A 57671-nucleotide genomic window follows, 5' to 3' on the forward strand; every position below is an offset into this window, starting at 1 on the left:
CATGCTTTTACACGTTACTTTAACCAAGTCGTTGAATCTTTTTTAGATGCTGGGGCTGCTGTTAAACGTAAAAAGCGCGCAAATCAAATTTACCAAGACATTGCTGATCAACGCATCACATTAGAAAAAGCCATAAAAGTATTGGGTAAGTTAAATCGAAATCAAAAAGCGGGGTGGTTTGCGAACAAGTCAGAACAAGATTAACTAAATAATGACAAAGTAAAATAAAAACCATACTAAAGGAGGTTTAGCATTTTAAACCTCCAAAGCAATTGAAAAATCAGAATTTTCCCAAAGATAAAACAACTGTTTTATCGTCAATAAGTTACCTAATTATTAGGGTATTTCGCATATAAACAGGACCGTTCCTCGTTTGAATACTTCTATCCTAAAGCAGTAAAATGATACCAGCTTACATTAATTAAATGTTAACAAATAAGGTTATCATGAAAAAACTGATTTCTAAATTTGCAATATTACCTTTCACTATTGCAACAAGCATCGCATTGGCTAACACCAATTTAGTTACAAATGGCTCTTTTGAGAATACTGACGCTGTAACAGCAAACTCAGGACAATGGCAACTATTCAGTGATATTTCTCACTGGGATCGTAGTGGCTATGCAAAATTTGAAATTCAAACCAATAAACTTGGCTTAATTGCAGCACAAGACGGCATGCAATATCTAGAGCTAGATTCAACATCGAATTACGGTATTGTGCAAAATATTGCCACTCAAGCTGGAAAAAAATATGAATTGAGCTTTTATTATTCAGCACGCATTGTTGGTAACAATCATACCAATAAAGCTGAAGTAAAATGGAATGGAAACTCACTCGCGGTCATTAACAGCAGTGCAAAAGGTTGGACCAAATATACCTTCAACGTAGAGGCCACCAATGCTAACTCCGTACTCGAATTTATCGGCCGTGGTAGCTCAGATTCTGTAGGTGCATTACTTGATAATGTTTCCTTAACTGAAGTACCTGCACCTTGTGCAGTGACGACTGGCTTGTATGGTATCAATAACTTTGGCTCTGAGACTGAAGGGTATGTATACCACTTTAATCCAGCGTCAAATGCTGTCACTGTTGTGGCAGGTATTACGAATACAGCATCGAACATTGCCAGCAATGAGGGTGTGCTTTATTTCATGCAGCAACTAGATAGCACTACAAAAGCATCTCAAATCTTCAGCTTAGATTTAGCAAGTAACGTGCAAGCAGAAGTTGCCAATAGTACATCGTTCCCTATTTACCGCTCAGCTATCACGCCTGATGGTCTATCACTTCGTGCGACAAGCAAAACTTATATGTACGACTTTGATTTAGCAACAGGTAATAAAACTGTGCTTGGTAAGCTTTCATACTCTGGCGACACATTTGCAGATGGTGACATTGCTTATTCAAACGACAATAACGTGTTATATGTGCTTACAGGTAAAGCACTTTACACATTAGATGAAGGCAGCTTTGAATTAACACTGGTTGGCGAGCATGACATTAATTGGGCTTCTGGCATTGCCATTGCAGATGACGGCACTATTTATATTTCTGGCAGAGAAAATAGTGAAAATGCCAAAATCTACCGCTTAGATCAGAACACTGCAGAAGCGACATTCATTATGGACGGTCCTTCGCACATAAACGACTTAACGTTTGTTAGCCACACGGTCTGTGCAGCGAAATAAATTGTGTTCAAAGCCTCAAAAATGCCAGCAAATCGCTGGCATTTTTTTTACTTTGAGCATTATACTTATACGTGCTAATAGTGAGTGTTTTGGCAGCGTATTAACATCATTGATTAGTGATCTTTTTTTGCTCAAGCATTTCTTTCCAATGCATTATCTCTGCCGGTAAAATAGGCGCAACACCTTTAAACCCAGCAACTTCAAGCATTTCTTCAACACTAACCACTCCTTTCTTACGCTTGAATACACCGCGTACATAAGCAATGGCATGTAAGCCACGCTCTGAATGAAACTTTTGCTCAATATAAAAATACTTATGATCCCATCCGACTAAACGCGTGCTTACTGTGTATTTTTGCATCGGTTTAATGTCTCGAATGTAGGTGATTGCCGTTGCGTTAACGATTGGAAACCAACGACGCTTCATAATATGCTGCAACAATCCAACCCGCTCAGTCATCCAAGTACGCGCTAAATCCATGATGCCTAAATACCGAGAGTTAGTCAGATGAAAATTTATATCACAATCAGTGGGTAATGCTTTAAATTCAATATCAATCGTATCAAGTAAGTCTTGGTAATCACGATTACGTTTAATTTTAAAAAACAATAAAATGAGTCGGAAATAGAGGTTCACGATAAAGGTCTAACCAGTTGTTAATGAGCAAAGTGTATCACAGCATATTGCTATGGCGAATATTCTGCTCTAATCTGTGCATATATTAGTATAAAAAAAGAATAATCTAATGAAATTTATTAATTTAGCGGCCTTGTTGACTGCAAGCTTATATACTCAATCTGCCTTTGCTGATTTTAATTACCCGGGCGAAGGGACTTTAAGTTACCCTACCGGGGTTGAGAAACCCTTTAAGTTTGGTTTTGGCTGGCAACAAGACACAGAGAAATTCACCATTGGTAATAAAACCTATGATATGTCGTTGCCTGAGTCTTACTCTGTCGCCATTACATTAAGTAAAGATGAGCAACAAATATGGGTACAGGAATTTAATAATGGGTTCTTCGAAGGGTTTCGTTGGCAAATTGGCGAGCACACTCTGGCATTAGAAAAACGTCAGTTTTCTGAAGCAGTCAAGGGCGATTATGTGATAAGCCTAGATAACCGAGACTACTTTTTTGCGCGCAACAATATCAGTATTGTTATTAAATTTGATAACGAGGGTATAAAAAACATCGCCATTGATGGCGTCACAAAAGACATGGGCACTAAACAATAGTGCCCATAGGGTAATTACACTTTCACCGTTTTACGATTAATGCCGTAATCTCTAAGCTTATTAGCCACCGCGGTATGGCTTAACCCTAAACGCTTCGCTAGCTGACGAGAACTTGGATACGCCGGATACAACTTACGAAGTAACGTGGCTTCAAAGCGTTTTACGGCTTGGTCAAGTGTGCCCTCAAAGTCTGACTCCAAATAGCCTAAATCATGTGTAAATGTTGGTAATTGTAAATGCTCAATTCTAAGCTCATTATCATCTAACAATGAAACAGCGCGATAAATCGCGTTTTCTAATTGTCGCACATTACCCGGCCACGGATAATCCTGTAAAAACCGTAAACATTCTTCCGATAAAACAGGCACCGAATGACCGTTTTGCTGAGCGTATTTTTGAATAAAATGCTCAGCAAGTGGACCCACATCCGCTTTTCTATCACGAAGTGGCGCTATTTCAAGAGTCAAAACGTTGATACGATAGTAAAGATCTTCTCTGAAGGTGCCTTCTTGAACCATGGCTGGCAAATCTTTTTGAGTCGCCGCAATAATACGAACATTCACTTTAACTTCGTTTTCATCGCCTACTTTTCTAAAAGTTCCATCCTGCAAAAAGCGTAATAACTTAGTCTGCAACTGAGTCGACATTTCACCCACTTCATCTAAGAATACGGTGCCGCCATCAGCCTGCTCTAACACGCCTCGTTTTGGGGCTGCATTTTCCTCGTAACCTGCATAGCCAAACAGTTCAGATTCAGCAACATCATCTGGTAACGAGGCGCACGATAAAGCAATAAAAGGTTTTACAGAACGATTAGACGCATAGTGGCAAGCACGCGCTAAAAGCTCTTTACCCGTACCTGTTTCACCGGTTATTAAAATAGGTGCTTCGAGTTGCGCCATTTTCCGTGCTTCTCTGACAACACGACGCATAGCAGTACTAAAGTTATGAATAGTGGCAAAACTTTCTTGCCCATAACGACGAAAAGCACTGACCTGCTGACCAAGACGGCTTTGCGATTTAATATTAATAACAGCACCTGCAAGCACATCCCCTTCAACGCCTTGGGGAACTGAAATAGGCAGAATATCGGCAATAAAGTCTTCACCTGCCACTTCAACACGCGTGGTTTGTCCTAATACTTCTTTACCCTCAAGCCAGCGGGTGAAGTTAAAGCCTTTCAATAAATTATTTATATTAGCGCCAATGACTTCTTTTTCTGATAACTGTAAATCACGGCATGCTGCATCATTACATAAACGCACCCATCCTTTTGCGTCTATAGAAATAACGCCGTCGGGCAAGGCTCTCAGCAGTGTATTTAGCTCATTATGTTCTCGCTCAGAAGGTAAGAATGCAGTTGTTCGCACATCTTTTACGCCATCAATTAAACGAATTGATGGCATAATTTTTTGAAACTGCTCAAACTCTATCGGTGGAAAACTCACATACATTCGGCAATTAACCGAATCAACTTCGATACCTTTTAAATCGACCTGGTAACTTACCAAAATATTGAGAATTTCTTGTGCGATACCAATTCGGTCGGCACAGTGAATATCTAAACGCATTACATCCTCAAAGAACGGGAACCTATAGTATGAGAATAATACGCTAACTCCCCATTTCTGGGTAGTCTATTGTAAAGATTTTTGGACAAACGTGTGCAAAAAACTCAATTGCTTGGGTACTTGGTCCACTCTTGGCCATCTAATTGGATATAAGGCTGTCCTTTAATGTACATCATAACGGTATCTTGGTTTTCAGCGACTACCGGAGCACTTGGTAAATTATCAAGCACACGCTTAACAGGCACCGTACCCGCAAATACATCCAGTTTCATGGTGTTATTGATAAGTTCAGACAACGAAAAATAGCTCATCGTCTGTTGTACATCATTCAAACCGCTGTGTTTAACATCAGGACCAATAAACTTCACGGCAGTGGGTACAGACACAATTGACGGGCTTGGGATTTCACGAAGACCTGCAAATTGTAGTTTATCACCCTCTAATGCTGCGCCATGTTCAGGCACAACCATTAACAGTACATTGCGCCCTTCTCTTTCAAGCTGACTAATAAAGTCATCAATATCACTAAATAAATGCTGCTGGCGAATTGGATAACTCTTTAGGCTATTCATGCGAGAGCGGCCCGCTAGCTGATTACCATCATGCAAGCTAATCGTGTTGTAATAAAGCGCACGTGGCTGCTTGGTATTTTTATGGCTCTCCAACCAATTACTTAAGATAGCGGCATCTGAATAAATAGGCTTTCCATCGAAACCATATTGCGCAGCTTGAAATTGACTAAAATCCAAATTAGGCACTGACACGCCACCGTATTGTTTGATCAAGCCAATAAAGTCATCAAAATGACCATCATGATTTAATGCCACGCTCGTGTTGTAACCTAGCTGCGATAAGTTACTAAATAATTGACACTCTTTAGCCACAGGTTTAAACAATTGGTCTTGAGGAGTTTGCCCACAACTCGCACGCAGTAACCTTATTGCTGCAGGACCACTGTATGAGGTTGCTGAATTAAAATTACTAAACAAAATATCAAAGTTATCAAATAAATCACGCGGTCTCACACCAATGGCGTCCAGGTCCGCAGTGGCCAAAGAGCAAATATTAAGCACAACCACGTCAAAGGGTTGTCCATTGAAATTAGTCGGAAATTGGCTTTTTAGTTGAGTTTGTTGCTGATAAAAATCATCGAGTTGTTGATCAAACGTTTTTTGTGGTGACGAACTCGACACTGCGACAGGTACCTGTTTTTTCGTTGATTGATTATTCACAACCACAGGGGTTGAGAGTGTATCTGTTACTGTCGTCGCACTCAGCCAATAAACGTAAATAAACCCGACCACTGAAATACTGGTGTAGCGTATCCATTTTACTGAATACCAATACACCACGACTAAAACAAACAGCCCCAGTAATATATCAACACTGATCACTCGCGTCGCAATCTCCGCAAAGTAAGCAAAGCTGAAGTCTTGTACATTTTCAGCTTGTTTAGTTAAACGTGAAATGGGGGGGAGCCACGAATCGTGATACAAAAGTGCAGCCCCAACTACGACACTGATACTCTGTTTTAAATACGTTAACCATTTGATTTGAAATGACACGGCTAAAAAAGCAAAAAACGCTAAATTTGCGACGAGATCAAATGAAATATCACCACGACTATAAAGAAAAAACTTTACTAAAAAGTATAAGTTCCAAACACCTAATCCTGAAAGCCTCACTGAGAATCCTTTTTCTGTTTTTTGGGAGTATAGGGCGTTAATAACACATGCCTAAAAGTCAATGTACGGTAAATGCTTACTATTTTTTTAAACAAGATTTTACCTGTATTACTAATCAAAACCCCCAATAATAAAGCGATAATAAAAGTAATAAAGAACTGATTTAAACTCATATTTGCTCACCTTTTAAAGTTACTTTTACGGGTTTAGAGATAGGCCTAATCACCTTTTTAAATTCAGGAGTCTCCTTATTCAATGAAGAAATATCAGCTGTTTTAGCATCAAAAACATAACTGACATTTTCTTTTAATTGCTCGGTGTAATCAGGCACGTCAACATTGGTATACCTGCGCTGCAGATGACGGCATTCTTGCTGAATGTAGAAATGATCTGCAATCACATTTTTCGACATAAAAAAGTCGCTAATTTCAAGCTTAAATAAATGCTTAATCGCACTTTCTACGTCATGCTCACGACACGCATGTAAATACAGGTAAATATAATCGTCAGCAAAGCTAAAAATATCCCCTTCACGTTTTACATGAAACAAATGCAGCGGGTGTATTGCATCTATACGGGGTAAAAGTTGTAACATAACAAGCACCCCGCTAACACCTAAATTTGCAGCTGAGTCACTATGCTTAGCAACTTGTTCAACAAATTTATTTATCGGCAGATACCCTTTAGTCAGTACGTTTTCACTGTATTTCAATACCTCATCAATTGAGTTAGGAAGTGGTCTTGAAAACTGGAATCCTTGGATTGATTGAATTTGTGATTGTAACCGCGAAGGCTCAGAGAAACTGTATAAAATAAGGTTCACGCCTAACGTTAAAAAGAGGCACTCATCTTGATGGCGAATAATGCCATCTACATTTTGAATGACTAGCTTTAACTTTCGACCACATTGTTTGCGAAGCGAAAAGCACTCACCAGCCAATGCAGACAAATCAGTGTAGCGCGTTACCGAAAACACTAATGTAGCAGCTTTTTTTGTAAGGCCTAGTTTATACAGTGCATTATTATCTTCGACTATTTTATAAGACAGCGGTAACTTCGTCCCTTGCGGCAACGCATGTTTAACAAGCCATACCTCATCTTCATCTAATCCTTGTTGCGATGATGTTTGCTCATTCGACTCTTCTAAATGAGCATCAAAAACGCTCAATTGCCCCTGCAAAAGCTCACAATTTATAGAATGACCCGCAATTACGCCATCTTTATGGCTCCAATAGTCATATTCTAAGGTACGAATTGAGGCTTCTTGAGTAATAAAAATTTGGCCATCAAAAAGCGTATTTAAAGCCAGAAACTGGCGCCTTACATCACTAATACGCGAGCCCGAAATCAAGAATATAACTGTTACGTTTTTAGCAATAGATAAATCACGGTAAAACCCGAGCTTTTTAGTTAATTGCGCTTCAGTAAGAGGTACTAGCAGCTCTGAATCCAAGTGTAAAATCAGTGTACTATTTCGAAGCTCTTTATATTGTTTTAATTCCTGAATCACGCCGCGAGAGAAATGTAAGTTTTTTGCTAAATTTGCATCGTGATGTAAATGAAAAGGATGCAGCAAACCTTGCTCAAAAAGGCTAAATAATAGCGTGTTATTTTCACTCTCAAAAAACACCTCAACGTGCTCAGAGAGCAGGAAAACAGGGTCTTTATTACTAGCTAATAGGTGTCTTACTAACTCTAATAACTGATTGTCTAAAGATGCCAACAGTGCATAATTTGCACAGCGCTTGAGCGCTGAGTAAGCGTTTTGTAATCCTGTAATTTGTAAATGGGGCACCAGAAAATCCTTTTAAAAGATACTTTAGCGCTAGTTTTAAGCGCTATTCTATATATAATGCGGCTTATGTCCATGTATCGTAGACAAATTAAATTCAGTTTTTGCCGTTATAGGTCTATTAGATGAATGACTTTGCATTTAAAAAATCAACTGTTTTAACAAAAAATGACATTGACAATTTATTACGCCAATTTGGCGGAAAAAATCAAGGTTATATTGAAATAGTCGACGTTGAAAAAAACCGTCAAACGATCGATAAATATCCTTTAATTAAAGATATCGCTTTATCTATTAAAGATACACAACAAGATAAATTATTTAACAAAAGCACATACTAAAGAATGAAAAAGATTTTCGTGAAAGGGATAAAAGGAGGTACTGGAACCACATCGGTAGTGGCAAACCTTGCGTGTGCTTTAAGAAAATCACATGAAACAGTCTATGTAATAGATCTCGATCCTAAAAGCGACATAGGCTTACACCTAGGGCTTGCATGGGACCATTTACTAGGATGGAGTGATTACGCCGATTTTGCATCTGCCAGTGAGCAGTTCCATCAAGATAATGACGGCGTCACATTCTTACCGTACGGAAGTGGCTCAAACACAAAAAGCAGCTTTAAAGATATAATAAATCATTGCCAGCAACTTCATGACAGCGATGACGCGTGGTTCTTATTTGATTGCCCTGCACATATTAATGCACTTGAATACCCGCTTGACTCTGAAGATATTTTTCTTGAAGTCATCAATTGTGACGCCATATGCCATAGTTTGATGTATAAGCAACTGAATTTTTTAAAGCAGTCTGGTTCATCGTGGCAGCACTACTTCTTGACTAATCGTTTTAATTCAGCGTCTGAATTAGAGTCTGACTTATTACAGCTATGGCAATCTGAATTACCTCTTTTTGCGCCTTTATACATCAACAAAGACGAAGCTATCATGGAAGCAACCGCATTTCGTAATGTGGCGATTAATTGTGCTCCATACAGTGTTGCCAACGATGACTTTGAAACCTTAGCCGGTTGGCTCGTTAGTCGTGCAAACAATAATGAATCATAAGCCAACAGCAATGAAATTACCTGAACGTATCATCAAAACCTGCTTAGGCTTCTTATTTACAAAGAAGATAACTCGTTTTGTGTTTTTTAAATTTCATGGCTACTTTAATCAGCATAAAATAAGCCTACTTGGGGCATTTATTCTGCCTTTTTTGGTGTTATTTTTATCCTTGTTTATAAAACTGGACAAAAACAGAAAAAACCAAATAAAACAAAAGTTAAAGTACTTTTATCCGCATGTAACGCGCCCCGTTGTCACACCCAGTAACTGTGTACGCATTTTATTGCAAAGTATTTATTTAGCCTTGTTCAACACCACAACAACATCACAGGCACAGATAAGCTATGAGCAGCGTAAAACATGGCGAAAAATAAAGCATTCACTCAGAATACTGCGCCTTGTCGACAAAAAATTAGTACGTGCATTTAAGCGACTTTGGCTGTTTGCTAAAACAAACCCATCAGCAGAATCTTACCAGCGTATTAGTAAAGCTGAAATTTGGAACAATCGCATACTGAAAATCGCGTTTTTCACCATACTCATTTTTGCTGTGGCAGTTTTTGTCACGGTGCCTTTCAGTATCGAAGCACAAGCGGTGTTCATTAGTTTACTGCTTATCGTTGCCTACTCGCTAAGGCGCGTTGAAGGACAGATGGCCACCATCACCATGATCACGCTGGCAGTCACAACATCAACACGTTATTTATGGTGGCGCTACACCGACACGCTTAACTGGGATGACCCCGTCGCATTAGGGTTAGGTATTGGCTTATTATTAGCTGAAAGCTATGCGTGGCTGGTGCTTATTTTAGGCTTTTTTCAAACCATTAACCCACTAAAACGTAAGCCTTTACCACTTAATGAAGACACGTCAATGTGGCCAACCGTCGACATTTATATTCCGACTTACAATGAGCCATTAAGTGTCGTTAAACCTACCACTATTGCTGCCCAAAGCATCGACTGGCCTGCTGATAAGTTAAACATCTACATTTTAGATGATGGTAAGCGTCCTGAATTCGCTGAATTTGCAAGACAAATTGGGGTTGGCTACCTCACTCGCTCAGACAATAATCACGCTAAAGCGGGTAATATGAATCAGGCTATGAAAGTGACACAGGGCGAATATATCGCTATTTTTGACTGTGATCACATCCCTGCCCGCTCTTTCTTACAAATGACTATGGGGCAATTTCTTAACGACAGCAAAGTGTGTCTAGTGCAGACTCCACATCACTTTTTCTCTGCGGATCCATTTGAACGAAATTTAAAAAACCATCGAAAAATCCCGAATGAAAACATGCTGTTTTATGGCTTAATTCAAGACGGAAATGACATGTGGGACGCTACATTTTTCTGTGGTTCGTGTGCTGTACTCAGGCGAAGTGCGCTTGAAGAAATAGGCGGTTTTGCCGTTGAAACCGTCACCGAAGATGCTCACACTGCATTAAGAATGCAGCGTGCAGGCTACAAAACCACCTATATCAATATTCCACAAGCTGCAGGGTTGGCTACTGATAGTTTATCGGCACATGTGGGTCAAAGAATTCGCTGGGCACGAGGGATGGCGCAAATTTTCCGCTTAGATAACCCTTTGTTTGGTAAAGGCCTGAATATTGCTCAACGACTCTGTTATCTCAATGCAATGTTACACTTTTTATCTGGTATCCCTCGCATTGTCTTTTTAACGGCCCCGCTTGCGCTAATTTACTTCAATGCACAAATTATCTATGCGCCTTTTGTGGCTATTTTCTTATATATAGTGCCAACATTATTGCAGGTAAAAATTACTAACTCTCGTATTCAAGGTAAGTATCGTTACTCTTTTTGGGGGGAGGTCTATGAGTCTGTTCTTGCGTGGTATATTTTAAAGCCCACCACAGTTGCGTTAATTAACCCTAATAAAGGAAAGTTTAATGTGACTGAAAAAGGGGGATTAAACGACACCGATCATTACGACTGGACTATTTCAAGGCCTTACATCATCCTTTTACTTATCAATGTTATCGGCATGACCTATGGCGTATTCAGACTCTTTTTTGGTGATACATCACAGATAGGTGTGTTAATTATCAGTATGTTATGGGCAAGCTACAACGTTATAATTCTGGGTGCTGCGGTTGCCGTTGCAGCTGAAGCAAAACAAGTACGTAGCTCACACCGAATTAAAGCTAACTTCCCTGCTGCAATTAGATTAGCCAACGGACACACGATAAAGGTCAAAATCACCGATTACTCTGATAACGGCGTCGGGCTTGAAACAGAACATAGCCACCTGTGCCGTGTAAACGATAAAGTTGAACTACTAATGAGTCGAGGATTTAAGCAGTATTCATTTGCCACCTACATTTGCAACACACGCGACAAACAATTGGGCTTAACGCTTCGTGATCTAGATTTAGAAAAACAAAAAGCGTTTATTCAATGCACCTTCTCTCGTGCAGATGCCTGGCTTGATTGGCAAGAAAACTTTAAACACGATAAACCGTCATACAGTTTTTCAAATGTATTTTACACCAGCCTTCGAGGCTTTAAGAACTTGATTTTCCACGCTCCAAATGAATTAAGACCCGTCATTGTATTTGTATCGCAGGTCTTATATTTTGTGGCCTCGTTATTACCTAAAAAACCAACAAAAGCGTTTAAACCATCATGATGAAATCACTATTAACCTTGTTATTAGCAGTTGGCACTCTCAGTTTATCTGGCTGGGCTATGAGCGCAGAGCCACTCCCTGATAAATCTATTTTTGATGATGGTTACCCTGAAAGTGCCCCTGTCGAAAGTTTAACGCTCAGTTTTGAACAGTTAGGGCTTAGTAAGTTTAAACTCGATGGCGTGAGTAGTAATACACGTGTTGAGTTTACCAATCGTTTAGACAGGCTCGGGAAAAAGTTAACGCTTAACTTTTCATATACTTACTCACCTTCTTTAATAGGCCGAGTCTCGCATCTAAAAATATTTTTCAATGAAAACTTAGTCACTGTATTACCTATTGACGATAAAAATACGGTACTCGGCAGTGTAACCGAGCACAGTGTTGCGCTTAATCCCAAGCTAATTAAAGATTTTAACCAAGTGCGTTTTGAACTCATCGGTTACTACGATTTAGTGTGCCAAGACGATTACAGTAAAACAATTTGGGCAGAAATTGGCAAAAGTAGTCATATCAGCATTGAGAGACAATCACTTGCACTTGAAAGTTTACTTGAGTATTTCCCGGCGCCGTTTTTTGACTCGCGTGATTACACCAAACTGACATTGCCATTTATTTTTTCTTCGCAACCCGATGAGCCAACACTGGAAGCTGCCGCTGCACTATCAAGTTTTTTTGGTGCGCAAGCGAAATGGCGTAAAGCGCAGTTTCCTGTCCATATCAATAGTACGCCCACTGAGCATAGTGTGGTGTTTGCAACCAATGATAATAAGCCTGACTTTTTACTAAATTATCCCGATGTCGATAAGCCAACAATCGAAATCATCAGTAGCCCGACACATCGCTATGCAAAAGTTTTATTAGTGTTAGGCAAAAACACAGAGCAATTAAAAGAGGCGGTTGTTGGATTAGTGTTTGGCTATAAAGTCATGACAGGTCGAAGCGCCACCGTTGACGCAATTGCCAACCTGCCTTTAAGAAAAGCTTACGATGCGCCGCTGTGGGTTCGTTCAGACCGTGCTGTGAGTTTTGATGAATTTATCGAATACCCGACCCAATTACAATCACAAGGCTTTCGTGGACAACCTGTCCGTTTAGACTTACGCTTTGCACCTGACTTATTTACATGGCGCGAAAATGGCATTCCCATTACGCTAAACTACCGCAACACCCCTGTTGAGCATGGCATGTTGTCGCGCTTAAATATGCTTATAAATGGCAAATTTGTAGATGGTTTTATTCTTGAGAACGACCATGGTAAAACCATTACCACGCAAACGTTACTGCCGCTATTATCAGACATAAACCCGAGCCAATCACGCCAAGATTTTGAGCTAACAGGGCTTGATTTAACCACTAACAACCAACTCACTTATGACTTTAACTTTGCCGTTGTAAAAACAGGCGAATGCAGTGCGATTCCTGCCGGTGGCGAATTTGGTGCTATCGATGGCAGCTCTACAATTGATGTGAGTAACTTCCATCACTATATTGCTTTACCCAATTTACGAGCATTTGCGAGTGGCGGTTTCCCCTTTACGAAATATGCCGATTTACATCAAAGTACTTTAGTGATGGAGGCTAATAGCTCTACAAATGCGATTAGCTTACTGCTGAATTTTACAGGCCATTTAGGGGCGATTACCGGTTATCCTGCTCATCGTTTGAGTATTCAATTTCCAAGTAGTCAGCTAGATTTTGCTGACAAAGATATTGTCATTATTGGTAAACCAGATTCATTTTTAAGCTCGGTCGCCGAAAACAGCTCTCTCAGTGTATTGATTGATAATAATCAACGTATTGTCGATCAAGCTATTTATAATGGTGCTTATGACAGTACCGATGCCGAAAAAATTAAAGTCAATATACGGAGTTTGGGCCGTTTAGCCATTATATCTGGTTTCCAATCGCCTTTTGATTCTGACCGCTCAGTAGTGTCTTTAATTGCCACTAACGACAATGCTTACTCATTGCTTACAGATGCACTATTAGATAACGCGAAAACATCACAAATAATGGGTAGCTCTGCAATTATTAATAACCAAGGCATTAAAACCATAAAAACCGATGACCAGTATTTTGTTGGCCACGTGCCAATCCACACGCTAATTTGGTTCCATTTTTCAGACCAACCTTTGTTGTTGGCTATTTTATCAATTCTTACCCTACTGCTCATTTCATTTATGTTATGGCGACTATTAATGTTGTTAACAAAGAAACGTTTATCTGAAGGAGATAAAGCATAATGAAGACTCTTGCTTCTTTGCTATTCGTTTTAGCATTTTCAACACCCGCTTTTGCACAATTAACCTGTGCAGCGTGGCCACAGTGGAATACGTTTAAAACGCATTTTATTTCGCCTAAAGGACGTGTTATCGATTTAGGCAGCGAATATGATATAACGACATCGGAGGGTCAATCATATGCACTTTTCTTCGCCTTAGTTGCCAACGATCAAGCCAGCTTTGATACATTATTAGAGTGGACAGAAGTTAATCTTTCTGAAGGTGATTTAAGTACGCGCCTGCCTGCATGGAAATGGGGTATAAAGGAAGGTGAAGGTAAAATTTTAGATTCAAACCCAGCCTCTGACTCTGATTTATGGATAGCATACACCCTCTCTCAAGCAGCCAAGCTTTGGCAAGACAGGCGCTATGCAGTGCTAAGCAGTGTGCTTGCAGAACGTATTATTCGTGAAGAAACCGCACAGCTTCCTAAACTGGGGATTACATTACTGCCTGGACCTAATGGCTTTAAGGACGGAAACACTTGGAAGCTTAATCCAAGCTATGCCCCACTGTTTATCCTTAAGCAATTTGCTGAACTTTATCCGCACTCTCCTTGGCAGCAATTGCATGACAACTCTGCCAATATGCTTATTAGCACAGCCGCTAAAGGGTTTAGCCCTGACTGGGTTAATTACAATGCAGAGCAAGGCTTTTTTCATGATAAACACGCACCTGCTCTTGGAAGTTATAATGCAATACGGGTCTATTTATGGGCCAGTTTGATGGCTGAAGATGCGCCTTACAAATCAGCATTAATGAAACAATTAACCCCCATGGTTGAGCACATTGTTTCTTCAGGCAAAGTGCCCCTAGAAACACAGACTGTCACGGGGAAAGTATCAGGTACGGGACCTATTGGCTTTGGGGCTGCGCTATTGCCATTTTTAGCGGCAGAGAATGCATCGCAATTAATCACCGCATTACAACAGCAAATGATGATGGACACCGGTTTTATTAGTAGCCGCTACTATGACAGTGTGTTGTATTTATTTGGCACGAGCGCATTAAACAAACGCTTCAGCATTGATAAAAATGGCGAACTCATTACGAACTGGAGTGCTGAATGCCAATAAAATGGTTACTTGCTGCAATTATAGCAAGTCCGAGTGCAATCGCCTCTTCGACACAAAACAGCCTTGATACCCAATCTATTGATTGGTTAATAAGCCAAGTGCAACTCGGTGAGATAGAGCTAGACACTGAACTTATGACCAATAGTTTAGATAAGCTGTTGAGTATCGCGCCTAAAGACACGCAAGTGCAGTGTGCAGAGATACGCGTGCTGTATGCGCTGAAAGAAACAGAGCAAGCCAACAACTTGCTTGCAGGCATTGCTCAACAGCCCCACCCCTGTGTTGACAGCCTTGCACTTTTGGCCAGAGTAAATAACGAAGATAAAGCCACGATTCAACAGGCTCGCCTGCGTGCGCGTGCGGGTCAATATGCTGCGGCTGTTAAAATTTACAATACGTTATTTAAATCGACTTATCCGAATATCGAGTTCGAGCTTGAGCATATTAATTGGCTAGCCCAAGACAGCAGCCAATATCAACACGCCCTAAGGGGGTATCGCTCTTTAATGAAACGCTACCCAAATAGTGGCCGTTTTGAGTTAGCTTATGCCCGTCATCTTATTAAGAAAAATCCTGAAAATGCACAGGCGATTGAACTGCTAAGTCACTACGCACACAGTAATCAATATGGTGTAGAAGCCGAATTTGCTTGGATTTCAGCACTCGAAGACATGCCGCTTAACCAACAAACCATGCGTGCCTATGCACGTTATTTTGAAGCGTACCCAAAAAGCAGTAAGGGGCAGTTACAATTTAGTGATTTTGAAAAAAAATACCAAGCAGAGCAAAGAAAGCTTGCAGATCCTGCCTACAAAGCGTGGGTTAGAGGCAACCAAGCACTTGAAAAGAAAGATTTTTCAAAAGCACAGAGGTATTTTAATTCTGCGTTATCAGGGCGTCCAACAGACCCAGAAATCTATAATAGTTTGGGTTTGCTTAATCTTCGGCAAGGCAATAATGAGCAGGCTTACAACTTTTTTAAAAAAGCACAACAATTCAGCACAGATGTAAATCGTATTACCGTATTAAAAGGCTTAGCAAACACAGCACGATTTTGGCAGTACATCGATGAGGCAAAATCGGCACTCAGTGCATCACAGTTTAAACGTGCTGAACTTAAGCTAAATTTAGCCGACACTCTCGATGAAGACCCAGACACCGTGCTGTTTTACCGCGCACAACTTGCTGAACAAAGTGGTCAATATCAAACGGCTATGAATTTGTATAAGCAAGTATTAAAAAACGATCCACTGGCAGAGTCGACCCTAAGCGCAATGCTTCGCCTCAGTGCGTCAGATGGTAATTATACGAGAAGCCATCAGTTTTATAATGGCTTAAGCACTCAGCAGCAAGCGCTTATAGCCCAAGATTATACACTTTTACAAACTCAGCAATTACGTGAACAAGCCGATGCATTAACCGCTAAAGGTGACCTCGATGGAGCAGTACAACGCTTATTAGTCGCCATAAAACAAAGCCCGCGCCAAAGTTGGTTGTACTATGATCTAGCAAACTTATACCAACAACAGGGGTTGGTTGATCATGCCAAAGCTCTTTACAAAAAAACCTTATGGCAATTCCCTCTTGATGCTGAGCTTCGCTACAGCCATGCTTTGTTTTTACGCTCATTGAATGACTACGAGGGGGCATTAGCAACCCTTGATTATATTCCAAATAACGCACGCACTGAGCAAATTAATGTATTAACTGAGCAACTGAGTATTAATGCCAAACTTGAAAAACTCGCGACAAATAATACGGCAACGAATAAAGCTACAATTATTTATAAACTCACGGAATTAGAAGCGCAACCACTCACCCCGCTTATGCAGGCAGAGCTGGCAACTCAGTGGCGACAAATTAATGAAAATAACTATGCTATTCGACAGTTAAAGAAGGCGCTTACGCGCGATCCAAGTCTCAACCCTTACTGGCATATGCTCTATGGTGGCTGGCTTATCGAAAGCGCTAATCAAGCAGACACCGACACATGGCTTGCGCATTACCAATTACCCACTAAGGCAACTGAGGCCGAGCAAGCGCAGTGGTTAGCTTTGCAAATTGACTACATTAACACCTTTGAGCAAGGACAACGTCGTATTGCAAAACTGAGCTCACTCGATCAGCAACACAATAATAATCCCCAATTAGCTGAAGCCCTTATCACTGCGTATATTGAACAAAGTGAAGGCGACGCTGCAATCAACCGATACCAACAACACACTGCGGCCGGATTCAGTGTTTCGATTGATACCGCATTGGCAGTTGCTAAATTAAGTCGAGAGCAAGGTGAGCACCTTTTAGCGGATCACATCATTGCAGAACAGGTCCATGCTGTTAATGCACAAGAGGCATACCGCCAACAACAGCTAATGGCTGCCCTCGGTAATGTTGAAAACCAGTCAACAACCCTCAAGCTCGCTCAACAATTACTCGCCAAGTCAAACAATAATGCCGAGCTTTATTATCAAGCGGCATCCGTTGCCGATTCGCTTGAACAAACTACCCGTGCAGAGAATTGGTATCGTACTGCAATCGCCCCGCAAACACACAACCAGACCACTCTCAGTGATGAACAAAATTATGCGCTTTACGCGCTGGACGACGATGCACCTTGGTACGTCAATAATGCGAAACGCCAGTTGCAGCGTATTGAGCGCAATGAGCAGGCGTATATTACTGCGGCCATCAACCTTAGCAGCCAAACCAGTACTCAAAATGAGTCATCATTAGGGGCAGGCGCCACTCCCATAGAGGCTGGTTTCCCGCTTTTTGGTGGCACCGGTATTGTAAAGCTCGATCCGATGACGATTTCAAGTCAAGAAACACGTTTTGATGAAACCTTCGCGGGTAGCCGCTACGGACAAGGTGCGTTGTGTATTTTCGATTGCCCATTGACCAGCATTAAGCCGAAGCAACAAGGTATCGATATTGGCCTTGCGTGGCAAAACGAACAGTGGCGTTTTGATATTGGCACGACCCCACTGGGCTTTTTAGTTGAGGACATTGTTTGGGGCATTGATTACAACGGCGATATTGGTGATTTTGGCTATGGTGTTACAGTGAATAAACGCCCTGTCACCAGCTCAGTTTTATCGTATGCGGGTCTAGAAGATGTATTCACTAACCAAGTGTGGGGTGGCGTACGCGCTACACAACTTCAGCTCAGCCTTTCTCACGACTTAGGACTCGACTGGGGATTTTGGGGCAGCACAAACTATCAATTGCTCAAAGGTAAAAACGTTAAAGACAATCAAAGTTACAGTCTTATGGGGGGCAGTTACTACCGAGCCATCCGACAGCGGGATCAAGAGTTAAGCTTGGGCATTAACCTATTACACTGGTCTTATAAATATAATTTAAGTGAAGAAACGTGGGGTCATGGTGGCTATTACAGCCCGCAAAACTACTTAGGGGCTTCTTTTCCTGTGGTTTATGATCACCGAATTGGTCACAATTTTATTTATCGTCTTCGTGCGGGTGTATCGTGGTCAACAACAACGACTGACGAAATTGAATTTTTCCCGAACGATGCTCTTTTGCAGGCTCAAGCACACGCGCAAACAGACGTAACCGGAGTGACGCCTATTTTTGAAGATGATAAAAGTAATGGGCTTTCTTATAACTTAGGAGCCAGTTTTGAATACCGTTTTACACCCCATTGGTTTTTTGGCGGATATTTAAATTTAGATCGTGCAGATTTTTACGAACCAAACTATGCACAGTTCTATTTTAGGTACTACTTTAAGCCGGTTTACAGTGAACTGACCTTCCCTGGAAAGCCTGTTGTACCTTACCAAAGCTACTAAACACTGGCCTATAACCCTTCCCCTGAACTGAAGGTCTATGTATACTGTAGCGCGCATGTAGCTAGGATAAGGGTGTGTCTCTTACCCTCAAGTTCATAACTTGAACAACAAACCATTATCTTAGCTGCATCACACACATGGCCGCCCGTTCAACAATAAAATACACAGAACGACCAATGAAAAAATAATAAGGCCTCAACAAAAACTTAAAGTTAGGAAGTAAATATGAGTTCATTACCTAAAGCAGGTGACTTTTTAGGGCATCCTAAGGGGTTATTCCTGTTGTTCGGCACAGAAATGTGGGAACGATTTGGTTATTACGGCATGCGTGCCATTTTAGTGCTGTACTTAGTTGCACTTGTTCAAGAAGGTGGTTTTGGTTGGTCAAATGCTGATGCATTGAGCCTTTACGGTACCTTCACTATGGCTGTTTATATTACGCCATTACTTGGTGGTTGGTTAGCTGATAACGTGCTAGGTCAGCGTAAAGCAATTATCCTGGGTGGTTTATTAATGGCTGCTGGCCATTTTACCATGGGTATTCCTCACAGCTATTTAGCAGGCCAAGAAGAAAACGTTTTCTATCTTGGTTTAACACTACTGTGTTTGGGTAATGGTTTATTTAAGCCAAACATCTCAACAATGGTAGGTGATCTATATAAAGAAGGTGATCAACGTCGTGATGGCGCGTTCACTATTTTCTACATGGGTATCAACTTAGGGGGTGCACTTGGTCCACTTATCGCTGGCTATGCTGCTGCATCAATGGGCTGGCAATGGGGCTTTGTAGTGGCAGGTATCGGTATGGTGATCTCTGTACTAATGCAACTTGCACTGAGCAACAAATACCTAGGTGATATCGGTGTAGTTCCTTCTGCTAAGCTTTCACAAGCACAATCAGAATCAAACACGAAAGAGCCACTGACTAAAGTGGAAACTGACCGTATTAAAGTTATCTTCACAATGAGTGTATTCAGTATCATCTTCTGGATGGGGTTTGAGCAAGCAGGTGGTCTTATGAACCTATTTGCCAACGACTACACTAACCGTATGCTATTTGACTTTGAAGTACCTGCATCTTGGTTCCAATCGTTAAACTCTATTTTCATCATTGTATTTGCACCGCTCGTTGCCATTATTTGGTTAAAACTTGATAAGCGTGAGCCTAACTCACCTGTTAAGTTTGCTATTGCACTTATCTTCTTAGCACTTGGCTTTATCACCATGATTTTGGCACTAATGACGCAAGGTCAAGGCGATAACCTGCAAATCAGCATGATGTGGCTCGTGTTATTTTACTTATTCCATACACTTGGTGAGCTATGTTTATCACCAATTGGTTTATCAATGGTAAGTAAACTAGCACCACTGCGTTTAGCGTCAATGCTTATGGGTATTTGGTTCCTGTGTACAGCTGTTGCAAACAAGATTGCAGGTTTCGTAGGTTCTTTCCTAGGCGAAGGCGAAGCGGCTGTTGAAAATGCAATGGGTATCTTTATTGGTTTAGGTGCGACAGCAATCATCTCTGCTGTCATCATGTACTTATTAAGCGATAAACTTGTTAAGTGGATGCACGGTGCTGAAGGTCAGCATGTGCCTCACACACAAGAACACATTCTTGCAGAAGAGCTAGAAGTGACTGCTGAAAAGCAATAATACGTTTCCCCACAGCGCCTGCTGTGGGGATTTTCTTTCTAAAGGCTACTTCCCCGTCCTCAATACTGATACTATAATCCAACGTTAATCGGTATATCGGCAAGGACGTTACATTGCGCTTTTTAATTCAACTGTCAGTTTTTTTAACTATTTCATTACTCGCAGCCTGCGGGGGTGACAAAACAACAAAAGAAACAGCAGTCCCCCCGACTCAAACCGGGTTAATTATTTCTGCCGATAATGGCTTAACTGAGCAGTTTGATAATGGCAAAGTCATTCTCACAGCCCCAAAGAATACCGTCACAACAGACACAACGTTCACGTATACATCAACAGCTGCGACACCTACCGATACTGACCAAGGCATTGTCTCTGCGCGCTATACATTCAGACCGAATAATGTGGTTTTTTCAGACCCACTAACCTTAGCGATTAAGCTACCAGAGCAACAAGCTGATGTTGTTTTTAGCATCGTAATTTTAAAAAATGAGCAATGGCAGCCCCTTACTACAATAAAAAATGACGATGACTTTGCAGTCAGTCAAATCACTGAGTTTGGCACATTTGCTTTAAAGTCGCGCAGGGTGCCTGCGGTCAGTAAAACGATTGGTGAACAATGTGATGATAACGCAACATCACAAACCGTCCGCTTTATCCATGTAGCTGACTTACATGCTCGCTTTGGGTTTAAAGAGCAGCTTTTTAGTCGTATCCGCAGTTATTACGACAATGCAAAGCAAGCGAACCCAAACACCCTCTTTACGAATGGTGGGGATGACTATGAAAAAGGCACGGTTGCTGAACAAACATCGCAAGGCTTAGCTACGGTTGAAGCCATTAAAGCAATGGCATTTGATGTGAGGGTTATTGGTAACCACGATTACGCCTGGGGTCCTGAGCAATTACTTGATTTTGCCGATGACGATAATGCCATTGTGCTTGCCAGCAACACGGAATACGACGGTAATGCCGACATTGAATTTGCAGCGGTTGATTTTTCAGTGGTAAAGGTAGGCTGTCTGCGTATTGGTTTTTTTGGCATGACTTCGGTGCCATGGAATGAGCTTGATAATCCGATTGAAGATGATCCAATTCCAGATTTTATTGCTAACTTCAAAATGAACTGGCAATGGCAGGAAGTGGCAGAGCAAATCGTTAATCAATATCGACAAGACGTAGACTACATGGTGATGGTAAGCCACCTTGGGGAAGGCACTGATACGCGTATTGCTACCACTGTATCTGGCATTGACTTAGTGCTCGGTGGGCACACCCATGGCGGCGAAAATTATCAAACTCTCGAAAACGGCAGTCTTGTAATTCAGCCAAACTTTTTTGCCCAAGGTCTAACCGATTTAACCTTAACCTTCGACCTTAAAGATAAAAGTATCATCGATGTTGATTACAATACGGTATCGACCAGCGACATAATGACAGTTAGCACAGACACAAAAACAGCAATAGACGAAATTATGGGCCGCTATGCCCCCGACGCCAATACCGAAATTGCTGTGTCTGAAAACTACCCAAGCGCTGAGCAAGTAGCCCTGCTCACAGCGAAAGCAACAAAACAACAATTTGCAGCTATTGATGCAGCCCTTTTTGATGCAAGCCAAGTACAAGATCGCTGGTTGCCCGGCACACTCACACAAGAAGATTTTCATGCCGCGTTTAAAGTTGAGCGCCAACCCTCAAATACATCAGGCTTCAATGCAATTTACCAAGTCAATGTCACAGGCGCTGAGCTTAAAGCCATGGTACAAAGCCAACCTGAGTGGGTTTACTTAGCCCCTGCGAGTATTGACGATGCTGCACAGTATCAAGTGGCACTTTTTAAAGGCCCTGCCCTCAATAGCACCTTATTCTTCCCGACTGTGCCAGCATTAGAGGCAAATTTATTGGCCGAAAGTTGGTGGATACTGGATAACTATGCCCGTTTTCGTACCAGCCAGTGTTTATATTTAGACACAGAGAATACACTGAGTGCCTGCGAAAATGAGGATGTAGTCACTGTCTGGAATTTTAATGATCCGAGCCAAGGGTTTAAAAGTGACTTAGGTCCCGCAACTCTTAACTTCTTCGACCCAGAACAACGTAATTGGGGAGAAGAAAACAGCCAATTTTCGACGACCAGCGCATTACAAATTGCTGATTTAAAAGACGGTACCTCAGGGGTATTAGCGTTTTCTCGGCACAGTCCAAGTCAAGGCTTACTACTAACAGCAAATAGTGCTGCCAATGGCGACTTTACCAATGACGGATTGATTGCCGATTACACACTCGTCATGGATTTACTGTGGCCTGAACAAAGCAGTCAACAATGGCGCGCTCTGTTACAAACCGATATCACTAATATAAGCGATGCCGACTTATATACGAATAAAGCTAACGCGATAGGTATTGCTACAACTGAGAGTGGTTACTTTGGTAACCTAAACGCTGGTGAGTGGCATCGCCTTGCTTTTGTATTCTATGCAGCGCCGACTAACGGAGCACTAAAAATTTACCTAGATGGTAAGCTTATCGGTGTGAAAGACGAAGGCGAAATAAACCAGCGCTGGGCGATTGATAAAGCAACCTTACTGCTGACCGATAATGACTATGAAACGGAGCCTGGGTATTTAAATGCGCTGCTGTTTGCAGGCCGAGCCATGACAGACAATGAAATAGCCACCTTAGGCGCAGCAAAACAACAATTGAATTATGTCCGTTCAACACGCATCTTAAATCACGTTGTTGAACGTCATTACCAAACGGCACCACAAATAATGAATAATCCGTGGTTACAGCAACGCAGTAAGTTTTTTAACAAACAACGCCAAAGTGTAAACTAATTAATACACACAAGCTAAATAAAAAGGCCAATATTGGCCTTTTTAACTCCTTTAAAAGAAGCATTTAAAGCATTTAAATTCAAAAGCTTAACAACAAAAAACAGTGTGCATCATGCGTCCTATTAAGCCTTTCTATTTGCTTAAGCCTAGGGTGATTGTTGAAATTAAAATCATTGTCCCATTTAATTTACAAAACACACCGTCGCTAAATAAGCCTTAGATCTTCCCCTTATCGGTTTTCTGGTTAATCATCCGCTCATTACACAACAATAACTTTTTTAGCGCAGTGCTTATAATTGCGGGAGTAATGACAATGAGCGAAGTAAATAATCCGTTAGGTTTAGTGGGCATTGAATTCACTGAATACGCAACACCTGATGCAGATTACATGGACAAAGTATTTACTGATTTTGGTTTCTCAAAACTCAAAAAATTCAAAGGTAAAGACATTGTTTACTATAACCAGCACGACATTCATTTCTTACTAAACAATGAGCGTGAAGGTTTCTCAGCCGAATTTGCTAAAAGCCACGGCCCAGCAATCTGTTCAATGGGTTGGCGTGTAGAGAATGCTCAAAAAGCATTTGAAGTAGCGGTTGAACGTGGCGCAAAACCTGCCACTGATTCAGCACACAAAGACTTACCTTACCCTGCAATTTACGGTATTGGTGACAGCTTAATCTACTTCATCGAACAATTTGGTGACAAAGGTTCAATCTATGAGTCTGATTTCGAAGACTTAGAAGAGCAAAACGTTGTTGAAGACAAGGGCTTCCTTCGTATCGACCATTTAACAAATAACGTCTACAAAGGCACCATGGAAACATGGGCTAACTTCTATAAAAATGTATTTGGTTTTACTGAAGTTCGCTATTTCGACATTAAAGGTCAAAAAACAGCGTTATTATCTTATGCACTTAAATCACCGTGCGGAACCTTCTCTATTCCAATCAACGAAGGTAAAGATAACAACAACAACCAAATCGATGAGTATCTAAATGAGTACAATGGTCCAGGTGTACAACACTTAGCATTCCTAACGAATGACCTAGTAGGTTCACTTGATAAGCTAGACCAATCAACAATTGCAACGCTAGATATCATCCCTGAGTACTACGACACCATTTTTGACCGTGTACCTTGGGTTAAAGAAGACAAAGAAAAAATCCGTGAGCACCAAATTCTTGTCGATAGCCAGAGCGAAAACTGCTACTTGTTACAAATCTTCTCGAAGAACCTTTTTGGTCCTATCTTTATTGAGATGATCCAACGTGTAGACGACGGTGGTTTTGGTGAAGGTAATTTCCAAGCATTGTTTGAATCTATTGAACGTGATCAAGAGCGTCGTGGTGTAATCTAAACCACACGTAACCAAAAAAGCAGCGTGTTTAACACGCTGCTTTTTGTCGTTTTGATTTCTGTTTTCAACGTAACTGTTTAAATTGCGCAGATTGCCTCCATATCACTATCTAACACATCAGCGCGAACTAATAAGGAAAGAGTATGAGCCTAATTAACGAAACCCATGATATTAATTTAAAAAGCTGGGTGAGTTCAGCAAACGAAGCGAACTGTGACTTCCCGATTCAAAACTTACCATTCGCAGAAGTTCGTCGTAAAAACTCAGACGAAGCGTTTCGTGGTGCCGTTGCTATTGGCGATCAAGTAATTGATTTAGCGAAAGTGAATGAACTTGGTATCTTCTCAGGTGATGCACAGGTTGCTGTTGCAGCGGCTAGCAAAGCAACGCTTAATGAGTTTATGGGTTTAGGTCAGCAATACTGGTCTGCACTGCGTCTTGCATTATCAAACGCACTTCGCGAAGGCGCCAAAGAGCAAGCTCAGCTTACTGATGCCCTCATTGCACAGGCTGATATAGAATTTGCACTGCCATGTCGCATTGGTGATTACACAGATTTTTATACCTCTATCTACCATGCAACGGCTGTCGGCAGCTTATTCCGTCCTGATAATCCTTTACTGCCTAACTATAAATGGGTACCCATTGGCTATCATGGTCGTTCTTCATCAATTGATGTATCAGGTCAAACATTCCACCGTCCAAATGGTCAAACAAAAGCACCTGACGCTGAAGTACCTTCATTTGGCCCGTGTAAACGCCTAGATTACGAATTAGAGCTTGGTATTTACTTAGGTAAAGGTAACGAGCTGGGCGATGCAATTGCCATCGAAAACGCTGAAAACCATGTATTTGGTTTCTGTGTATTCAATGACTGGTCAGCACGTGACTTGCAAGCATGGGAATACCAACCTTTAGGTCCATTCCTTGCGAAAAACTTTGCATCAACTGTCTCACCATGGATTGTAACAACAGAAGCACTTGCACCGTATAGAACACAGTGGACGCGCGATGAAAATGATCCGCAACCAATGGACTACTTAGAATCGACGCACAACCGTGAATTTGGCGCGTTCGATATTAAGATGGATGTGCAAATTGAAACTGAAAAAATGCGCAAAGAAGGTCACGCTCCAACGTTAGTTTCTAAATCAAGCTTCAAGCACTCATACTGGACAGTGGCACAAATGGTCACACACCACACGGTAAACGGCTGTAACTTCCAACCTGGTGACATGCTTGGTTCGGGTACGCAATCTGGCCCAGAGCACGAAGAAGCGGGTTCTTTATTAGAGCTTTCACGTGGTGGTAAAGAAAAAATCACACTTGAGAACGGTGAACAACGTACTTTCTTAGAAGATGGTGACAACGTTATTATGCGTGGCTGGTGTGAAAAAGAAGGTTTTGCACGTATTGGCTTCGGCAGAGTTGAAGGCACCGTATTACCTGCTAAATAGAAATACTTATCTATTTTCATAAACTAAGGGCATTTTTTGCCCTTTTTTTTGTACTTTTTTTAACTGAGTTACAATTTTTTGCTAGCTTTTTTAGTTCAGATTGCTATCTTAGCTCGGTTATTAGCCGATTTATGTACGCCATGTTAGTTAAACTTAAGTCTTTTTATCGCACGTTTTTTCCAGCTCGACAGCTGCTGATCCGTCAAAACGGCGAAGTAAAACACCTTATATTAGCACCTTGGGTACAATTAACGACTTTACTCGTCGTTTTAACCGCTCTTGTTTGGTTGAGCGTGTCAACATTACAAATCATTTCGCAAGCTGACAAAATGTCTCAAATAGAGCAAACCCAGCTTAGCAAACAACAAGAATGGCAAAAGCAATACCAACAACAGCAAGCCATTTACACAAAACAACTTGAACAATTGGCGGTGTTAGAGCAAAAACAAGCTTTACTGCAAAGCATGATTGAGTCTTTACCTGAGTCAATGAACAAACCAGCATTAAATAATGAGGCTGAACCTACCCTACTGCCGATTCAAGAGAACGCAGACGAGTTTCATGCCCCATTAGAAGACGAGCAACTACCTGCACAGGCAAAACAATACGAAAGCGCCTCAATGCGCATTACACGCCTTAATAAGAGCTATGACTACACCTTCAATTTTTTAGATCAGCAAATTAAGCAACGCCACGAAGAGATTATCGCAATGCTTGAAGGGGCAGGATTAGACAGCGCACTTGCTCGCAGTTCTGTAGCTGAAGATACCGACACTGCACAAGGGGGTCCGTTAGACTTATTTGATGAGTCTAAAATACCCAGTCAATTTTTGGCCATTGCAGACAAACTCTTGGCATTAAACAATTTAGAAAATTTATTAAGTGAACTACCGCAAACACTGCCTGCAGCCGATTACTATATTTCAAGCAGTTACGGTTTACGTAAAGATCCAATGAATGGCCGTCGCGCTTTTCACAAAGGAGTAGACCTGGCAGGTTGGCACAAAACAGAAATTTTTGCGCCTGCTGATGGCACCGTACTTCGCGCAGGTCGCAATGGCGGCTATGGTAATTTTATCGAGCTACAACATAAAAATGGCTTCGTAACACGCTTTGGTCACTTAAATAAAATTAAGGTGAAAAAAGGCCAAACAGTCACTAAAGACGATGTAATTGGTTTAATGGGTAGCACTGGTCGAAGTACCAGCACGCACCTACATTACGAAGTTTTAGTGAATGGTAAACATGTCAATCCAGTTAAAATAACAAAGGCGCTTTCTCGTGTTCGGTAAGAAAAAACAAGCAGCAACCAGCAGTAGCTCATCTTTAAAAAGAACCAACCACACTCCCTCTATCATTGCAGAAGATATGCGTTTGACGGGCTCACTCACCAGCCAAGGTGAAGTTCAACTTGATGGTCGCATTGAAGGTGATTTGCGTGTAAAGCATTTAGTGATTGGCCTAACCGGTATGATTGAAGGCATGATCGAAGCTGATAGCGTGGTCGTCAAAGGTAAAATTATTGGTTCGTTGATTGCAAACAAAGTGATGATTGAAAGTAGTGCCGAAGTGCATGGTGATGTCTTTCACGACACTTTAAGCATTGAAGCAGGTGCAATGATAGAAGGCAGCCTAAAACATCGACACGAAGAAGACAACGTTGCCCCTATTAAACCTGAAGCGGGCGAAGAAAGTACATCCTCGCTGCTAGTCGATGATGACAACGACTTGTCATTTGTTAATAAACAAGCCGCTGACAAGTCTTAACGCTTTTTAGCCGTTATATACATTGTAATGTCTGCGGTGAATACCAATTCATCGCGGCTGTTATACACCTTAACGGGTACAACTAAATCTTCTTTATCTAGCCATTGCCGAGGGAAATCTATCTCAGCCACTGCGCGCATATCACTATCCACTTTTGCTAAATAATTAACCGTCATACTTTTTGGGATCCAACGGTGCGTTTTAGCAGGTACGGTGGCATCAACCATTAGCCCTGCACATAATTCAGCAATATTACACTGAGCAATGGCATGTATCGTACCAATATGATTATGTATCGCACGGCGATTTTTAACCGTTGCACTGCAATAGCCCAATTTCAATTCATTGACGACAGGCTTTATTGAAGCAAAGTAAGGCGCTTTAAAACACACGGCTTTACTAAAAAGCCATTTTCCTTTTGGCAAAGACTGGCACTTCGACCAAATTTTTAACAGATTCGATTGTGAGCTCACGACATCTATCCAATTTTTTTATTAGAAATAAAAACTAACACATCAGACCAGATAGCGAAATGAAAATTTAAAGTAACCATTACTCGCGCAAACATAATGACAACGTATGTATCACACAATAACCCGCATCAACGCTTTTCTTTTCTTTAAGGGGCACATAAAATACCGTTTTAAGGAGAGCGAATGCAGTCACGCCAGCACAAAAACCCCAGTTTACTATTCATCTTAGGCCTTCTGGTTATCTTTAGCCCGTTAGCTATTGATATTTATTTACCGGCTTTTCCAACTATTGCAGACCAGTTTCATGCATCGGAGAAACAAGTACAACAAACCGTCGCAATTTTTATGCTGACCGTAGGACTTGGGCAGTTAATCGCAGGTCCTTTAGCAGATAAGTTTGGCCGTAAACCTGTCGCCATTGCAGGAGTAACTTTATATGGTTTGGCTGCGTATGGCGCTTACCTATCTCCTGACTTTACCAGTCTTATGATCGCAAGAGCACTGCAAGGCTTGGGCGCCTGTGCAACCTTTGTCGTGGCATTTGCCATAGTTAGAGACAGATTTGGCAGTGAGCGCAGCGGTCAGATAATTACTTACCTCAATGGTATCGTGTGTTTTATCCCTGCCCTCGCCCCTATTTTAGGTGCATGGTTAACGGTGCAATTTGGCTGGCGTATGAACTTTTTATTTATGGCTGCCTTTGCCCTCGCAGGCTTACTTATTACGCTAATACTTTATAAAGAAACACGCCCTGCCGACAGTGTATACAGTGGTCACATTCTTGATTTACGGCGCTTTATTCCCATAATCAGCACCCCTCTGTTTTTATTTCATAGCTTAATTTGTTTAGTGACTATGTCAGCAATTTTGGTGTTTGTAACCTTAGCACCCGGCTGGCTTATTACTGAATTAGGCGGTAGCGTCAGCGATTTTACTTTTTGGTTTACCTGTAACGCCGTGCTTAGCATTCTAGCTAGTTTCATAATGTCTCTGTATATAAAGCGACAACCTAAACGCGCATTAAAAATTGGCCTTATGTTATTAGTGCTCTCTGGCGGTTTAATGCTCATTTTAAGCCAGCAGCGTAGCGCTATTGCCCTCATGTTCCCCATGTTTATAGCTGCATTTGGCTTTGCATTAACTTTAGGGTCATCAGCCGGTAGAGCGTTAAGCTTATACCCAAAACAAGCGGGGACTGCATCTGCACTTATTGGTTTAATGCAAATGAGTGGCGCAAGTTTACTGGTGTTTATAACACAGTATTTAAACTTAGCTACGCCCGTTTTAATCGGTGTGCACTTCTTAATGCTTATACCCTTTGCTTATTTACTCTTAAAACATAAACACTTGTCATAGAGTTTAGTTCACATTCGTTACCAAATACGGGTAAATGAGAATAGTTATATTCTATTTACCCGTTTAGACTTCTCAATATAACATTAGGTTATAAAAGACCTGTTTCTAGAATTTTTTGTTCCGTTTTTATGGATAATTTTACTTGTACCCACGGTTTTATTAAATTACTGTTTAACTAAGTTAACATTTAGTTAACTCAATAACACGTTTGGGATACGAAATATGAAAAAGAATAAATTAGCTTTAGCGTTAATCATCAGTGGTCTGTGTGCAGCAGGAACTGCACACGCAGCAAACGACCGTTATATCATCCAAGTAGACAACAATAAAAAAGGCGTGGTGAAAGCCCTTGCTAAAAAACTGGGTGGTGATATCAAAGTTGATGGTAATGGCTTTATTGCAGCACAATTTACTGGTCACGATTTAGCAAGCGTTAAAGGCTTACTTAATAACCCACATATTAAACTCATTGAAGAAGATCATAAACGTGTACCCATGGCGGTATACAATGATGATGCTGGCAATGCAATGCAGCAACAGTTAACTCCCTATGCAGTTTATCAGTCACAAGCTGATCAAGTAACATTTGATGCCAATGCTGGTATGAAAGTGTGTGTCATTGACTCAGGCCTTGATGCATCAAACCCTGATTTTGTGTGGGGTAATATCACAGGTGATAACGATAGTGGCACAGGCAACTGGTTTGACAACGGCGGTCCTCACGGTACTCACGTAGCAGGCACTATTGGTGCTGCTGACAACAACCTAGGTGTTGTTGGTATGGCTCCGGGTGTTGCTATGCACATCATCAAAGTATTTAACGCTGAGGGATGGGGTTACTCGTCTGATCTAGCTCATGCAGCTGATTTATGTTCTCAAGCAGGCGCTAATATTATCAGCATGAGCCTTGGCGGTGGTGGCTCAAACAGCACAGAATCAAATGCATTCGCTAACTTCACAAACGCTGGCGGCCTTGTTGTAGCAGCAGCGGGTAATGATGGAAACAGTGTTCGTTCATACCCTGCAGGTTACCCATCAGTAATGATGGTAGGTGCTAACGATGCAAACAATCAAATTGCTGATTTCTCACAATTCCCAAGCTGTACGTCGGGCCGTGGTAAAAATGTAACGACTGACGAAACAATCTGTGTAGAAGTCACTGCGGGTGGTGTTGATACCTTATCTACATACCCTGCTGGCATGGCAACGGCTGCAAGCTTAACCGCGGATAATACCGGCTATGCTACATCTGCAATGGAAAACTCAGGAAATGCTGCGGGTACAGCTTATTATATGGGTACAGCAGAAAGCGTTGATACAGCGGCATCAGGCAAAGTATGTATGATTGACCGTGGTGTCATTTCGTTCTACGACAAAGTGGCAAACTGTGAAAACTCTGGCGGTATTGGTGCAGTTATCATCAATAACGAAGCGGGTATGTTATACGGTACGTTAGGCGATACAAACAACACAAATATTCCAGCCGTAGGCGCAGCACTTGAAGACCGTGCAGCTTTACTTGCAAGCACGAACATTAGCATTAACATTGGTACTAGCGATTACGGCTACATGAGCGGCACTTCAATGGCAACCCCTGCAGTTTCAGGTGTGGCAGCGCTGGTTTGGTCAAATCATCCACAATGTACTGGTACTGAAATCCGTGCTGCACTTAAAGCAACAGCCGAAGACCAAGGCGCTGCGGGTCACGACGTTTACTTCGGCCACGGTATTGTTAAAGCGGCTGCGGCTGATGCCTACCTAACAGCTAATGGCTGTGCGGGTGGTAATAACGGTGGCGGTACGACACCGGGTGGTGACGAAATTAGCTTATCAACATCAGGTTATAAATCAAAAGGTGTTGCGTATGTTGATCTTAGCTGGAATGGCGCAGCAACCAGTAATGTAGATATTTACCGTAATGGCAGCAAAGTAACGTCTGTAGCAAATAACAACAGTTACACAGACACAATTACAGCGAAAGGCGGCGGTTCTTACACTTATCAAGTATGTGAAGCACAAAGCACAACTGTTTGCTCAAACAATAGCACAGTCGCGTTCTAATACTTTCCCCAACCTCGATGAGCGGGCAACATTGCCCGCTTTTTCTTTTCTTGAAAACTTGTTAACATCAAGCACCTAGCTTTATTCACCTGTGCCAATGATCAATCCTGAGTTTTTACTGTCGTTTTTAGGCGCCAGTTTTTTAATCGCTATTGCCCCCGGTCCTTCTAACGCTTTTTTAATGGCACAAACCTTTGCTAATGGAAGAGCGGCAGGCTTGCAAAGCGCATTTGGTTTTGCGTTAGGCGGGGTTGTGCATACCTTTTTTGCTGTAATAGGTTTAACCGCTATTTTAAAAGCCTCTACAGTTGCTTATACCACGGTTCAATATTTAGGTGCTGCCTACCTGTGTTATTTAGGATTAACGACGTTAAAAGCAACGGTTAGTCAGCCTAATCCACAATGCGAAGATAAGCCCCATGTAAGCACCAGTAAAAAGCAGAATGTCATGTTTCAAGCCATGATGACCGAAGTGCTTAACCCAAAAGTTGCGTTGTTTTTTATTGCTTTTATACCGCAGTTTGTCGACCCAAGCTTATCGTCAACCACATTTCAGTTAGCATTTTTTGGATTACTCTATCCTCTTTTTGCTTTTCCTATCGACTGCACGTATATTTATTTCGGCGATAAGATAGCCAGTTACTTTCGTGATCACCCGCAAACCCAACTTTGGATTGATAGAATCACAGGACTGGTCTTTATTGCACTGGCAATTAACCTTCTAATATAAGAGCACTTATGGAACAAAAACAACAAGCCTTACCCGCCAAAAAAAATATTGCCCTTGTTGCCCATGATGGTAAAAAAGCAGCACTGAAAGCATGGTGTGAAAAACACAAAGCGATATTAAGTAAACACACCTTATATGGCACAGGTACAACAGGCCATTTAATAGAGCGTACAACAGGTCTTGAGGTTATTAAGCTGTTAAGTGGCCCAATGGGTGGAGATCAGCAACTAGGGGCTAAAATCGCTGAACACGAAGTGCATATGCTGGTATTTTTCTGGGATCCACTGGCTTCTCAACCTCACGACCCCGATGTAAAGGCGTTACTGCGTTTAGCTGCAGTGTGGAACATACCTGTAGCGTGTAATGAAGTCAGTGCAGATATGCTATTAAGCTCACCAATGATGGAAAGTGAGCTTAATCGTACGCTACCTGATTACGAGAAGTACTTAGCTACGCGCCAAGTAGCATTGTAATTTTTATCAATGAGCACATTTAGCGATAAAGCGTATGTGCCCATTTAGTTAATCCGGCTGTTACGCTGCCAAAATGGTCACCATTGAGCATATCAATATTTCCCAGATGTGTTTTTAACGCTGCTTTAATTAATGGCGACTGGGCACTGCCTCCCGTTAAATAAATTACGTCGGGTGAAGTGCCGGCCTCTTGTATCGCCTGTTTAGCCAGTGCCACAATTTGGTTTATTGAATCTTCTACCGCTAAAGCTAAATCATTGAGCGTTAAACATTGACTCAACTCTGAATCTAAAAAGCTTAAATCAGTATTGAATGTGTCTGTTGATGAAAGTGCTATTTTTGCAGCCTCACCTTGCTGGACCAACTGGTGACCTTGCTTATTTTGCTGTAAATGAATTAAGCGCTTAAATAAATCAGGTTGCTGCACTTCGCGCAATTGCGTAACAAGTTCTCGATGATGAGCGTCACTATAAAATTGGCTTTGCAGGTTCACATCATTAATTTTGCACGCTTGCCAAAATGGCTGATTTGGTAAAGGTAAGCCCGACTTAAACTCAGTGCCTAAGCCTAATAATGGCATTAAGCCATGAAAGCTCAGGGCGATGTCTAAGTCATTGCCCCCTACTCGTTTACCACTGTGTGCTAAAAAGTCATTGTCGCGACATTGATTTTGACGAAAGCCTGGGCCCATCTGCACAAATGAGCAATCACTGGTGCCCCCACCAATATCAACTACCAGTACTTTTTTATCAGCCTGTAGCGACGTTTCATAATCAATCCCCGCCGCCAGTGGCTCATATAAAAATGATACCTCTTTAAAACCTGCACGTTTTGCTGCTCGTTCTAAAATTCCCAGTGCCTGTTGGTTTGACTCTTCCCCGCCCACTGACTGAAAGTTTACAGGCCGACCAATCACTGTTTCAGTTAAGTTTTGCTGTAAAGACTGCTCTGCACGTTGCTTAATTTTTAAGATCATCGCTGTGGCTATGTCTTCAAAAAAGTTAATTTGACCTTGCTTTAAGCCGACTGCGCCAAAAAATGACTTGGGTGATTTAACGAAATAACCTTCTTCTGGAAATTGAACATACTCGCTAATCGCTTCACGACCAATAAATAAGGTTTCATCGCCTGTTTGAATATCTAAATCAGACTTCACACGGGGTATGGTATTGAGTAGCGCTTGGCGCTGTGCCCTAAATTCAGCTTCTTGATCGCTCCCTGTCAAATGTTTCGCAACAAAATCAACAACAAGTGCACTATGGTGGGTATATAACGTTGATGGTAAATAGTGTTTGCCCTGCTCAAGCGGCACCAATGATACTTGCTGCTCATTATTCATCACACCTATTGCACAATTAGAGCTTCCGTAATCAAAGCCTGCAAACATTCTATCACCTATACATCAACAAAAAGGCCGCGAAATTTACCATAGTCGCGGCCATTTTTGAATGCTTAAACGTTACAGCGGTACTCGCTCATGTAAAAAGCTCGCGAAACGTGGCAAACCATTTTTAGTAAATCCATGATATTTATAAGTAATGGTGCTACCTATCGCAGGAGGAAATTGCCGTTGCTTATCAGAAAACCCCGAACCTATTTTAAATTCAACACCCTCGGCATTGCGCACCTTAAGTGCACCTAACATATTTTTATACTTACCTTTGCCAGGAAAGTGAGCAATCACGACCGCTTCTGCATCAAGATAAGGCTTAAGCTTTAACAAAGCATCACTGCGACCCGCTTTATGTGTAGCTAAAGCAAGGTGCAACATTACGCCTTCAGCGCCCTTCGCAACAAGCTCATCCATAAATAAGCTTAGCTGATGGTTATCGGTAAACCGTCTTTGTTTGACTGCTCTGATATGCTCTGCGTTAATTTGCGTTACTAAGCCTGCGTAATTCTGATACCGCTGACTAAATGGCAACGTAGCATCAGGCATATCAAATACCTGATAACTTACTGTGTGCCACTCGCTATCGTTCGGTTGATGTGTGCGAACAATCCCGCTAAGGTTGGCAAAATCTTGGCGTTTCGTCCACAACTCACCATCGAGCCAAACATCAGGCAATGGGGCTGTAAACCAAACGGGTGCATGGATGAGGTGACCATTACGAGTGACAAGTTTATTTCCTGTCCAAATGGCTCTTATACCGTCATACTTTTCGCTCACTAAGTAATCATTAATATTTACCTTGTCTGCATCATAAACATTAGCAAGGAGAACATCTGGGGTGACTGCTGCGGTGGATGAAAAACTGATAACGAGTAAAAACACGGACAGGTGTTTTTTAATAAAGGTAATCATAATTGCTTCCTTGCAGTAATTAATAACAACGTGACCATAATCGAGTAGTCACGTTTTCCTTTACTATAGTTTAGTTTGTACCCATTTGAAAACTTCTTGAAGATTTGCCATGACCGCTGCTGCTTTTGAAAAATCGTGTTCAACGGTAAAGTGATTAGGCACTGCAAACACACTAACATTAGCGTTATTTGCTGCTGTAACACCGGTAAATGTATCTTCAACAGCGATAGCCTCATCGGCATTAATATTCAGACTTTTAAGGGCGAGTTGATAGGGTTCACCTGCAGGTTTAGGGTTTTTAACATCGTCTTTCGTGACAATACAATCAAACCAATCAAATATGCCATATCCCTTTAAAATCGGATACGCTTCATCTTTAGCACTTCCTGTTACTAAGGCCATTTTTAAACCACTTTTTTTAACTTGCTCAAGCACGTCTTTTGCGTGTGGCATTAAAGCCGGTAAGTTTGCACTCACAAAATGACCAAATGCAGTGTATTTCGCGTCTGTAAGCGCTTGAGGCGAAATAGTTAATTGATAGTTTTCAACCACTTCTTTCGCTGCCTCAAGGGTTGGCCTGCCCGAAAACCGCTGGCAAAAAGTGGCTTCATCATAGTGAACGCCAAACGGCGCTAAAATGTCATTCCAGATATTAAAATGCACACTTTCAGAGTCGACAAGTGTGCCATCCATATCAAACAATACTGCTTTTAAAGTCATCCTCATTCCTTTTACAGTCTAAAAGATAAAAGGTGCCATTTGGCACCTTCGATAAATATAATATGTTACTCAGTTAAACCCGCAGGTGGCTCTGCAAAAGCCTCTTCACCCGTTTCAACATCAACCAACTCATAGCCACGCTGCTTTCTTACCACTTTCAATATAGGTTTTGAAAAAGCGGTTTTTAAACGGTCTGCATCGGCTTCTAGTTCTTCAACAGTATGACCAAACGGTGCGGCACCGGTTTCAGACCAATTGGTCACTTTGCCATTGAGATTATATTCAACTTCGTGAATTTGATATTGTGCAGCCTCATCTTTAGTCGCTTCACAAAAAATGACACGGTAATTCCAAAATCCAGCCATGATAGTTCTCTTATAAATTAAGTTATAACCCGTACTTTATCAGTAACAAGAAGGTTTATAAACGAAAAAACCCGCTATAAAGCGGGTTTTAAAAACGTAACGTTTAAGCTTAGAAGAACTTAACCTTAAACTCTACACCAACAAAGCGGCCTTCATTAACCATTGCTGTGTTGTTGTTGAAGTCGATTGCACCAATTGCTTGTTGCTCGTCAAATAAGTTACGTGCAAATACAGCAGCTTCATACTCATAGTCACCTTCTGACCATGCATAACCACTACGTAAACCCACTTCTGTTAATGACTTGCCTTCAAACTCAACTGACTCATATAAGAAGTAGTTGATTTCGCTACGGTAAGACACGTCAGCATAGGTGAAGAATTCACCGCCAGCGAGTTCTTTACTGTAACGTAGTGTAAGGTTTGAAATCCACTCAGGTGCATGTGGTAAGCTGTTTCCATCAATAAACGCTTTGCCATCAACAACCGGGTCGGTAATTGTTAAACTTGGACGCTGTGGAACCGCAATAGATACGTTTTTGTCTTTAAGTTCAGTGTTATTATAACTTAAGTTAAATGTTGCGTTTAACTCATCAGTTAACATCCACTCTGTGTCTAACTCAAAACCATAACCAGTTGTTTTATCAGCATTAAGTAAACGAGTTGTGTTCGCTGTACCACCAACAGCAGTCAACTGTTGGTCGTCCATATTAAAATAGAACACGGTCGCATTAACACGGCCACGGCCATCTAATACATCTGATTTAACACCCATTTCATAAGATGTCACGGTTTCTGAATCCGCTTTGGTTACTTCGTCTGCAAAAGTAATACGGCCCTGAATACTAGGTGCACGGAATGTATTAGCAACACGCGCATATAGATTTACATCATCATTTAACTTGTAAGAAGCTGAAATATCCCAACTGATATGATCATCACTCGCATCTTCTGTACGCGTTATATCAGTTTGGCACTGCATTAAGTCGTTGTTACATTCGTTTAAATCAGCTGGTACAATTTTACGGACCGCAACAAAGTCTTTATCATCATCTGAGTAGCGAAGGCCCGCTGTTAGCTTTAAATCGTCGGTTAAAGTGTAATCGACCGTACCAAATACAGCCCAAGCTTTAGTATCTTGCTGCTGATTAACATAGCCATTCAATGCACCACCAGCCAAAGTATTATAACCAAAGTTATCAATGCTTACTGACTCGTCGAAGTAGAATAAGCCCGTTTGATAGTTAAAATCACCGACAAAATTACTCGAGATACGAAGTTCTTGTGTGTATTGGTCATGCTTTGGTAAACCACTTTCACTTTCTGAAGGGAAAGGAATAATACCAGGACCTTGGTAATCGCCTAAGAATGCTGCGCCATAGCCACCATCAATATCACCACGAGAGTTAACTTTTGCACTTTCCCAGCCTGTGATTGAAGTAATTGTATGGGCTTCAAGATCATACTCAAGTTTTAAGCTTACACCTTCAGCATCTACTCTTTGGAATTCACGTGCAGCGGCATCATGATAGACCACATCGTCTTTAAAGCCATCGACTAAGTCGTTTGAACCCGCTTTGATGGCATTCGCACGGAATGGAATTGGAGTACCTTCCATGTTACGAACGTGGTAATTAAGTAATGCTGAAAAATCGTCTTTTTCATACAAGAACTGTATACGAGCAGCTCTATCGGTATAGCCACCTAGTATGTCATCTTGTTCAAAACCTGGGGCGCGATTATCAATATAATCATCTTTGTCTTGCCATAAAACAGAAACACGAGCTGATAAATTATCTGTCAGGCCACCACCAACAGCACCTCTAAAGTCAATCGCATTATTAGTACCGTAAGAAACTGAGCTAAACCCGTCAAACTCTTGACTTGGTTTTACTGTGTCAAACTTGACAAGACCGGCTGGCGTGTTGCGACCGAACAACGTACCTTGTGGACCACGAAGTACTTCTACACGTGCCACGTCAAATACAGGAAAGCCTTTTAAGATTGCGTTTTCTTGAACGACATCATCAACAACAAGCGATACCGGTTGTGAAGCATTTAAATCGAAGTCAGTGTTACCTAGACCACGAACATAAAAGCGAGGGAATGTACGACCATACGAAGATTCAATTGATAAGCTTGGAATTTTCGCATTCATAAAACGAATATCCATACCAGCTGAACTATAAGCATCAAGCTTATCACCCTGTAGAGCCGAAACAGCAACAGGTACTTCCTGTGCGTTCTCTACACGCTTACGCGCGGTGATTTGAATGACTTCTAATTGGTTGGTTTTTTCAGCAGTGGCTTCTTCTGCAATAGAAGAAAATGAAGTACCTGCTACTGCAGAGAACAACGTTGCATTAATTAGGGTTGCTAACGTAGATCTTTTCATTGCTTTCATGTCGGGTTTTAACCTTTTTAATGCACTCTTATTCAACGGTGATGATGTTGCGTCAATTCATTTGACGGGTTCGGCCAATTTTTCGCGCCTTGTAATAAGCTGCGCGGACCTCTTAATCGAGAGTGCAAAACGAGGTAAAGAGGCTGAACGAACGCTGACGATTATAACACTTCATAACGCTTTTACTGCATTAAAAATGATAAATAAACAAGTTTTTTACAACAGTTAGCGACAACATCGACACATTTAGAGGATTTTATGCAAATATTTTTTATTTTAGCGGACATATGTCCTGTTCAATTAAATACAAGAATGTGTATACATTATGCGCAAATGATAACGACTGTCATTTAAGCGTTCATTGTCCACTAATCGGTTACTCGCGCAAATTCTGGGTTAGCAAGCTCACAATGATGCTCGTTCAACAACCCCAAAATAGCCAAGTTCAACTCCTCAATTACTTCCATATAAAATGCAAAATCAACAGTCTCTACGTAGCTTAGTACATCAACTTGCAAAGCCCAAGGTGTAAAGCCTTTAAAGCGTACCCGACATGGCTCAAACGCTATGTGTTGATGTTTCTCTAATAACTCTCTCACTGCCTGCATGAAGCTTTCTAAGTTCTGCTTGGGTGTGTTTGCACTAAGCATCAGCTTTGGCCGATACGAAATACGCTCTCGCTCAGAAATATTTTCCAGTTGCATATCAACAAATTTAGCATTGGCCACATAGATAACAGAGCGGTCTAATGTACGAATACGCGTGGCTCTAAGCCCTATCTCTTCAATTGTTCCAAGATGGCTGCCAAATTTACATAAGCTACCAATTTTGACCGGTGCAGAGATATATAAGGTGATTGCGCCTATAATATTTTCGACCGTTTTTTGTGCCGCAAGCGCAATTGCTAAGCCACCTATCCCTAAACCAGCCAATAACGTCGTCGCATTAAATCCCAAATTCTCAAACCACATAAACAGCACAATAATGACGATGCTGGTTTTAAGTACATTGCTTACAGGACGTAATAAGAACACTCCCTGTGGTTTATCTTGCATAATGAAGCGATTACTTAGCCTATGCTTGGCGATATCAACCGCTCTTAAGCATACCCATGCCCAAGCTATTAATAACACCGTTGCGCCATGAAATAGAGCCAGTACGGCAATGGTCACATTAGATTGATCACTTAACGATCGCGACATTAATACGGCCAGTAATAAACAAACAGGCCCGTTAATAAACCGTACGACATCTTTTTCGACTGGGACTTTTAAATGCGCAAGCACAAAGGTCACTATGCGCGTTAAAATGACTGCAACCACTAAAAATAACAAAAATGTGAATGCAAAATAAATCCACTGCCAGAGCATTACCCCTAAAAACTCGACATCAGGCAAGCGCTTATATAACCATTCACCCACTCGATTATATCCATACTCTTTCGTCAGTAAGGGGATTTGACTTACCGTTGCATTTGAAATTTTCCAAATACGGTTGCCTGTTTTTTCATCTGGCACGATTTGCAATAAAATTTGCACCTTGCCCTGTGATGTCGAGATCTCTCCTACTAAGTCACGATAACTCGGCACACTTTCTTTTTGCTTTCCTTTTGGCTTATTACTTAAGCTATCAACATCAACCCATAAGGTTCGGTCGAGTACCACAGATAAGTTTTCGGCAAGTTGTGCCTTACCAATAGCTTCAACATCTTTCGGCAGGTTACGATAATCGAGATAAAAACTGGCACGTTCAAAGTCACGAGCACGGGTTGCTTTTAAATAACCTTGCATTGAACTTCGCGGGGTCATCCGAGAAAAGGCATCGAACGGTAATTCATCAGTCGGTTCAACTAACTTAGAATCAGGTTGTGAGGTAACGGCTTGTTGGGTTTGGTTCTCGGGTTTTGTTTCGGTGTGCTCTTCTTTATTGTCTTTATCGATAAGCGACTTAACGGTCACTTCGGGAGTTGTCGTTGCAGTCACAGGCTGCGAAAACAGTACCATGCAACACAGTAATAACCCAACTAGCTCTAGCGTAAACTTCTTAGCTATACTCTTCACACTTCTTTCCTTGTCCGAAAAACTTTAAACCATAGAAAAATTTATCTTTTTAAATTAGAGCATGCTTTCATTAACTGTACAAAAAATAATTAAATTTCTTTGCAAGCTGTATCTGAAATGTTAGTTATAGAGAGACTTAAGCAAAGGAAAATTATCATGCACATTTCAAATTCGCTGGTTCCACATTGGTCCTCCTTATTCATTCACGGTGTTATCGCTATTATTTTTGGTTTATGCGGCTGGCTTGCGCCTGAAGCATCCCTCGCCGTATTGATGTTTATTTTTGCTGCATACTTTTTTGTTGATGGCTCGATTAGAGCCTGGTTAGCGTTTGCTTCTAAAAAAGATAACCCGCTATGGTGGATGCTCCTCATAGGCGGTCTAATTTCTATTGCAGCAGCTTTAGTGACCTTATTTGCCCCTAATGTCACTGCGATTCTAATGCTTTATTTTATTGCAGCTTGGGCTATCGCTATTGGTGTCATTGAAATTGTCATTGCAAGTAAGCTACGTAAAGAAATAAGCAATGAATGGCTTTTGATTGGCAGTGGGGTTATCTCAATTGTTTTTGGTGGCTACCTTATGTTTAATCCGGGTGCCGGTATCATTACATTACTATGGCTCGTTGCAAGCTATGCAATTGTGTTTGGACTCATCATGGTGCTTCTGTCGTTTAAACTTAAAAAACTGCATGAGGCAACGTAAAAAAAGCGGCAAATGCCGCTTTTCTTATTGTTATTTTGAATGTGTTCTTTTCAAGGCTATCTGCCCATCAATATGAATATCGCGCTGTGGGAAAGCTATCGTTACATTATGCTCAGCAAAAATTTTATAAATGCTAAAGCGTAATTCACTGCGTACCTGACGAAGCGGTGCTTCAGACTCAGCACACACCCAAAATATTGCACTAAACGTGAGTGAACTGTCAGCAAAATCATCGAACAATACTGACGAGGCTGGTTTTTTTAAAATAGCAGGATGCTCATCTAGCACTTGCTTAATCAGCCTTTCAACTAACACCACATCAGAGCCATATGCAACACCCACGTTTACCGATGAACGCGCATTACGGTCAATCAACGTCCAGTTAGTGACTGTGTTTTCGAGCAATTGACTATTTGGTACCAACATATGCACGCCATCATTGCGACGAATACGAGTTGAACGTGTATTAATTGTCTCAACCACGCCTTTTGCATCACCCACTTCTAAGAAGTCACCGATTCTAATCGGGCGTTCCCACATGAGTATCCAGCCACTAATAAAGTTGTTAATGATATTTTGTGCACCAAAACCGACGCCAATGGCTATCGCACCAGAGACAAATGCAAATGCCGTTAACGGAATATTCAGTACCTCAAGTGAAGTAAACACAAGCACTGCGATGGTAACAACAAGGTAAATACGCGTGAATAAATGAACTGTGTCTGGCCCTAGGTTTTTTGCCAACAGTGCTTTTTTAATTAATCGACCTATCCATGTGACCACAAACCACATTAAAAACAGCACCAAAGGTACTTGAATAACTTTTAGCACAGTGATTTGTACATCGTTATATGTAAACAAAACAAACGATAATGCAGATTGCAAATCAGCAAGGGTCATAAATGAACATTCCTAGTAAAAAGTCGTGTTTGATTCAGTTGTCACTAAGTTTAACACGGCATAATAGATGAAATCTTAGTAAATTCTAAGATCTTTATGCGCAAAAAGCGCTATTTATTAACTCTTTTAGACCATAAGTGCTATATACATAGTGAAAGCTTTTAATAGCATGAGGAGAGCACAATGTCACAAATGACACTTACACAAAAACTTGCAACATTACAGCCACTCGTTGACTTAAACCTTTTTGAATCAAGTCTAGAGTATCGTAACCGCATTTTGAACTTACTTGCCGAACAAGAACACTCATTAGCATTAATTAACAAAGAGTTCGGCAACGCCATGCCAGAAAATTTTGGTTCAGAGAAAAAGTTTGTCTTGGGTTACAACTAACTTATGGCACGCTTTAAAGCATCCATCAATATGGGACAGCGTATACCACTTTTTATCTAGCGAGCCATCACACTAATTGATGGCTTTTTTAGCGCCACCCACACCAAATCGACTAATTATTTCTAAAATACGAAAAATAAAAGATAAATATTATTGTTTGGCATCAAAAATTTGATAGATTATAGAAAATTTATCCACTTTATTGGAGCCAGCATGCGTAAGACCCTAATAGCCACCACCGTTGCTAGTGTATTTTTATTATCAGCTTGTAGTCCAGAGCAAGCTAACACACAAAGTCAACCTATTGTTGAAACACAAAAAAAGAATACTGAGTCTATATTTTTCAAGCCGAGCCCTTTGCAATATATGGCTCCTGAGTTTGATAAAATATCAACAAACGACTACGAACCTGCATTTGAAGCAGGTATTGCCGAGCAAAAAGCTGAAATCTTAAAGATTGCCAATAACCCAGAGCCTGCAACATTTGAAAATACACTCGTTGCAATGGAGTTATCAGGTGAGCTATTAGATCGCGCATCCGATGCCTTTTTTAACTTATCTGGATTAATTTCTGACAGCGAGTACCAACGCATTGACGCTAAAATGGCGCCAATTTTATCTGCTCATACTGACGATATTTATCTAAACCAAGCGCTTTTCAATCGTGTGCAAGCTATCTATGACAATGCAGAAAACCTCAGTGCTGAAGACAAACATTTAGTCGATTTTTATTTTAAAAAGTTTATCAACGCGGGCGCTAAACTAAACGAAGCAGGCAAAGTAAGAATGCGTGAAATCAACGCTGAACTTGCAAAACTTTCAACCGAGTTTTCACAAAATCTCTTAAAATCGTTCAAAGAAGATGTAATTTTAGTCACAGATAAAAGCGAACTTGCTGGTTTATCTGACGGTGAAATTGCAAGCCTTGCAGCTGCGGCTGACAAAGCGGGTAAAGAAGGTTATATGATCACACTGGTGAACACCACTCGCCAACCTATTTTACAAAGCCTTGAAAATCGTAAACTGCGTGAGAAAATTTGGACTACATCTGCAAATCGTGCGCAAGCAACAAACGGCCCTATTATTCTCAAGGAAACCAAATTGCGCGCTGAAAAAGCGGCATTACTTGGTTTCAAAGATTGGGCTTCTTATGTATTGACGATGCGAATGGCGAAAACGCCAGAAAATGTATACGGTATTTTAGATGACTTAGCACCAAAGGCAGTTGCTAAAGCCGAAGCGGAAGCGGAGCAAATTCAACAGGTAATCAATAAATCAGGTGAAACGTTTGCTCTACAACCTTGGGATTGGGCATTTTATGCAGAAAAAGTACGTCAAGAAAAGTACGACTTAGACCCAGCTTTAGTTAAGCCTTACTTTGAAATGCAATCAGTGATCCACGATGGCTTGTTCTTTGCCATGAATAAACTCTATGGTATCACCTTTAAAGAGCGTAAAGATTTGCCTGTATATCACGAAGACGTCATGGTGTTCGAAGTATTCAATGAAGATGGCAGTGCCATTGGCCTATTTTACATGGATCCATATGCACGTGAAGGCAAACGAGGGGGTGCATGGATGAGTGCCTATGTAGGTCAAAGTGGTTTAAAAGGCACCAAGCCTGTCATCTACAATGCGCAAAATATCCCCAAACCTGCAGAAGGCCAACCAACACTGATGACCTTCTCTGAGGTGACAACTTTATTTCATGAGTTTGGTCACGCTGCTCATGGTTTATTCTCTGACGTAAAATACCCAAGTTTAGCGGGGACAAAAACGTCTCGTGACTTTGTCGAATTCCCATCACAAGCAAACGAAGACTGGAATGTTGAGCCGACGGTACTTGCGAACTATGCCAAGCACTACAAAACAGGTGAGCCAATTCCAAAAGAGTTACTTGCAAAAGTACTTGAGTCACAAAAGTTCAACCAAGGCTTCGATACAACTGAGTATTTAGCTGCGGCACTCCTTGATATGGAATGGCACTCATTCGGTGTTGATGCCGATATCACAGACGTACAAAAGTTTGAACATGATGCGTTAGACAAACATGGTATTGCGTACTACCCCGTGCCGCCGCGCTATAAATCTTGCTACTTCAGCCACACTTTTGCCGGTGGTTACTCAGCAGGTTACTACGCTTATCTTTGGACTGAAGTATTCGCTGCAGATGCATTCACTCATATGACTGAAAAAGGCGGCTTAACCCGCAAAAACGGTGATCACTTCCGTAAAGAAATTTTATCTAAAGGTAATAGCCGCGACTTAATGCAAAGCTATATTGAGTTCCGTGGTCAAAAGCCAACAACCGACGCGTTATTAAAGCGTCGTGGCTTAGTTGAATAACCTCAATGTTGTTTAGAGTATGAGGGGCACCCCTCATACTTTTTAAGTATTAATTAATTTTTCACCCCGCTTTTACTCCTATTCACCTCAAAGCAATTGTCAGTTAACTCGTTTTTGCTAATCTCAAAGAAAAACATAAGTTCACACATGAAAAACGCTTTACTTTTAGGACTTTGCTCAGCTTTAGCTGCATGTTCATCAATCCCAGATGAGCACGCCGACATTGTTATCGATAACGCTCAGATCATTGATATGCACACTGGAGAAATCGCAGCAAACCAATCACTGGCTATTCGTGATGGCATTATCATACAACGCAGTAACCAGCCACTGAGTGCCCAATATCAAAGTTCAACGTTTATAGATGCAAAAGGTCAGTATGTCATGCCGGGTCTTTGGGATATGCATGTCCATTTTGGCGGTGGTGAAAAGCTCATAGAAGAAAACAAACAATTACTCCCTCTTTATTTAGCCCACGGCGTGACAACGGTGCGTGATGCTGCGGCTGATCTGAGTGAGTCAGTTCTCAGTTGGCGTGAACAAGTCAAACAAGGTCAGTTAGTCGGCCCAACTATTTTTACATCAGGCCCCAAACTTGAAGGAAAAGGCTCTATTTGGCCCGGCGACTTAGAAGTTGAGACGACTGAAGAAATGCACGCAGCAATGGATTTGCTAGACACCATGAATGTCGACTTTATCAAAATTACCGACAGTGCATTAACGCCTGAGCTTTATCTAAAGGCAGTAAAAGAGGTTAAAAAACGGGGTTACCAAATTTCAGGTCATATCCCGTTTTCGTTGTCTGTGACTGATGTCTCCAAGGCAGGTCTTGATGCCATCGAGCATATGACTTACATGCTAAAAGCAGCGGCTAAAAACGAAGCGGATATTTCAGCCAAAGTAGCCTCTAAAGAACTCACCTATCGCACCGCGCTGCCTATTATTACCGCTCAATTTGATGAATCTACAGCCAGAGAAAAGTTTACGGTACTTGCTAGCAACGACACAGCGGTTGTGCCTACTTTAATTGGTGGCAAGATCACCGCCTATCTCGATGAAGATAATCATCAGCAAGACGCTTTTTTAAATTACATTGGCAAGGGCTTAAAAGCGACCTACCAATGGCGTGTAGACAGAGCTAATAAAGATACCCCTGAACAAATCATTCAGCGAAAAGCTCGTTTCACAAAAACGGCACAATTGTTACCACTGGCACAACAAGCGGGTGTAAGCATTATTGCAGGCACCGATGCAGGCTTTTTAAATTCGTTTATTTATCCGGGGCTTTCTTTACACCAAGAACTGAGTATTTTTACTGATTATGGTCTTACACCGTTGCAAACACTTCAATCAGCAACACTTGCAGGGCCTAAATTTTTAAATAAACAGAAACAGTATGGGGCACTTACCAAAGGTAAAGTGGCCGACATCATTTTGCTTTCACAAAATCCCCTAACAGATATTCGAAACACCAAAACGCTTAGCGGTGTGATCAGTCATAACACATTTTACGACCGTAATGCTTTGGATAGATTAAAACAGCAAGCAAAAGCGTTCGTGGCAAACCAACCCTAACCCCCCATTGCCCATGGCTGCGTATTATTGTCATGGGCAATTTTAATTCTTTGTTATCTCATATACACTGCCCCTTTTATAACAAAACTAAAACAATATGACTTACTTATTCGCTGTTACCCTTCTGTGGGCCTTTTCATTTAGTCTTATTGGCGTGTATTTAGCAGGGCAAGTAGATGCGTGGTTTAGTGTGTTAATGCGAATAGGCTTAGCAACGTGCGTGTTCTTACCCTTTTTACACTGGCGAAAAACCCCTAAAGCCTTAGCACTAAAGCTCATGGCAATAGGCGCGGTACAGCTTGGTGTCATGTACAGCTTTTATTACCATTCGTTTTTGTACCTTAGTGTGCCCGAGGTACTACTATTTACTGTTATGACGCCACTTTATATCACCCTGTTAAACGATTTGCTTGAAAAACGTTTTAATGCCAAATTTTTATTCGCCGCAATGCTGGCTATTTTGGGAGCCGTCGCTATACGTTACGAAGGCGTTGATGAGAACTACCTCATTGGTATGTTAATGGTTCAGGCTGCCAATATCTGTTTTGCTACCGGGCAAGTAACCTACAAACGTTTGATGCAAGATGAGCAGCTACCGCACTCTCGGGTATTCGCTTGGTTCTTTATTGGTGCCCTAATTGTTGCACTGATTTGTTACGGTTTGTTTGGCGATACCAGCAAGCTGCCCACCACAACGACACAATGGAGCGTACTCATTTACCTAGGCACGATTGCCTCTGGGCTTGGCTACTTTGCATGGAATAAAGGCGCAACTATTGTGAATGTTGGCGCGCTTGCGGTGATGAATAACTTACTGATCCCAGCAGGGATAATAGTTAACATTGTTATTTGGAATCGTGATGCCGATATCACCAAGCTTGCCATTGGCGCGGCGATTATCTTATTAGCACTTATTATAAATCAGAAACTTAATAAAACTGCCATGGAGTATTGATAAGCTAAACTCTATTCGATTAGAGGGATGCTGTTATGCGCGCACTGGTTTTATGTTGTTTAGTGTTCATTATTCAAGGTTGTAAGAGTCTGCCAGAGGAGCAGGCAGTGCAAGTTGGCGCTAGGCCTTACTATTTAATCGAAAATATGCCTGATGGGCCGTTAAAGCAGCAACTTGCTGCATGTGGCAATGGCCCTTTTTACAAAACTGATTTTGTCATTGGTCATCGCGGTGCCCCCATGCAGTTTCCTGAGCATAGTAAAGAGTCATATTTAGCCGCAGCAAGAATGGGGGCTGGCGTACTTGAATGTGACGTTGCCTTTACCAAAGATAAGCAACTCGTGTGTCGTCATTCACAATGTGATTTACACACCACTACCAATATTTTAGCTATTCCAGAACTCGCTGCAAAATGCAGCCAGCCCTTTACCCCGGCCAAAGATGGCCAACCTGCTCAGGCTAAATGCTGTACCAGCGATATCACCCAAGCTGAGTTTTTAACGTTAAAAGCAAAAATGGATGGCGCCAATCCAAATGCCAAAACGGTTGCAGAGTATTTGCAAGGGACGCCAAACTGGCGCACTGATTTATATGCAAACAGTGGTACTGTAATGACCCACCAGCAAAGTATTGCGCTGTTTAAAGAACTGGGTGTGAAAATGACCCCTGAGCTAAAAAGCCCAGCAGTTAGCATGCCCTTTGATGGTTTTAGCCAGCAAGATTACGCGCAAAAAATGCTTGATGAATATCAGGCCTTAGGCGTGAATAGCCAAGATGTTTATCCGCAATCATTTAATCTTAACGATGTGAAGTATTGGCTAAACAATCACCCTGAATTTGCAAACAACAGTATTTACCTTGATGGCCGAGATGAGCAAGCACACTTTAATGCTATGGATGAAACAAGCTGGCAGCCATCAATGCAGGCTCTGTATGACGATGGAGTACGCATTATTGCACCGCCAATGTGGATGCTATTAAGTCTTGATCAGTCAGGTAAAATCGTGCCCTCACTTTATGCTATTAAAGCTAAACAAGCCGGACTGAACATCATTACTTGGAGTTTAGAGCGCTCAGGCCCATTAAATAATGGTGGTGGATATTATTACCAGTCGATAGCCCCTGTGATTAAACAAGATGGGCAAATGATGACTGTGATAGACGTCCTTGCTAAGCAAGTGGGTGTGATGGCTATTTTCTCTGATTGGCCTGCTACTCTTACCTATTATGCAAGCTGTATGCAGTACCCTGCCTCAGAGAATTAACTGAGCATCAATAAATTTCAAGGGCTTTTACTCGTCCAAAAGGTGGGGCTGAGGTATTATTGGTTAAACCGTTTTTAGAGGATTAACATGATTATTCAACACCATAGCCACGACATAGATACCCCAACAGGTTTGATGCGAACCAGCATTTACCGCCCAGCTGTCGAAGGCCAATTCCCATGTATTATTTTCTACTCTGAAATTTTTCAAGAAACAGCCCCCATTGCACGCTCTGCCGCTATGCTCGCAGGCCATGGTTTTATCGTGTTAGTGCCTGAGGTTTTTCATGAGTTAAACCCACTCGGCACGGTGCTTGCCTACGATGATGAAGGCAAAGATAAAGGCAATGCCGACAAATGGGCTAAACCACTTGAAAGCCACGACACTGATACCACAGCCCTTATCGCATTTGCCCGCGCGCAAGCGTATTGCACAGGCTATGTGGGAGCGATGGGTGTATGTATTGGTGGTCACCTTGCTTATCGTGCCGCACTGAATCCTGATATCAAAGCCGCATTTTGTTTATATGCAACAGACATACACAGTGACACATTGCCCGCACAATCAGGCAATAACTCGTTTGAGCGCATGGCAGATATACAAGGAGAAATTCACTTTATTTGGGGCAAACAAGACCCACATGTACCAAAAGAAGGCCGCCTTAAAATTTACCAACAAGCAGTTGCTACCGGAATTAATTACCAGTGGCAAGAAGTTAACGCACAACATGCATTTATGCGCGATGAGGGAGATCGTTACGACCCAGCTCTCGCTTTAACTATGTACCAACAAGCTGTTGCATTGTTTAATCGTACTTTGCGTTAACCCTGTTTGCTTAAATACCCATCGTGGCAACTTGATTAGCAAAATAATCCTTTAAGTAATCAAGCAATACTCGCAATTTTTTGCTTCCCGCAGCCCCCGGCGGGAAGACACCATACAATTCAATATCAGCCGATTTATACTCATCCAGTACGGTACGTAAAAGCCCGGCTTTTACTTTTGGCCACGCGTCATAAACAGGGATTTTTGCAAGACCATGCCCCGCTTCAACAAATGCCGTGCGCGCTGCGGCATTATTAGTGCTAATCCCGCCTTTAAGGGGAACATCAAAGCGACGCTTATCTTTTTCTAGGCTCAGTGTGGCGCTACTTCGCTGATAAACAACCCAAGTATGGTTCGCTAAATCATCTATGCTTTCGGGCACTGGGTGCTTGGCAAAATAATCAACAGAGCCACATATACACGTTTTCATTGTTGCCAGTTTAGTTGCTTGTAAACTTGAATCAGCAAGCGCAATACCTCGGATCGCTAAATCTATCCCCTCTTTAATAATGTCGACAACGTCATCGCTTAGTTGCAGATCAATATCGATTTTTGGATACAAGCGTTTAAATTGTGCAAGCGCAGGCACAATAAGCTGCAAACCAGCATTCACTGGGCAACTGAGTTTTATCACCCCGACAGGTTCATTTTTTAAGTTTTCTAGATGCAAATTAGCCGCTTGGGCATGTTCAGCAATTGCGTGACAACGCTCATAATAGACTTTACCCGCTTCTGTTAAGGTCATAGTACGCGTTGAGCGGTTTAATAAGGTAAGCTGTAATTGCTGCTCTAGTTTCTTTAAATGATAACTCACCACAGCGCGCGAAAGACCCAGTTGCTCGGCTGCCTTCGTTAAACTCCCCTGCTGCACAATATGTGCAAATACCACCATACTTTTTAACTGTTCAAACGATACATTCATGGCATTCTCCTAAAACCGCCCTCAATTGTATCAATAATTAAACCAATGAAGTCAATTTTATCTGCGTTGTTAAACTTAGCTTTAACCCCTATAGTGATATCAACGCTATTCATTAAACAATTAACGAGGATTAATTATGTCAGCGAAGAAAATCTTAATGGTACTTACTTCACACGATGAATTAGGTGACACGGGTCATAAAACAGGGTTTTGGGTAGAAGAATTTGCAGCTCCTTATTATGCCTTTATTGATGCGGGCGTTGACGTTACATTAGCATCTGTGAAAGGGGGGCAACCGCCTGTAGACCCAAATAGTGCCGCTCCTGATGCTGCAACAGAGGCAACTAAACGCTTTGAAGAAGACAGCGCCGCAAAAACCTTAATGGCAAACAGCAAACCGTTGAGCGAAATGAATGCCGATGAATTCGACGCTGTATTTTACCCAGGCGGTCATGGTCCGCTGTGGGATTTAGTTGATAACCAAGACTCTATTCGTTTAATTGAACAGTTTTTAAATTCTAATAAGCCTGTTGGTGCGGTATGCCATGCCAGTGCCGTCTTATTAAATGTCAAAAATGCCGAGGGTAAGTCGGTAGTGTTTGACAAAAAAGTGACGGGGTTCAGTAACTCTGAAGAAGAGGCTGTACAACTAACGAATGTTGTACCACTTCTTGTTGAAGATGAACTCATTAAACAAGGTGGTCAATACCAAAAAACCGATGACTGGGGCGTGCTGGCTATCGAAGATGGGTTATTGATCACCGGCCAAAACCCAGCAAGCTCAGAACTTGCAGCTAAAAAACTACTTACTAAACTTGGCTAAAAACACAGATAACAACCAGTAAACACCTTGCAAAACAAGGTGTTTACCTTCACTCTTAATACGTTATACTGATTCAGTCGAATTGATTTAAGAGCCTTCAACCATGACTGAAAAATCAGCTACTAAACTTCCCCCTATCAGCAGTAAACGGTTCGCTATTCTGGGCATAATGCTACTGTGTCTTGTACTACAAATTATCAATACACTGCCCGGTATAAACCTTAATGGCTTAGGTATCTTGCCTCGCCAACTATCGGGCCTTTCAGGCATATTTTTTGCCCCCTTTTTACACGGTGGCTGGGCACACCTTTTTAGTAATTTAGTGCCCTTTGCAATTCTCGCATGGTTAGTATGTCAATACAGTGTAAAACGCTTTTGGCTGGTATTTGTCAGTACTGCATTGCTTGGAGGATTGTTAGTGTGGATATTTGGCCGCAGCAATATACATGTGGGCTTAAGTGGCGTAATTTATGGCTTGTGGGGCTACTTAATTTGCTATGGTATTATGCATCGCTCATTCAAAGCGATTCTCATCAGTATTGCTGTCGTCATACTTTATAGTGGCTTAATTTGGGGTGTATTCCCGCAGCGTATTCATATCTCGTTCGAAAGCCACTTGTTCGGCGCTATTAGCGGTGCATTTATCGGTTATCTCTTTGCAAAGCGAGACAAACAGCATCTTCGATAATTTTGAGGAGTTATGAATTTAACTCCTTAATGCTAATGTAACCATTACCACACCATGGTCGGTGCTTTGATCATCGTAGGCAAATTGTGGATTGATTAAGTGCTGATCATAGGTGTGATAGTCAATGACTTCGTAGAAGCTACCTTGAAAGCCTGCATCAAATTCTCTAGAAAGCAAAATGTAATCAAACACCGAACTGCTGCTACCAAAGTAATGGGTTGCCTCTCTCTCATTGTCCGTTACAACATGGCGTTGATAAAGTTGCCAACTATCTTGCAGCGCATACTTGGCGGTAAACGCCTTGCTATGTCGACTAGCGGTGAATCGCAATGAGTCAGTAATTAAATGGTTCAGCACGCCATCATGCAGTTCATTATTAAAATCTCCCATCACAATAACAGGATTGTCTGTCTGTGATCTGCGATTGATAATTTCAATTAATAATAACGCCGCTTCACTGCCCCTTTGTATGCTTGACGCCCAGCGCCCTGCTACTTGGTCTTTTAGCTGCAAAAGCAGATTTTGCTCCTCGGTTTTGCTGTTATCTTCAACGCTATTAAGCAGGCTACGCTTTGATTTAAAATGCACAACATAACAATCTACATAACCAATATGTGGCACATCTATCGTGGCGCGAATAATCCGACGACTGTAACAAAACTCCCCGACAAGCCCCATTTGCTGTGCATAGTGAGAGTCGGGTTCAACCTCAGTTAAAGCCATAATTTTATAGCGAGAAGCAATTGCAACAACCGGGTCTCGATATATAAACTCATCGATAACGCTCGGCTCATCAACCACCGCAAAGTGCGCATAGCCTGCATCGTTCACTTGCTGTTTTAATGCATCAATACTAAACACTTCTTGAAAGCCAATAATATCCGGTTGCTGATTGTGAAGATAATCAGCCAACCAACGCTGCTTCTTAGCCCATTGCTCAGCACTATAAATACGCTGAAAATCATAAAACGCATCGGGGGGTGCTAAATAATTGTATAAATTAAATGTCGCTACCTTTAATTGATTAGTTGCTGTCACTGATTACCTTTTCGTGCAACCATTCGGTTGCAATTATTGCATCTTCAAAATACTTCACTTCACCCGTTGTGAACCAATTACCCACTTTGCTGGCTACTTTTTGCCACTTTTTATTACCCAGTACCGCAACACGACAAAATTCCTTGTTGTGTTTCAGCCCTAATTTAAAGTCATCCCAAGCCGCTTGTAATTCCCACCCTTCCAGTTCTGTAATATCTACATATGCTCTAATTTTTGCGCGAGGCACTGCTTTAAGTGCATTATCCACTAAAGGGGTGAGCGTTTCGTAATCAGCGTGGGTAAGCTTACCAACGACTTTAAAAGTTAGGTAAAAGGTACTACCAATGCGCTCTAAACCAATGGCCAAACCGTGTTTTTTCATCTCATGCTCCTTAACAGTCGTCGACTTCGGTATTAAATTACTTTAAATTTAATTACTTAGGTACTTATTACACTCAGTAATAATGCTATTTTCTAACTCTACTTCCCTTGACTAGGTTGATCAACTAGGATGGTAATCTCGTAACAACATTCATTAAAGCACAATTTAGGGAGTTTCAATGAGTAATACCGACAGTTATACGCCACCTAAAGTGTGGCAATGGGACGCTGAAAATGGGGGAGAATGGGCTAAAACAAACCGTCCTGTAGCGGGTGCAACCCATGAACAAGACTTACCTGTTGGTAAGCATGCTTTGCAGCTGTACTCACTTGCGACACCAAACGGTCAAAAAGTGACAATTATGCTCGAAGAGCTATTAGAGCTTGGTATCGACGACGCTGATTATGATGCGTTCTTAATTAAAATAGCGGATGGCGATCAATTCTCTTCTGGCTTTGTTAGTGTCAACCCGAATTCAAAAATTCCAGCCTTAATGGATCATAGCACCACGCCAGTTACCCGCGTATTTGAATCGGGCGCTATTTTACAGTATTTAGCAGAAAAGTTTGATGCGCTTATTCCCAGCGACCATACCAGTAAAACAGAGTGTCGTAATTGGTTATTTTGGCAAATGGGTTCAGCACCCTACTTAGGCGGTGGTTTTGGCCATTTTTACAGTTATGCACCGTTTAAAATGCAATACCCTATTGACCGTTTCACCATGGAAGTAAAGCGCCAGTTAGATGTATTAAATCGTCACTTAAGTGATCATGATTACATGGCTGGTAGCGAATACTCCATTGCCGATATTGCTATTTGGCCATGGTACGGCAGTTTGGTACTGGGTTATTTATACGATGCTGCTGAGTTTTTAGATGTTGAGTCATACAGCCATGTATTACGCTGGGCAAAACAAATTGAACGTCGCCCTGCAGTTAAACGAGGTCGCCGTGTAAATCGTACGTGGGGTGATGAAGCTGAGCAACTTGTAGAACGCCACAGTAAGAACGATTTTTAACAGTGGGGCTGCTATGCAGCCCTTTGCTACATAAATTCCTCTATCCGATTCAAAGATGAAAAAGCTCAGTAAAGAAGACATCTATCAAAGACTCAGCAATACCGAAGACGCTCGCGCCTGCAAGGCCATTGATGAGGCCGCGTGTAAGGTTGTGCCAGGTAACTTTATTACCCTTTTAGTGAGTCAACTTTTTAGTAAATTTGCCGATGCTCTGCTCAACCCAAAAGTAACCTTGCCTTGGTTATTACACAGCATTAATGTGCCCAGCAGCTTCATTGCGTGGCTAGTTCCTATTAGAGAGTCTGGCTCGATGTTGCCGCAACTTGCTATTGCCAACGTTATCCGCCAACTTAAAGTACGCAAGTGGGTGTGGGTTGTCGGCGCCATTGTGCAAGCATTATGCATTGTAGCAATGCTCATTACCGCATTAACCCTAACAGGAAGTAGTGCCGGGTATGCCATTCTCACTCTTTTAGTTGTGTTTAGCCTTGCTCGGGGCTTTAACTCTATCGCCGCTAAAGATGTACTTGGAAAAGTGATTCCCAAACAGCAACGTGGCAACATTAGTGGTCTTGCCGCCAGTTTTGCAGGCTTTGCGACACTTACGTTTGGTTTAGGCTTATGGTATTTACAAACGTTAGGCTACGAAAATGGTGTTTATGTTGCGTTGATGCTGGCAGCCCTCATGTGGATATTTGCTGCCCTGAGCTACAGTCGCATCAAAGAATATGAAGGGGCGACTGAAGGAGCTAAAAATGGTTTATTGCATGCGTTTAAGAAACTAAAGCTACTGTACGAAGATAAACAATTTGCCCACTTCATTGTTACGCGTGCTTTATTGCTTTGCTCTGCACTTAGCGCTCCTTTTTATATTGTTTTAGCCAGCGAACAAGCTTTTGATTTTTCTTTGCTTGCTACTTTTATGGCCCTTTCTGGGCTTGCAAGTCTCGTTTCAGCACCCATTTGGGGTAGGTTGAGTGACCTATCAAGTCGACGCGTTTTAATTTTTGCAGCCATGTTAGTCACTCTCAATGGCTTAGCCGTTTATTTAATCGCACACTTTAGCCCTGCAACCCTCCGTGAGTTTTGGCTTCTCCCGTTATGTTATTTTTTGCTCACTGTTGCTCATCAGGGAGTTCGTCTTGGTCGTAAAACGTACTTGGTAGATATGGCTGAAGGCAACAAACGAACCGATTATGTATCGGTAAGTAATACGGTGATCGGTCTTATATTATTGGCACTTGGGAGTGTTGGCTTATTAAATGCGTATTTAAGCACCGCAGAGCTGATTCTATTTTACAGTGTGCTGGGTATTGCTGGCGCTATCAGTGCTTGGTTTTTACCTGATGCCTAGACCCCGCCTCAAAAAAAACGCATAATCATGCCGTTTTTATTACATAAAAAGGATTTATCATGAAAAAGCTCTGCTTAGTACTTGCGGCTACACTTGTTTTATCAGCATGCAGTACAAGTGTACCTATTCGTAACTTCGACAGTAACCCTGTCCCACAAACCGCCAATAAAACACACACTGCTGACAGTGTTAAAACAAATATTCTCAAAGCATGTATGAAACTTGGCTGGACATGTCGCGCGAGCGAAGACGGTAAAATATTAGGAAAGCTTGATATTAGAAAGCACCAGCTGCGTGTTGATATTAACTACAACGCCACTGAGTACTCAATTGATTACAAAGACTCGATCAACTTAGATTATGATGGCGATAAAATTCACCGCCAATACATTAACTGGGTTTCAAACTTAGTCAGAAATATTGATGCAGAGTTAGCTTATTAATAAAAAGGCGACCTAAGTCGCCTTTTTTAGTCGCTTTTTAAATGTTCATCAAAGAAATCTAAAAACGCTTTTAATGTTGTAATACGATAAGGCTGATGTGACAGATAATGATCTCCCTCTTCGAGTTCAATATACGTGACATTTTTTCCTTCATCGCTCAGCTCATCTTCCATTTCACGGCTATGATAAACAGGCACAACGTTATCGTCTGAACCATGCACGAGCAAAACTGGACGGTTAATTTGCTTTGCAAAATTAACCGGTGAGTATTTTGCCAACTCATCGTCGTCGGTACCAAATTGCTTACGCACAATTTCTTTATTTGTAAAGTAACGCGCTTTACTCACAATGCGTTCTAAATCGGTGACACCCGCAAAACTCGCGGCACATGTAAATGTTTCAGGATGCTTAACAACAGCCATCAACGCGGCGTAACCACCATAACTTGCACCGCCGATGCAAATTTTATCTTTATTAGCGATACCTTGTGAAACTAACCAAAGAGCGGCATCTTGCAAATCATCTTGCATTTTTTTACCAAACCCTTGCACTGCTGCCATTTCAAATTCATGGCCATACCCACTTGAGCCTCTAAAATTCGGTTGTAAAACGGCATACCCATTGTATGCAAGTAAAGCAGTCCAATAATCAAAACCTGAGTAGTCACGCGCCATAGGTCCCCCATGAGGGAATATAATTGTTGGTAACGTATCCCCTTCTTTATAGCCCACGGGCAAGGTTAAGTACCCTTCAATCGTTAAACCATCACGTGCCTTATAACTAATTTTTTCTTTCCCTGAATAAACACTGTCATCAATATCTGGGTACGCGCTGGCAAACACGGTGAGTTCATTGGTGTCACGGTTACCAAGCATATATGTTCCTGTGCTTCCATCACCTGTCAGGTAAAGTACATATTGGCGCTGGTTTTCACTGGTATCGATTATATCAATATCAAACTTATCAGCCGGTAACACCGCACGCAGTGATGTATACAGCTTATTTAAATCGTCATCCCAATAACGGATCCCTTCTTCAATATTTGAATGAGTAAACCCTGCAACTTCGCCCGTCAGAGGAGAGTAAAAAATCCCTCCATCAAAGTCGTAATTATCATCACTAAAAACGAGCTCTTGCTTTTTCGTGGTTAAATC

Annotated in this window: 47 protein-coding genes (2 of these 47 cut by a window edge); 31 read left to right on the forward strand and 16 right to left on the reverse strand. The window is 41.6% G+C overall.

From position 1 onward, the window contains the following. Both D0907_RS11165 and D0907_RS11170 read left to right on the forward strand, forming a co-directional pair. Positions 1 to 204, forward strand: partial view of a poly-gamma-glutamate synthase PgsB gene (locus tag D0907_RS11165; RefSeq protein WP_118844468.1) — the 3' end only. The gene continues 3879 nt to the left of window position 1, outside the view; 204 of the gene's 4083 nt are visible here — the last part of the coding sequence; its start codon lies off the left edge, out of view; the stop codon is at positions 202 to 204. Between the two features lie 242 nt (positions 205 to 446). After that, the gene (locus D0907_RS11170; protein ID WP_118844469.1) at positions 447 to 1691 is read left to right on the forward strand and encodes a DUF642 domain-containing protein; all 1245 of its coding nucleotides are present in this window, start codon (positions 447 to 449) and stop codon (positions 1689 to 1691) included. Between the two features lie 106 nt (positions 1692 to 1797). Here the strand turns inward: D0907_RS11170 and D0907_RS11175 are convergent, their stop codons facing one another. After that, on the reverse strand, positions 1798 to 2328 hold the full coding sequence (locus D0907_RS11175) for a thioesterase family protein (protein WP_036966987.1): 531 nt from the start codon (positions 2326 to 2328) through the stop codon (positions 1798 to 1800). 109 nt (positions 2329 to 2437) lie between these two features. Between D0907_RS11175 and D0907_RS11180 the strand changes: the two genes are divergently transcribed. Then, a complete protein-coding gene (locus tag D0907_RS11180; protein WP_036966984.1) occupies positions 2438 to 2926 on the forward strand; it encodes a hypothetical protein in 489 nt (162 codons plus the stop codon). Between the two features lie 14 nt (positions 2927 to 2940). On the opposite strand, the gene tyrR is transcribed toward D0907_RS11180, so the two are convergent. The 3 genes from tyrR to bcsE all read right to left on the reverse strand — a co-directional run bounded on the left by tyrR (position 2941) and on the right by bcsE (position 7977). Beyond that, the gene (gene tyrR / locus D0907_RS11185; RefSeq protein ID WP_036966980.1) at positions 2941 to 4497 is read right to left on the reverse strand and encodes a transcriptional regulator TyrR; all 1557 of its coding nucleotides are present in this window, start codon (positions 4495 to 4497) and stop codon (positions 2941 to 2943) included. A gap of 104 nt (positions 4498 to 4601) precedes the next feature. Continuing rightward, a complete protein-coding gene (bcsG, locus tag D0907_RS11190) occupies positions 4602 to 6182 on the reverse strand; it encodes a cellulose biosynthesis protein BcsG (RefSeq protein WP_065978854.1) in 1581 nt (526 codons plus the stop codon). 169 nt (positions 6183 to 6351) lie between these two features. Then, positions 6352 to 7977: a cellulose biosynthesis protein BcsE gene (gene bcsE / locus D0907_RS11195; protein ID WP_036966973.1), complete on the reverse strand. Its 1626-nt coding sequence runs from the start codon at positions 7975 to 7977 to the stop codon at positions 6352 to 6354. 122 nt (positions 7978 to 8099) lie between these two features. Between bcsE and bcsR the strand changes: the two genes are divergently transcribed. The 12 genes from bcsR (at position 8100) to D0907_RS11255 (ending at position 27941) form a co-directional block, all read left to right on the forward strand. Beyond that, on the forward strand, positions 8100 to 8315 hold the full coding sequence (gene bcsR / locus D0907_RS11200) for a BcsR/BcsP family cellulose biosynthesis protein (protein ID WP_036966971.1): 216 nt from the start codon (positions 8100 to 8102) through the stop codon (positions 8313 to 8315). A 3-nt stretch (positions 8316 to 8318) separates the two neighbouring features. Beyond that, the gene (bcsQ, locus tag D0907_RS11205) at positions 8319 to 9041 is read left to right on the forward strand and encodes a cellulose biosynthesis protein BcsQ (RefSeq protein ID WP_036966968.1); all 723 of its coding nucleotides are present in this window, start codon (positions 8319 to 8321) and stop codon (positions 9039 to 9041) included. Beyond that, the gene (gene bcsA / locus D0907_RS11210) at positions 9031 to 11697 is read left to right on the forward strand and encodes a UDP-forming cellulose synthase catalytic subunit (protein WP_118844470.1); all 2667 of its coding nucleotides are present in this window, start codon (positions 9031 to 9033) and stop codon (positions 11695 to 11697) included. The genes bcsQ and bcsA overlap by 11 nt, the downstream gene beginning before the upstream one ends. After that, positions 11694 to 13943: a cellulose biosynthesis cyclic di-GMP-binding regulatory protein BcsB gene (gene bcsB, locus D0907_RS11215; RefSeq protein ID WP_118844471.1), complete on the forward strand. Its 2250-nt coding sequence runs from the start codon at positions 11694 to 11696 to the stop codon at positions 13941 to 13943. Before bcsA ends, bcsB begins: the two co-directional genes overlap by 4 nt. Further along, complete coding sequence (gene bcsZ / locus D0907_RS11220; RefSeq protein WP_118844472.1) at positions 13943 to 15058, forward strand: cellulose synthase complex periplasmic endoglucanase BcsZ; 1116 nt, start codon at positions 13943 to 13945, stop codon at positions 15056 to 15058. The genes bcsB and bcsZ overlap by 1 nt, the downstream gene beginning before the upstream one ends. Next, the gene (locus D0907_RS11225; RefSeq protein WP_118844473.1) at positions 15049 to 18867 is read left to right on the forward strand and encodes a cellulose synthase subunit BcsC-related outer membrane protein; all 3819 of its coding nucleotides are present in this window, start codon (positions 15049 to 15051) and stop codon (positions 18865 to 18867) included. Before bcsZ ends, D0907_RS11225 begins: the two co-directional genes overlap by 10 nt. A gap of 225 nt (positions 18868 to 19092) precedes the next feature. After that, positions 19093 to 20523 carry a peptide MFS transporter gene (locus D0907_RS11230; RefSeq protein ID WP_075593749.1) on the forward strand — a complete coding sequence of 477 codons (1431 nt, stop codon included), beginning with the start codon at positions 19093 to 19095 and terminating at the stop codon, positions 20521 to 20523. A gap of 113 nt (positions 20524 to 20636) precedes the next feature. Further along, positions 20637 to 23357, forward strand: coding sequence for a metallophosphoesterase (locus D0907_RS11235; protein ID WP_118844474.1), 2721 nt, complete (start codon positions 20637 to 20639; stop codon positions 23355 to 23357). A 313-nt stretch (positions 23358 to 23670) separates the two neighbouring features. Then, positions 23671 to 24717, forward strand: coding sequence for a 4-hydroxyphenylpyruvate dioxygenase (hppD, locus tag D0907_RS11240; protein ID WP_036969124.1), 1047 nt, complete (start codon positions 23671 to 23673; stop codon positions 24715 to 24717). Positions 24718 to 24860: 143 nt separating this feature from the next. Continuing rightward, the gene (gene fahA / locus D0907_RS11245; protein WP_065978848.1) at positions 24861 to 26174 is read left to right on the forward strand and encodes a fumarylacetoacetase; all 1314 of its coding nucleotides are present in this window, start codon (positions 24861 to 24863) and stop codon (positions 26172 to 26174) included. 140 nt (positions 26175 to 26314) lie between these two features. Further along, on the forward strand, positions 26315 to 27466 hold the full coding sequence (locus D0907_RS11250) for a M23 family metallopeptidase (RefSeq protein ID WP_118844812.1): 1152 nt from the start codon (positions 26315 to 26317) through the stop codon (positions 27464 to 27466). Further along, positions 27456 to 27941 (forward strand): bactofilin family protein, encoded by a 486-nt coding sequence (locus D0907_RS11255; protein ID WP_036966948.1) that lies wholly within the window; start codon positions 27456 to 27458, stop codon positions 27939 to 27941. Before D0907_RS11250 ends, D0907_RS11255 begins: the two co-directional genes overlap by 11 nt. Here the strand turns inward: D0907_RS11255 and D0907_RS11260 are convergent. Further along, on the reverse strand, positions 27938 to 28414 hold the full coding sequence (locus D0907_RS11260) for a hotdog fold domain-containing protein (protein WP_036966946.1): 477 nt from the start codon (positions 28412 to 28414) through the stop codon (positions 27938 to 27940). The two genes, D0907_RS11255 and D0907_RS11260, sit on opposite strands and share 4 nt — an antisense overlap. A 183-nt stretch (positions 28415 to 28597) precedes the next feature. Between D0907_RS11260 and D0907_RS11265 the strand changes: the two genes are divergently transcribed. The 4 genes from D0907_RS11265 to D0907_RS11280 all read left to right on the forward strand — a co-directional run bounded on the left by D0907_RS11265 (position 28598) and on the right by D0907_RS11280 (position 33034). Next, the gene (locus D0907_RS11265; protein WP_118844475.1) at positions 28598 to 29770 is read left to right on the forward strand and encodes a multidrug effflux MFS transporter; all 1173 of its coding nucleotides are present in this window, start codon (positions 28598 to 28600) and stop codon (positions 29768 to 29770) included. 222 nt (positions 29771 to 29992) lie between these two features. After that, the gene (locus D0907_RS11270; RefSeq protein ID WP_118844476.1) at positions 29993 to 31831 is read left to right on the forward strand and encodes a S8 family serine peptidase; all 1839 of its coding nucleotides are present in this window, start codon (positions 29993 to 29995) and stop codon (positions 31829 to 31831) included. A gap of 97 nt (positions 31832 to 31928) precedes the next feature. After that, positions 31929 to 32561 carry a LysE family translocator gene (locus D0907_RS11275; RefSeq protein WP_036966939.1) on the forward strand — a complete coding sequence of 211 codons (633 nt, stop codon included), beginning with the start codon at positions 31929 to 31931 and terminating at the stop codon, positions 32559 to 32561. Positions 32562 to 32569: 8 nt separating this feature from the next. Then, positions 32570 to 33034 carry a methylglyoxal synthase gene (locus D0907_RS11280; RefSeq protein ID WP_036966937.1) on the forward strand — a complete coding sequence of 155 codons (465 nt, stop codon included), beginning with the start codon at positions 32570 to 32572 and terminating at the stop codon, positions 33032 to 33034. 19 nt (positions 33035 to 33053) lie between these two features. Here the strand turns inward: D0907_RS11280 and yegD are convergent, their stop codons facing one another. The 6 genes from yegD to D0907_RS11315 form a co-directional block, all read right to left on the reverse strand. After that, entirely contained in the window at positions 33054 to 34421 is a 1368-nt protein-coding gene (gene yegD, locus D0907_RS11285; protein WP_065978847.1) for a molecular chaperone, read from the reverse strand. A gap of 72 nt (positions 34422 to 34493) precedes the next feature. Further along, a complete protein-coding gene (locus D0907_RS11290) occupies positions 34494 to 35339 on the reverse strand; it encodes a DNA ligase (RefSeq protein WP_036966933.1) in 846 nt (281 codons plus the stop codon). 63 nt (positions 35340 to 35402) lie between these two features. Further along, positions 35403 to 36059 carry an HAD family hydrolase gene (locus D0907_RS11295; protein ID WP_036966931.1) on the reverse strand — a complete coding sequence of 219 codons (657 nt, stop codon included), beginning with the start codon at positions 36057 to 36059 and terminating at the stop codon, positions 35403 to 35405. Between the two features lie 65 nt (positions 36060 to 36124). Beyond that, positions 36125 to 36424 carry a hypothetical protein gene (locus tag D0907_RS11300; protein ID WP_036966929.1) on the reverse strand — a complete coding sequence of 100 codons (300 nt, stop codon included), beginning with the start codon at positions 36422 to 36424 and terminating at the stop codon, positions 36125 to 36127. A 109-nt stretch (positions 36425 to 36533) separates the two neighbouring features. Then, positions 36534 to 38825 carry a TonB-dependent receptor gene (locus D0907_RS11305; protein ID WP_036966926.1) on the reverse strand — a complete coding sequence of 764 codons (2292 nt, stop codon included), beginning with the start codon at positions 38823 to 38825 and terminating at the stop codon, positions 36534 to 36536. Between the two features lie 368 nt (positions 38826 to 39193). Then, a complete protein-coding gene (locus tag D0907_RS11315; RefSeq protein ID WP_244223125.1) occupies positions 39194 to 40885 on the reverse strand; it encodes a mechanosensitive ion channel family protein in 1692 nt (563 codons plus the stop codon). A gap of 156 nt (positions 40886 to 41041) precedes the next feature. Here D0907_RS11315 and D0907_RS11320 point away from each other — a divergent pair, with 156 nt between their 5' ends. Next, positions 41042 to 41590, forward strand: coding sequence for an HdeD family acid-resistance protein (locus D0907_RS11320; RefSeq protein WP_036966921.1), 549 nt, complete (start codon positions 41042 to 41044; stop codon positions 41588 to 41590). Positions 41591 to 41620: 30 nt separating this feature from the next. Here the strand turns inward: D0907_RS11320 and D0907_RS11325 are convergent, their stop codons facing one another. Beyond that, positions 41621 to 42490 (reverse strand): mechanosensitive ion channel family protein, encoded by an 870-nt coding sequence (locus D0907_RS11325; RefSeq protein ID WP_036966919.1) that lies wholly within the window; start codon positions 42488 to 42490, stop codon positions 41621 to 41623. 183 nt (positions 42491 to 42673) lie between these two features. On the opposite strand from D0907_RS11325, the gene D0907_RS11330 reads away from it, so the two are divergent. The 6 genes from D0907_RS11330 (at position 42674) to D0907_RS11355 (ending at position 49849) form a co-directional block, all read left to right on the forward strand. Next, positions 42674 to 42883, forward strand: a complete 210-nt coding sequence (locus D0907_RS11330) for a hypothetical protein (protein ID WP_036966917.1) — start codon at positions 42674 to 42676, stop codon at positions 42881 to 42883. Positions 42884 to 43096: 213 nt separating this feature from the next. Further along, positions 43097 to 45229, forward strand: a complete 2133-nt coding sequence (locus D0907_RS11335; protein ID WP_118844477.1) for a M3 family metallopeptidase — start codon at positions 43097 to 43099, stop codon at positions 45227 to 45229. A 147-nt stretch (positions 45230 to 45376) separates the two neighbouring features. Continuing rightward, the gene (locus tag D0907_RS11340) at positions 45377 to 46804 is read left to right on the forward strand and encodes an amidohydrolase family protein (protein ID WP_118844478.1); all 1428 of its coding nucleotides are present in this window, start codon (positions 45377 to 45379) and stop codon (positions 46802 to 46804) included. 97 nt (positions 46805 to 46901) lie between these two features. Beyond that, positions 46902 to 47759, forward strand: a complete 858-nt coding sequence (locus D0907_RS11345) for a carboxylate/amino acid/amine transporter (protein ID WP_118844479.1) — start codon at positions 46902 to 46904, stop codon at positions 47757 to 47759. A gap of 35 nt (positions 47760 to 47794) precedes the next feature. Next, on the forward strand, positions 47795 to 49024 hold the full coding sequence (locus tag D0907_RS11350) for a glycerophosphodiester phosphodiesterase family protein (protein ID WP_118844480.1): 1230 nt from the start codon (positions 47795 to 47797) through the stop codon (positions 49022 to 49024). 87 nt (positions 49025 to 49111) lie between these two features. After that, the gene (locus D0907_RS11355) at positions 49112 to 49849 is read left to right on the forward strand and encodes a dienelactone hydrolase family protein (RefSeq protein WP_118844481.1); all 738 of its coding nucleotides are present in this window, start codon (positions 49112 to 49114) and stop codon (positions 49847 to 49849) included. A gap of 10 nt (positions 49850 to 49859) precedes the next feature. Here the strand turns inward: D0907_RS11355 and D0907_RS11360 are convergent, their stop codons facing one another. Continuing rightward, positions 49860 to 50771, reverse strand: a complete 912-nt coding sequence (locus D0907_RS11360; RefSeq protein WP_118844482.1) for a LysR family transcriptional regulator — start codon at positions 50769 to 50771, stop codon at positions 49860 to 49862. 136 nt (positions 50772 to 50907) lie between these two features. Here D0907_RS11360 and D0907_RS11365 point away from each other — a divergent pair, with 136 nt between their 5' ends. Both D0907_RS11365 and D0907_RS11370 read left to right on the forward strand, forming a co-directional pair. Beyond that, the gene (locus tag D0907_RS11365) at positions 50908 to 51594 is read left to right on the forward strand and encodes a type 1 glutamine amidotransferase domain-containing protein (RefSeq protein ID WP_118844483.1); all 687 of its coding nucleotides are present in this window, start codon (positions 50908 to 50910) and stop codon (positions 51592 to 51594) included. A 103-nt stretch (positions 51595 to 51697) separates the two neighbouring features. Then, positions 51698 to 52282: a rhomboid family intramembrane serine protease gene (locus tag D0907_RS11370; RefSeq protein WP_065978581.1), complete on the forward strand. Its 585-nt coding sequence runs from the start codon at positions 51698 to 51700 to the stop codon at positions 52280 to 52282. Positions 52283 to 52300: 18 nt separating this feature from the next. Here D0907_RS11370 and D0907_RS11375 read toward each other — a convergent pair whose 3' ends face one another. Then, entirely contained in the window at positions 52301 to 53320 is a 1020-nt protein-coding gene (locus D0907_RS11375) for an endonuclease/exonuclease/phosphatase family protein (protein ID WP_118844484.1), read from the reverse strand. Then, complete coding sequence (locus D0907_RS11380) at positions 53307 to 53702, reverse strand: SpoIIAA family protein (RefSeq protein ID WP_036966888.1); 396 nt, start codon at positions 53700 to 53702, stop codon at positions 53307 to 53309. Before D0907_RS11380 ends, D0907_RS11375 begins: the two co-directional genes overlap by 14 nt. Before the next feature lie 178 nt (positions 53703 to 53880). On the opposite strand from D0907_RS11380, the gene yghU reads away from it, so the two are divergent. From yghU to D0907_RS11395, 3 genes are read left to right on the forward strand one after another with little or no spacing between them, the layout of a single operon-like run. Beyond that, complete coding sequence (gene yghU / locus D0907_RS11385) at positions 53881 to 54720, forward strand: glutathione-dependent disulfide-bond oxidoreductase (RefSeq protein ID WP_036966885.1); 840 nt, start codon at positions 53881 to 53883, stop codon at positions 54718 to 54720. A 55-nt stretch (positions 54721 to 54775) separates the two neighbouring features. Further along, positions 54776 to 56074 (forward strand): MFS transporter, encoded by a 1299-nt coding sequence (locus D0907_RS11390; protein WP_036966882.1) that lies wholly within the window; start codon positions 54776 to 54778, stop codon positions 56072 to 56074. Between the two features lie 59 nt (positions 56075 to 56133). After that, positions 56134 to 56517 (forward strand): putative periplasmic lipoprotein, encoded by a 384-nt coding sequence (locus D0907_RS11395; RefSeq protein WP_036966879.1) that lies wholly within the window; start codon positions 56134 to 56136, stop codon positions 56515 to 56517. 26 nt (positions 56518 to 56543) lie between these two features. Here the strand turns inward: D0907_RS11395 and D0907_RS11400 are convergent, their stop codons facing one another. Further along, positions 56544 to 57671: the 3' portion of an alpha/beta hydrolase family protein gene (locus tag D0907_RS11400; protein WP_118844485.1), read on the reverse strand. Its footprint extends 798 nt past the window's final position; the window shows 1128 of its 1926 coding nt (coding positions 799–1926); its start codon lies beyond the right edge, outside the window; it ends in the stop codon at positions 56544 to 56546.

The organism is Pseudoalteromonas lipolytica, from assembly GCF_003515105.1.
GTDB classification, from domain to species: domain Bacteria; phylum Pseudomonadota; class Gammaproteobacteria; order Enterobacterales; family Alteromonadaceae; genus Pseudoalteromonas; species Pseudoalteromonas lipolytica.

Bases quoted from the DNA above. Each gene is read 5' to 3' on its own strand.
- D0907_RS11360 (WP_118844482.1), bottom strand. From the start codon at position 50,771: ATGAATGTATCGTTTGAACAGTTAAAAAGTATGGTGGTATTTGCACAT.
- fahA (WP_065978848.1), top strand. From the start codon at position 24,861: ATGAGCCTAATTAACGAAACCCATGATATTAATTTAAAAAGCTGGGTG.
- D0907_RS11380 (WP_036966888.1), bottom strand. From the start codon at position 53,702: ATGAAAAAACACGGTTTGGCCATTGGTTTAGAGCGCATTGGTAGTACC.
- tyrR (WP_036966980.1), bottom strand. From the start codon at position 4,497: ATGCGTTTAGATATTCACTGTGCCGACCGAATTGGTATCGCACAAGAA.
- yegD (WP_065978847.1), bottom strand. From the start codon at position 34,421: ATGTTTGCAGGCTTTGATTACGGAAGCTCTAATTGTGCAATAGGTGTG.
- D0907_RS11345 (WP_118844479.1), top strand. From the start codon at position 46,902: ATGACTTACTTATTCGCTGTTACCCTTCTGTGGGCCTTTTCATTTAGT.
- bcsA (WP_118844470.1), top strand. From the start codon at position 9,031: ATGAATCATAAGCCAACAGCAATGAAATTACCTGAACGTATCATCAAA.
- D0907_RS11330 (WP_036966917.1), top strand. From the start codon at position 42,674: ATGTCACAAATGACACTTACACAAAAACTTGCAACATTACAGCCACTC.
- hppD (WP_036969124.1), top strand. From the start codon at position 23,671: ATGAGCGAAGTAAATAATCCGTTAGGTTTAGTGGGCATTGAATTCACT.
- D0907_RS11170 (WP_118844469.1), top strand. From the start codon at position 447: ATGAAAAAACTGATTTCTAAATTTGCAATATTACCTTTCACTATTGCA.
- D0907_RS11250 (WP_118844812.1), top strand. From the start codon at position 26,315: ATGTTAGTTAAACTTAAGTCTTTTTATCGCACGTTTTTTCCAGCTCGA.
- D0907_RS11365 (WP_118844483.1), top strand. From the start codon at position 50,908: ATGTCAGCGAAGAAAATCTTAATGGTACTTACTTCACACGATGAATTA.
- D0907_RS11295 (WP_036966931.1), bottom strand. From the start codon at position 36,059: ATGACTTTAAAAGCAGTATTGTTTGATATGGATGGCACACTTGTCGAC.
- D0907_RS11335 (WP_118844477.1), top strand. From the start codon at position 43,097: ATGCGTAAGACCCTAATAGCCACCACCGTTGCTAGTGTATTTTTATTA.
- D0907_RS11275 (WP_036966939.1), top strand. From the start codon at position 31,929: ATGATCAATCCTGAGTTTTTACTGTCGTTTTTAGGCGCCAGTTTTTTA.
- D0907_RS11290 (WP_036966933.1), bottom strand. From the start codon at position 35,339: ATGATTACCTTTATTAAAAAACACCTGTCCGTGTTTTTACTCGTTATC.
- D0907_RS11225 (WP_118844473.1), top strand. From the start codon at position 15,049: ATGCCAATAAAATGGTTACTTGCTGCAATTATAGCAAGTCCGAGTGCA.
- bcsR (WP_036966971.1), top strand. From the start codon at position 8,100: ATGAATGACTTTGCATTTAAAAAATCAACTGTTTTAACAAAAAATGAC.
- D0907_RS11340 (WP_118844478.1), top strand. From the start codon at position 45,377: ATGAAAAACGCTTTACTTTTAGGACTTTGCTCAGCTTTAGCTGCATGT.
- D0907_RS11300 (WP_036966929.1), bottom strand. From the start codon at position 36,424: ATGGCTGGATTTTGGAATTACCGTGTCATTTTTTGTGAAGCGACTAAA.
- D0907_RS11270 (WP_118844476.1), top strand. From the start codon at position 29,993: ATGAAAAAGAATAAATTAGCTTTAGCGTTAATCATCAGTGGTCTGTGT.
- D0907_RS11320 (WP_036966921.1), top strand. From the start codon at position 41,042: ATGCACATTTCAAATTCGCTGGTTCCACATTGGTCCTCCTTATTCATT.
- D0907_RS11180 (WP_036966984.1), top strand. From the start codon at position 2,438: ATGAAATTTATTAATTTAGCGGCCTTGTTGACTGCAAGCTTATATACT.
- yghU (WP_036966885.1), top strand. From the start codon at position 53,881: ATGAGTAATACCGACAGTTATACGCCACCTAAAGTGTGGCAATGGGAC.
- D0907_RS11305 (WP_036966926.1), bottom strand. From the start codon at position 38,825: ATGAAAGCAATGAAAAGATCTACGTTAGCAACCCTAATTAATGCAACG.
- D0907_RS11325 (WP_036966919.1), bottom strand. From the start codon at position 42,490: ATGACCCTTGCTGATTTGCAATCTGCATTATCGTTTGTTTTGTTTACA.
- D0907_RS11355 (WP_118844481.1), top strand. From the start codon at position 49,112: ATGATTATTCAACACCATAGCCACGACATAGATACCCCAACAGGTTTG.
- D0907_RS11390 (WP_036966882.1), top strand. From the start codon at position 54,776: ATGAAAAAGCTCAGTAAAGAAGACATCTATCAAAGACTCAGCAATACC.
- D0907_RS11395 (WP_036966879.1), top strand. From the start codon at position 56,134: ATGAAAAAGCTCTGCTTAGTACTTGCGGCTACACTTGTTTTATCAGCA.
- bcsB (WP_118844471.1), top strand. From the start codon at position 11,694: ATGATGAAATCACTATTAACCTTGTTATTAGCAGTTGGCACTCTCAGT.
- D0907_RS11280 (WP_036966937.1), top strand. From the start codon at position 32,570: ATGGAACAAAAACAACAAGCCTTACCCGCCAAAAAAAATATTGCCCTT.
- bcsQ (WP_036966968.1), top strand. From the start codon at position 8,319: ATGAAAAAGATTTTCGTGAAAGGGATAAAAGGAGGTACTGGAACCACA.
- D0907_RS11265 (WP_118844475.1), top strand. From the start codon at position 28,598: ATGCAGTCACGCCAGCACAAAAACCCCAGTTTACTATTCATCTTAGGC.
- D0907_RS11370 (WP_065978581.1), top strand. From the start codon at position 51,698: ATGACTGAAAAATCAGCTACTAAACTTCCCCCTATCAGCAGTAAACGG.
- bcsZ (WP_118844472.1), top strand. From the start codon at position 13,943: ATGAAGACTCTTGCTTCTTTGCTATTCGTTTTAGCATTTTCAACACCC.
- D0907_RS11230 (WP_075593749.1), top strand. From the start codon at position 19,093: ATGAGTTCATTACCTAAAGCAGGTGACTTTTTAGGGCATCCTAAGGGG.
- D0907_RS11350 (WP_118844480.1), top strand. From the start codon at position 47,795: ATGCGCGCACTGGTTTTATGTTGTTTAGTGTTCATTATTCAAGGTTGT.